This window comes from Seonamhaeicola sp. NFXS20 (assembly GCF_049132085.1).
Classification (GTDB): domain Bacteria; phylum Bacteroidota; class Bacteroidia; order Flavobacteriales; family Flavobacteriaceae; genus Seonamhaeicola.
In genome coordinates, this window is record NZ_JAFMPU010000001.1 from 576,714 (window position 1) to 634,384 (window position 57,671).

Annotated in this window: 41 protein-coding genes and 1 tRNA gene (1 of these 42 only partly in view); 16 read left to right on the forward strand and 26 right to left on the reverse strand. The window is 32.4% G+C overall.

Features of this window, described 5'->3' with window-relative positions; genetic code table 11:
* Positions 1 to 155: 155 nt before the first annotated feature.
* The gene (locus tag J1D01_RS02570) at positions 156 to 2,492 is read left to right on the forward strand and encodes a sodium-translocating pyrophosphatase (protein WP_421149715.1); all 2,337 of its coding nucleotides are present in this window, start codon (positions 156 to 158) and stop codon (positions 2,490 to 2,492) included.
* 100 nt (positions 2,493 to 2,592) lie between these two features.
* On the opposite strand, the gene J1D01_RS02575 is transcribed toward J1D01_RS02570, so the two are convergent.
* From J1D01_RS02575 to J1D01_RS02640, 14 genes are all read right to left on the reverse strand, one after another.
* Positions 2,593 to 4,104 (reverse strand): aminotransferase class V-fold PLP-dependent enzyme, encoded by a 1,512-nt coding sequence (locus J1D01_RS02575; RefSeq protein WP_421149716.1) that lies wholly within the window; start codon positions 4,102 to 4,104, stop codon positions 2,593 to 2,595.
* Positions 4,105 to 4,175: 71 nt separating this feature from the next.
* Positions 4,176 to 6,149: a cytochrome c biogenesis protein CcdA gene (locus J1D01_RS02580; RefSeq protein WP_421149717.1), complete on the reverse strand. Its 1,974-nt coding sequence runs from the start codon at positions 6,147 to 6,149 to the stop codon at positions 4,176 to 4,178.
* 26 nt (positions 6,150 to 6,175) lie between these two features.
* A complete protein-coding gene (locus tag J1D01_RS02585) occupies positions 6,176 to 6,622 on the reverse strand; it encodes a protein-disulfide reductase DsbD domain-containing protein (RefSeq protein WP_372937845.1) in 447 nt (148 codons plus the stop codon).
* 127 nt (positions 6,623 to 6,749) lie between these two features.
* Positions 6,750 to 9,548 carry a M16 family metallopeptidase gene (locus J1D01_RS02590; protein WP_421149718.1) on the reverse strand — a complete coding sequence of 933 codons (2,799 nt, stop codon included), beginning with the start codon at positions 9,546 to 9,548 and terminating at the stop codon, positions 6,750 to 6,752.
* Positions 9,549 to 9,689: 141 nt separating this feature from the next.
* A complete protein-coding gene (locus J1D01_RS02595) occupies positions 9,690 to 10,874 on the reverse strand; it encodes a redoxin family protein (RefSeq protein WP_421149719.1) in 1,185 nt (394 codons plus the stop codon).
* Positions 10,875 to 10,894: 20 nt separating this feature from the next.
* Positions 10,895 to 12,091 (reverse strand): DUF4369 domain-containing protein, encoded by a 1,197-nt coding sequence (locus J1D01_RS02600; protein ID WP_372937842.1) that lies wholly within the window; start codon positions 12,089 to 12,091, stop codon positions 10,895 to 10,897.
* 13 nt (positions 12,092 to 12,104) lie between these two features.
* Positions 12,105 to 13,589, reverse strand: a complete 1,485-nt coding sequence (locus tag J1D01_RS02605; protein WP_421149720.1) for a hypothetical protein — start codon at positions 13,587 to 13,589, stop codon at positions 12,105 to 12,107.
* A gap of 18 nt (positions 13,590 to 13,607) precedes the next feature.
* On the reverse strand, positions 13,608 to 14,120 hold the full coding sequence (locus tag J1D01_RS02610) for a protein-disulfide reductase DsbD domain-containing protein (protein ID WP_421149721.1): 513 nt from the start codon (positions 14,118 to 14,120) through the stop codon (positions 13,608 to 13,610).
* Between the two features lie 5 nt (positions 14,121 to 14,125).
* Positions 14,126 to 15,688 (reverse strand): hypothetical protein, encoded by a 1,563-nt coding sequence (locus J1D01_RS02615; RefSeq protein WP_421149722.1) that lies wholly within the window; start codon positions 15,686 to 15,688, stop codon positions 14,126 to 14,128.
* Between the two features lie 11 nt (positions 15,689 to 15,699).
* A complete protein-coding gene (locus tag J1D01_RS02620; protein WP_421149723.1) occupies positions 15,700 to 17,115 on the reverse strand; it encodes a TlpA family protein disulfide reductase in 1,416 nt (471 codons plus the stop codon).
* A 2-nt stretch (positions 17,116 to 17,117) separates the two neighbouring features.
* Positions 17,118 to 18,500 carry a TlpA family protein disulfide reductase gene (locus J1D01_RS02625; protein ID WP_421149724.1) on the reverse strand — a complete coding sequence of 461 codons (1,383 nt, stop codon included), beginning with the start codon at positions 18,498 to 18,500 and terminating at the stop codon, positions 17,118 to 17,120.
* 169 nt (positions 18,501 to 18,669) lie between these two features.
* The gene (locus J1D01_RS02630; protein WP_421149725.1) at positions 18,670 to 20,205 is read right to left on the reverse strand and encodes a RagB/SusD family nutrient uptake outer membrane protein; all 1,536 of its coding nucleotides are present in this window, start codon (positions 20,203 to 20,205) and stop codon (positions 18,670 to 18,672) included.
* Between the two features lie 11 nt (positions 20,206 to 20,216).
* Positions 20,217 to 23,765: a SusC/RagA family TonB-linked outer membrane protein gene (locus J1D01_RS02635; RefSeq protein ID WP_421149726.1), complete on the reverse strand. Its 3,549-nt coding sequence runs from the start codon at positions 23,763 to 23,765 to the stop codon at positions 20,217 to 20,219.
* Between the two features lie 164 nt (positions 23,766 to 23,929).
* Positions 23,930 to 25,099 (reverse strand): FecR family protein, encoded by a 1,170-nt coding sequence (locus J1D01_RS02640; RefSeq protein ID WP_421149727.1) that lies wholly within the window; start codon positions 25,097 to 25,099, stop codon positions 23,930 to 23,932.
* Between the two features lie 135 nt (positions 25,100 to 25,234).
* On the opposite strand from J1D01_RS02640, the gene J1D01_RS02645 reads away from it, so the two are divergent.
* Together J1D01_RS02645 and J1D01_RS02650 are read left to right on the forward strand one after the other, a co-directional pair.
* Complete coding sequence (locus J1D01_RS02645) at positions 25,235 to 25,798, forward strand: RNA polymerase sigma factor (RefSeq protein ID WP_372938099.1); 564 nt, start codon at positions 25,235 to 25,237, stop codon at positions 25,796 to 25,798.
* A 75-nt stretch (positions 25,799 to 25,873) separates the two neighbouring features.
* Positions 25,874 to 28,273, forward strand: a complete 2,400-nt coding sequence (locus J1D01_RS02650; RefSeq protein WP_372938100.1) for a TonB-dependent receptor domain-containing protein — start codon at positions 25,874 to 25,876, stop codon at positions 28,271 to 28,273.
* Positions 28,274 to 28,276: 3 nt separating this feature from the next.
* Here the strand turns inward: J1D01_RS02650 and J1D01_RS02655 are convergent, their stop codons facing one another.
* Positions 28,277 to 28,891 carry a deoxynucleoside kinase gene (locus J1D01_RS02655; protein ID WP_421149728.1) on the reverse strand — a complete coding sequence of 205 codons (615 nt, stop codon included), beginning with the start codon at positions 28,889 to 28,891 and terminating at the stop codon, positions 28,277 to 28,279.
* Positions 28,892 to 28,893: 2 nt separating this feature from the next.
* The gene (locus J1D01_RS02660; protein WP_421149729.1) at positions 28,894 to 29,673 is read right to left on the reverse strand and encodes a hypothetical protein; all 780 of its coding nucleotides are present in this window, start codon (positions 29,671 to 29,673) and stop codon (positions 28,894 to 28,896) included.
* Positions 29,674 to 29,831: 158 nt separating this feature from the next.
* On the opposite strand from J1D01_RS02660, the gene J1D01_RS02665 reads away from it, so the two are divergent.
* The 3 genes from J1D01_RS02665 (at position 29,832) to J1D01_RS02675 (ending at position 33,665) form a co-directional block, all read left to right on the forward strand.
* The gene (locus tag J1D01_RS02665; RefSeq protein WP_421149730.1) at positions 29,832 to 30,692 is read left to right on the forward strand and encodes a GLPGLI family protein; all 861 of its coding nucleotides are present in this window, start codon (positions 29,832 to 29,834) and stop codon (positions 30,690 to 30,692) included.
* Positions 30,693 to 30,735: 43 nt separating this feature from the next.
* Entirely contained in the window at positions 30,736 to 33,486 is a 2,751-nt protein-coding gene (locus tag J1D01_RS02670) for a carboxypeptidase regulatory-like domain-containing protein (protein WP_421149731.1), read from the forward strand.
* Between the two features lie 96 nt (positions 33,487 to 33,582).
* Positions 33,583 to 33,665, forward strand: a tRNA-Tyr gene (locus J1D01_RS02675).
* A 55-nt stretch (positions 33,666 to 33,720) separates the two neighbouring features.
* On the opposite strand, the gene J1D01_RS02680 is transcribed toward J1D01_RS02675, so the two are convergent.
* From J1D01_RS02680 to metK, 9 genes are all read right to left on the reverse strand, one after another.
* Positions 33,721 to 34,431, reverse strand: coding sequence for an aromatic aminobenezylarsenical efflux permease ArsG family transporter (locus J1D01_RS02680; RefSeq protein ID WP_372935255.1), 711 nt, complete (start codon positions 34,429 to 34,431; stop codon positions 33,721 to 33,723).
* Complete coding sequence (locus J1D01_RS02685; protein ID WP_421149732.1) at positions 34,432 to 34,869, reverse strand: nitrophenyl compound nitroreductase subunit ArsF family protein; 438 nt, start codon at positions 34,867 to 34,869, stop codon at positions 34,432 to 34,434.
* A gap of 18 nt (positions 34,870 to 34,887) precedes the next feature.
* Positions 34,888 to 35,862 (reverse strand): permease, encoded by a 975-nt coding sequence (locus tag J1D01_RS02690; RefSeq protein ID WP_372935251.1) that lies wholly within the window; start codon positions 35,860 to 35,862, stop codon positions 34,888 to 34,890.
* Positions 35,855 to 36,262: an OsmC family protein gene (locus J1D01_RS02695; protein ID WP_372935249.1), complete on the reverse strand. Its 408-nt coding sequence runs from the start codon at positions 36,260 to 36,262 to the stop codon at positions 35,855 to 35,857. Before J1D01_RS02695 ends, J1D01_RS02690 begins: the two co-directional genes overlap by 8 nt.
* A gap of 14 nt (positions 36,263 to 36,276) precedes the next feature.
* Positions 36,277 to 36,513 carry a thioredoxin family protein gene (locus J1D01_RS02700; RefSeq protein ID WP_372935247.1) on the reverse strand — a complete coding sequence of 79 codons (237 nt, stop codon included), beginning with the start codon at positions 36,511 to 36,513 and terminating at the stop codon, positions 36,277 to 36,279.
* Between the two features lie 50 nt (positions 36,514 to 36,563).
* Entirely contained in the window at positions 36,564 to 36,869 is a 306-nt protein-coding gene (locus J1D01_RS02705) for an ArsR/SmtB family transcription factor (protein ID WP_372935245.1), read from the reverse strand.
* 125 nt (positions 36,870 to 36,994) lie between these two features.
* Entirely contained in the window at positions 36,995 to 37,567 is a 573-nt protein-coding gene (locus J1D01_RS02710; RefSeq protein WP_421149733.1) for a hypothetical protein, read from the reverse strand.
* Between the two features lie 127 nt (positions 37,568 to 37,694).
* A complete protein-coding gene (locus J1D01_RS02715; RefSeq protein WP_421149734.1) occupies positions 37,695 to 38,522 on the reverse strand; it encodes a hypothetical protein in 828 nt (275 codons plus the stop codon).
* A gap of 249 nt (positions 38,523 to 38,771) precedes the next feature.
* The gene (gene metK, locus J1D01_RS02720) at positions 38,772 to 40,025 is read right to left on the reverse strand and encodes a methionine adenosyltransferase (protein WP_372935239.1); all 1,254 of its coding nucleotides are present in this window, start codon (positions 40,023 to 40,025) and stop codon (positions 38,772 to 38,774) included.
* Positions 40,026 to 40,626: 601 nt separating this feature from the next.
* On the opposite strand from metK, the gene ilvD reads away from it, so the two are divergent.
* The 8 genes from ilvD (at position 40,627) to J1D01_RS02760 (ending at position 52,407) form a co-directional block, all read left to right on the forward strand.
* On the forward strand, positions 40,627 to 42,312 hold the full coding sequence (ilvD, locus tag J1D01_RS02725; RefSeq protein WP_372935237.1) for a dihydroxy-acid dehydratase: 1,686 nt from the start codon (positions 40,627 to 40,629) through the stop codon (positions 42,310 to 42,312).
* Between the two features lie 54 nt (positions 42,313 to 42,366).
* Positions 42,367 to 44,103 (forward strand): biosynthetic-type acetolactate synthase large subunit, encoded by a 1,737-nt coding sequence (gene ilvB, locus J1D01_RS02730; RefSeq protein ID WP_421149735.1) that lies wholly within the window; start codon positions 42,367 to 42,369, stop codon positions 44,101 to 44,103.
* Between the two features lie 114 nt (positions 44,104 to 44,217).
* Complete coding sequence (gene ilvN, locus J1D01_RS02735) at positions 44,218 to 44,751, forward strand: acetolactate synthase small subunit (RefSeq protein ID WP_372935233.1); 534 nt, start codon at positions 44,218 to 44,220, stop codon at positions 44,749 to 44,751.
* Between the two features lie 58 nt (positions 44,752 to 44,809).
* Positions 44,810 to 46,285 carry a ketol-acid reductoisomerase gene (ilvC, locus tag J1D01_RS02740; protein WP_372935231.1) on the forward strand — a complete coding sequence of 492 codons (1,476 nt, stop codon included), beginning with the start codon at positions 44,810 to 44,812 and terminating at the stop codon, positions 46,283 to 46,285.
* A gap of 138 nt (positions 46,286 to 46,423) precedes the next feature.
* The gene (gene ilvA / locus J1D01_RS02745) at positions 46,424 to 47,689 is read left to right on the forward strand and encodes a threonine ammonia-lyase IlvA (protein ID WP_372935229.1); all 1,266 of its coding nucleotides are present in this window, start codon (positions 46,424 to 46,426) and stop codon (positions 47,687 to 47,689) included.
* Positions 47,690 to 47,832: 143 nt separating this feature from the next.
* Complete coding sequence (locus J1D01_RS02750) at positions 47,833 to 49,425, forward strand: NADP-dependent glyceraldehyde-3-phosphate dehydrogenase (RefSeq protein WP_372935227.1); 1,593 nt, start codon at positions 47,833 to 47,835, stop codon at positions 49,423 to 49,425.
* 150 nt (positions 49,426 to 49,575) lie between these two features.
* Positions 49,576 to 50,091 (forward strand): azurin, encoded by a 516-nt coding sequence (azu, locus tag J1D01_RS02755; RefSeq protein ID WP_372935225.1) that lies wholly within the window; start codon positions 49,576 to 49,578, stop codon positions 50,089 to 50,091.
* 51 nt (positions 50,092 to 50,142) lie between these two features.
* The gene (locus J1D01_RS02760; protein WP_421149736.1) at positions 50,143 to 52,407 is read left to right on the forward strand and encodes a DUF7133 domain-containing protein; all 2,265 of its coding nucleotides are present in this window, start codon (positions 50,143 to 50,145) and stop codon (positions 52,405 to 52,407) included.
* 82 nt (positions 52,408 to 52,489) lie between these two features.
* Here J1D01_RS02760 and J1D01_RS02765 read toward each other — a convergent pair whose 3' ends face one another.
* Positions 52,490 to 55,294 carry a TonB-dependent receptor gene (locus J1D01_RS02765; RefSeq protein ID WP_421149737.1) on the reverse strand — a complete coding sequence of 935 codons (2,805 nt, stop codon included), beginning with the start codon at positions 55,292 to 55,294 and terminating at the stop codon, positions 52,490 to 52,492.
* Positions 55,295 to 55,490: 196 nt separating this feature from the next.
* On the opposite strand from J1D01_RS02765, the gene J1D01_RS02770 reads away from it, so the two are divergent.
* Together J1D01_RS02770 and J1D01_RS02775 are read left to right on the forward strand one after the other, a co-directional pair.
* Positions 55,491 to 56,522, forward strand: coding sequence for a helix-turn-helix domain-containing protein (locus J1D01_RS02770; protein ID WP_421149738.1), 1,032 nt, complete (start codon positions 55,491 to 55,493; stop codon positions 56,520 to 56,522).
* A 166-nt stretch (positions 56,523 to 56,688) separates the two neighbouring features.
* A protein-coding gene (locus tag J1D01_RS02775; RefSeq protein ID WP_421149739.1) for an MFS transporter crosses the window boundary here: on the forward strand, positions 56,689 to 57,671 show its 5' portion. 184 nt of this gene lie beyond the right edge of the window; 983 of the gene's 1,167 nt are visible here — the first part of the coding sequence; its start codon is at positions 56,689 to 56,691; its stop codon lies off the right edge, out of view.

The window sequence follows — 57,671 nt, forward strand, 5'->3', positions numbered from 1 at the left end:
TAAAAACTAACATAAATCATAGTATTATTAATATTATAATTTAAATACCATTTAAATGTTTAATCTTTAATTTATAGAGGCTTTTTTTATCACTTTTATTTTCATATTTTTAACTTCTCTTAGAAAAATAGACTAATCATAATAACTAATTACATATGGAATTAATAGTAGACTTTTTACCGCTTTTTGGTGTTGTTGCCTTGGCATTTGTTTTTATTAAAAGCGCTTGGGTATCTAAACAAGATCAGGGAACTGATACAATGAAAGTAATAGCTAAAAACATAGCAGATGGAGCTATGTCTTTTCTTAAAGCGGAATATAAAATATTGTCAATTTTTGTTATAGCTGTAGCCGTCTTATTATATTTTAAAGGAGCTAGTGAAGCAGGTTCCAATGGTATGGTAGCAGTATCATTTATTGTAGGAGCTATATGTTCTGCTTTAGCTGGATTTATAGGAATGAAAGTAGCTACTAAAGCTAATGTTAGAACCACAAGTGCAGCAAGAAACTCACTTGGGAAAGCATTAGAAGTAGCTTTTGCAGGAGGTGCTGTAATGGGACTTGGTGTTGTAGGTTTAGGTGTTTTAGGTCTTAGTGGACTATTTATGATCTATAGCGAAATGGGCTGGGGCATCAATGAGGTGCTTAATGTACTTTCAGGATTTTCACTTGGAGCTTCATCTATCGCACTATTTGCACGTGTTGGTGGAGGTATTTATACTAAGGCTGCCGATGTTGGTGCTGATTTAGTAGGTAAAGTTGAAGCAGGTATTCCAGAAGATCATCCACTAAACCCTGCAACAATAGCAGATAACGTTGGTGATAATGTTGGTGATGTTGCTGGTATGGGAGCTGATTTATTTGAATCATACGTAGGTTCTATAATAGGTACTATGGTTTTAGGAGCCTTAATTACTACCGGAAATTTTAATGGTTTAGGTGCTGTGTATTTACCGCTAGTTTTAGCTGCTGTGGGTATTATTATGTCCATTATAGGAACGTTTTTTGTAAAAGTTAAAGACGGGGGGTCTCCTCATAAAGCCTTAAACCTTGGTGAATTTGGTTCTGCCATTTTAATGGTAATTGCTTCTTATTTTATTATTGATATTATGCTTGAAGGAACTACCGGTTTACCAAATGGTTCTACAGGTGTTTTTATTGCTGTAATAGCTGGTTTAACAGCTGGTTTAGCGGTTGGTAAAATAACCGAATATTACACAGGAACTGGTAAAAAACCTGTAAACTCTATTGTTAGACAATCTGAAACTGGTGCTGCAACCAATATCATAGCAGGATTAGGAACAGGAATGATGTCTACCATGATTCCTATCATTTTAATTGCTGCAGCTATTTTGGTATCACACCATTTTGCTGGTTTATACGGTATTGCTATCGCCGCTGTTGGTATGCTTGCTAATACAGGAATTCAATTGGCGGTAGATGCTTACGGACCTATTTCTGATAATGCTGGTGGAATTGCTGAAATGGCCGAATTACCTAGTGAAGTTAGAGAACGTACCGATAAATTAGATGCTGTAGGAAATACTACAGCTGCTATTGGTAAAGGATTTGCCATTGCATCAGCTGCTTTAACAGCTTTGGCTCTTTTTGCAGCTTTTATGGAAACTGCAGGTGTAAAATCTATTGATGTATCTCAACCAGATATTATGGCAGGATTATTAGTAGGAGGTATGTTGCCATTTGTGTTTTCAGCCTTGTCTATGAATGCGGTTGGTAGAGCAGCTATGGCTATGATTGAAGAGGTGCGTCGTCAGTTTAGAGATATTCCTAAACTAAAAGCAGCTCTTGAAGTTATGCGTAAATATGATTCTGATATGAGTAAAGCCACCGATGCTGATAGGAAAATATTTGATGAAGCTAACGGTGTTGCAGAATATGATAAATGTGTAGCAATTTCAACACAAGCCTCTATAAAAGAAATGGTATTACCAGGGTTGTTAGCTATTGCGGTACCTGTTGCTGTTGGATTTATTGGTGGTGCAGAAATGTTAGGAGGCTTACTAGCGGGGGTTACCACTTGTGGTGTGTTAATGGCTATCTTCCAATCTAATGCTGGTGGAGCTTGGGATAACGCTAAAAAAACTATTGAGGAACAGGGTAGAAAAGGAACTGATGCTCATAAAGCTGCTGTTGTAGGAGATACAGTTGGAGATCCATTTAAGGATACTTCGGGGCCTTCATTAAATATCTTATTAAAATTAATGAGTGTAGTGGCTTTAGTAATAGCACCTAGTTTAATTTCAGATGAAGCAGTTCAAGCTTACAACGATAATAGTAATGATGCTGTTGAAATGGTTGAGGTTTCAAAAGAAATTAAGGTGAATATGACTAGTAATGACGATGGAACTGTTAAAGCAGTTGTTACTATGGTTACCACTGAAAACGGAGAGCAATCTACTAGTTACCAAACTTTTGAAGGTGATGAAAATAAAGTGCAAGCAAGTATTGATGCTTTGAAAAATAATGGTTAAAAACCGACAACTAAACTAAATAAGACTAACTAAATAAAGAAAACCACATCGGTTCTTGTGTTAAAACAAGAAAGATGTGGTTTTTTATTTATTATTAGATTTATAAATTAAACCAACTTTTTGTAATCTCTTTTTCAATAATCAGGTTGGCTTTATGAACAAATTCATTTTTTAAAGCGTAGTATTGATAGTCTTTACTCCATTCAGAGTGATTTTCTGCAACTTGTTTTATAGCATCGCAAATAAAGTTAATTTCTTCATTAGTCATAGTAGGGTGAATAGACATACGTATCCAACCTGGGCGTTCTATTAAACAACCTTCTAGTATCTTTTTTTCAATTGATTTTGATGTTGATTGGTCTACGTTAAGTAAATAATGTCCGTAAGTACCAGCACAACTACATCCTCCACGAGTTTGAACTCCAAACCTATCATTTAAAAGTTTTACTACTAAATTATAGTGAACATCATCAATATAAAATGAAAACACTCCTAGACGGTCTTTGTGGTTAGGAGCTAAAATTTTAAGGTTGGGTATTTCTGTGAGTTTTTCAAAAATAATACTATTTAATTCGTGCTCTCTTTCTAAAATATTTTGCACACCCATTTCTTCTTTTAGTTGAATAGAAAGCGCAATTTTAATAGCCTGTAAAAATCCGGGAGTACCACCATCTTCTCTGGTTTCAATATCATCAATATAATCATGGTCTCCCCAGGGGTTTGTATAAGAAACAGTACCGCCACCAGGGTTATCTGGCACCAAATTTTTATATAATTTTTTATTGAAAATTAAGACTCCTGAAGATCCTGGGCCACCTAAAAATTTGTGAGGAGAAAAGGTAACAGCATCTAAATACTCATCTTCATTCTCTGGATGCATATCTATATTAACATAAGGCGCAGAACATGCAAAATCAACAAAACAAAGTCCATTGTTTTGATGCATTATCCTAGAAATATCGTAGTAATTGGTTCTTATGCCAGTAACATTAGAGCATCCTGTTATGGCTGCTATTTTTATAGGGTATTCTTGATATTTATCAATAAGCGTTTTTACGCTTTTTAAACAAGGCAGACCCTCGTCGTTAGAAGGAATTACTTCTACCTTAGCAATAGTTTCTAACCATGAGGTTTGGTTAGAGTGGTGCTCCATATGAGACACAAAAATCACGGGTCTTTTTTCTTCAGGAATAACCGTATGGTCTTTTAAATTCTCATTGAGTTTAATACCTAAAATACGTTGAAATTTATTGATGGCACCTGTCATTCCTGTACCTACCGTAATAAGTACATCATCTTTAGAGGCGTTTACGTGTTTTTTTATGATGTTTCTGGCTTGGTGATAAGCCAAAGTCATAGCAGAACCTGTAATAGATGTTTCGGTATGTGTGTTGGCTACAAAGGGACCAATGTCATTAAGAATTTTTTCTTCAATAGGCCGATACAATCTCCCGCTTGCTGTCCAATCGGCATAAATGATTTTTTTTCTGCCATAGGGCGACTCAAAAAATTGATGGTTGCCAACTATATTTTCTCTAAAGGGTGCAAAATATGCTTCTAGATTGGTGTTGTTTTGAAGTTTAGAACCAGAATCTTTTGCGGTAACATTCATAATTAAATTTATTTTTTAGAAAAAATCACTTTAGTTATTTAATTGATGCTAATACATCAATGAGAGTGTTTTTATTTACCTTCTTGATTTTTAAAATTTGAGATTCCTTTTTCTAGCCAAGAGTTGTAATCATCTACATTAGGTGTATAGGCTACGGGTTCTATAAGATTATCTTCATTATGATCCATTAATACGTACATGGGTTGTGTGTTGGCTTTGTATTTAATGGTTTGTAATTCACTCCACTTTTGTCCAATATATTTAAGTTTTTTACCTGGTCTTAATTTAGAATCTACAATTTCATTGTCTTTTAATTTACGCTTATCATCTACATATAAAGAAATAAGAACAACATCATTTTTAAGCTTTTCTAATACTTGAGGTTTTACCCATACATTCTGTTCCATTTTTCTACAATTAACGCAGGCGTGCCCAGTAAAATCAATCATAACAGGTTTTCCTACTTTTTTAGCATAAGCTAAACCTTTATCATAATCGTTAAAAGCTAATATATCATGAGGTGGCATTAAATGGGCACCATCTGGTAAATCTTCGTGGTTGTTAGATGCTGTGTTGCCAGAACCTAGTTGGGTAAAACCAACACCGTAAGGCGACTCACTATAATGTTGTGGTGGCGGAAAAGCACTTATTAAATTTAAAGGTGCGCCCCATAAACCAGGAATCATATAAATGGTAAAAGCTAATGATAGTAAACCTAAACTAAGTCTTCCTACCGAAATATGAGACAATGGCGAATCATGAGGGAGTTGTATTTTGCCAAATAAATACATTGCTAAGGCGCCAAAAATAGCAATCCAAATAGCAATAAATACTTCTCTTTCTAACCAATGTAATTGCAAAACTAAATCGGCATTAGATAAAAATTTGAATGCTAAAGCAAGTTCTAAAAAACCAAGAACTACTTTAACAGTATTTAGCCAACCACCAGATTTTGGTAAAGAATTTAACCATCCAGGAAAAGCAGCAAATAAAGCAAATGGTAATGCAATAGCTAAAGAGAATCCTAACATACCCACTATTGGCCCAGATTGACTACCTCCAGAGGCAGCTTCAACCAGTAAGGTGCCAACAATAGGGCCTGTACAAGAAAACGATACTATAGCTAAGGCTAAGGCCATAAAGAAAATGCCTATTAATCCGCCTCTATCTGCCTGCGAGTCTACTTTGTTAGCCCAAGAATTAGGTAGCATAATTTCAAAGGCTCCTAAAAAGGAAGTTGCAAATATTATTAACAAAATAAAGAAGGCTAAATTAAACCAAACGTTGGTAGATAAGGCATTTAAAGCATCGGCACCAAAAATTAAACTAACTAAGGTTCCTAAAAGCACATAGATAACAATAATAGATACACCATAAATAATAGCATTTTTTATACCTGCTGCCTTATTTTTACTTTGTTTAGTAAAGAAACTAACAGTCATTGGTATCATAGGGAACACACAAGGTGTTAACAAAGCTGCAAACCCAGAGAAGAAAGCAATAAAGAATATACCCCACAGCCCTTTTGATTCTTTTACAGGTGGAGCTGACTCAGTATTACTTTCTACTGTTGTATTAGTTTTTTCTACACTGCTGCTAGAATTGATGTTGAATGTTAAGTCTACTTCTGTAGGAGGTGAACATTTGGTATCATCACATGACATAAATTCTACAAAAGCTTGAATACTTTCTAAAGGTTCTGATACTTTTATTTTTTGTTTAAAAACCGCTTCGTTTTCAAAAAACTTAATAACCATATCAAACACAGGATCATTAACAGAGTGTCCTTCTTCTTCAATTGTGTTTCCTATTAAAGTAATTTTGCCATTAGCATCATCAAACGTAAAACTTGTTGCTATAGGGCCGCCTTCTGGAACGTCTTGAGAATATAAATGCCAACCAGATTCAATTTGAGCTTCAGCTATTAACATATATTCTGTGTCTGATAGCTTCTCTACAGAGGCATTCCATTTTACGGGGTTTACTATTTGTGCATTACTAAATAGAGAAAAGCATAAAGAGAGTATAAAAACTATTTTTTTCATGTAAAATAATTTAGTGCTAAGAAAAATTATTTAATAGCAAAGGTGAGTTCTTTTTCGGTTGGGGGTAAACAACGCGTATCGTCGCATACCATAAATTCAACAGTAGCATTAATATTAAATGGTGCTTTTCCTTTTAATTTTATGCGTTGTTTAAAGGCTGCTTGTGTTTCAAAAAATTTAATTTCCATATCGAAAATTTTATCATGAACGGTATGGCCTTTTTCTTCTTTGGTATTACCTTTTTTTAAGTAATTACCGTTACTTTCAAAAGTGAAACTAGTTGCTATAGGGCCTCCCTCTGGCACGGTTTGAGAATATAAATGCCAGTTTTCTTCAATACTAGCTGTAGCAATTAATTCGTATTCTGAATCTGAAATTTTTTTAACACTTGTAGACCATTTTACAGGTTCTAAAATTTGAGCAAAACCATTAGCGGAACACACTAATGCGAATAATATTAGTAATTTTTTCATAATTGTTTAATTGTTTTAAAAAGGGTTATGTTTTACGATAACCCTTTTGTTATCTTTCTTAATTAAAAATAAATTTATTGACTGACTAACTCAAAAAATCACACTAAAACAAATGTATAAAGAAAGATTATAAATTATTGTTGGGTTTAAATACTATTTCAAAAGACTTTCCATTATTTTGGAGCTTTTTTGCTAATACTTGAATGTCTTTAGAGCTTATGTTATTTATAACGTCTTCAAAATTTTTAGGATTGTTCATATTGTACCCATCTCTATAAAACGTTGTTAATAGAGCCATATCGTAACCGTTATTGCTTTTAGATTGTTCTCTCGATTTTTTATAACTAGTAAGTGTTTTGTCTAAATCTTCTTGTTTAATGTTCCCTGTAGCTATTTTAGATAATTCGTTATGAACAATATCAATAAGTTTTTCTGCTAAATCTGGGTTGCAATCAAAATTAACTGATAAATATGACAAAACTTTAGGCTCTTTGGTTAAGAATGCTTGAGCTCTTGGACTGTAAACACCACCTTCTTCTTCACGTAATGTTTCTGTTAATCTTAATTGCATAATAGCACCTAAAGCTTTGGTTACATAGCTGTTTTTAACCGTGTAGTCATTAGCTATTTTAAATGCTATGTTAACATTGGTTTTAGGGTCTTCCATAGGAAGATATATATCTTCATCTACGTTGTTGCTGGCCCATGGTTGAGACACATCTTTAAATGTTTCGTTATCGGTTGTTGTAGGTAAGCTTGCAATGTATTTTGATAAAAGAGGCTCTAATAGTTCTGCTTTAACATCGCCTACAATAAAGAATTCAAAATCTGCTGGATTAGCAAATCTGTCTAAATACACAGATTTTATTTTGTTAAAAGAAATTTCGTTTACAAAATCTTGATTAAAAATTCTTTTTCTAGGATTACTATTACCGTACAAGGTAGTTGTAATGCTGTCTTTCATTTGTTCACCAATATCTTTGCTTCTTTTAATTAGGAAGTTGTTAATGCCTCCTTGCATTACTTGAAATGCTTGTTCATCAAAACGAGGTTTAGCAAAGTATAAGTGTGCTAATTGCAACATGGTTTCTACATCTTTGGTAGTTGAAGACCCTTTAAGATTTTCTGTTGTTTCACCTATACTTGGCGACATTGAAGCTGATTTTCCTGCTAAAATTTTTGGTAGTTCAGTTGCTGAAAATTCGCCTAAACCAGACATTGAAATTAAATTACCTACAAGGTTAGCAGATGGTAAATCTTCATCTTTTATCAATGAGTAACCTCCATGACTTATAGCATTAAAGGCAACTGTGTTTTTTTGCTTGTTGGCAAATTTATAATGTACTTTAATACCATTACTTAGAGTATAAGTTGTTGATTTAAGAGCTTCATTTTTTTCTGTATTTACTATGCTTCCTTCTTTTATGTTTAATCCAGAAATTAAAGTTTTACCTTCAAATGCTTCTGTGTATGGTGTAAGATTTGGGTTGTTTTCAACTGCATTAATAATTTTATGAGCCTGTTCTTCGGTTAAGTTATTTTGCCCTTCAACACCTGTTACATTTAAAAACCTATTATTTTTTGTGTAAAGTCTTTTTATGGTGTTATGTAAATCTTCTGGAGAAAATTTAGCAAACAGTTGTTTAGCTATTTCATATTCTTTTTCAATGTCTGCTATGGTTTTGTTATTTAAGTAATTGTCTTTTATTATGTTAATTAAAGTACCATGCTTTTGATCGTCTTTTTTAGCTATTTGAGTTTCATAATGGTTTGAAAACTTTTTAATAGTTCTATTAATTTCTGAAGGTGTAAAACCAAATTTAACTGCTCTATAGACTTCTGTTAATACCTCAGAGAAGGCTTCTTGTTGTTCTCCTAGCTTAGGACTTATTCTAATGCTAAAAACATTATTAGCTCTGGCTAATGAAGCGTATCTTAAATTAGCGCCTAAAAAATGAGCATCTGGTTTTTGAGCTACTTCGCTTATTCTTGCAGATAGCATATTAGTAACCATAGACTCTAATAACGCGTTCTGTAAATCTTCAACAGTTTGGTCTTTTAAAGATTTTTTATGACGAATACCAAAATTTATCATAGCGGTAGATATTTCTTTATCCATACCTAAGCTATATAACATGTCTTTATTTTCTGGTATTTCAACAATAAAACGCTCTCTTGGATTTTCTACTGCTGGTATTTTAGAAAAAAGCTTTTTAATTTTTGCTTCAATAACATTAACATCAATATCACCAACTATAGCTATGGCTTGTAAATCTGTTCTGTACCAATCATGATAAAAATCACGTAGTGCTTTGTATTCAAAATTTTCTACAATACTCATTAAGCCAATAGGTAATCTGTTGGCATATTTTGAATGGTTAAAAGTTATAGGTAATGATGTTTGAAACAAGCGCATTTGTCCGTTTTGACGTGTACGCCATTCTTCTTTAATTACGCCTCTTTCGGCATCAATTTCTTCATCAGTTAATAGTAAATAATTACACCAATCATGTAATACTAATAAGCCTTTATCTATTAACTCCGGCGTTGTAGGTACGTTATCAATATTATAAACGGTTTCATCAAAACCTGTATAAGCATTTATATCTCTACCAAATACTAAACCTTTTTCTTGAAATGTATTTAGAATGCCTTTACCTTCAAAATTTTCAGTACCATTAAAAGCCATGTGTTCTAAAAAGTGAGCTAAACCTTGTTGATCATCATTTTCAAGAATAGAGCCAACATTTTGAATTATATAGTAACTAGCTGCATTTTTTACAACATCGGTACTTTTTATGTAATAGGTTAAACCGTTAGGTAAAACACCTTTTTTTATGGTTTTATCTATTGGAATGGGATTCGATAAATTTTGAGCAAAAAGGTTTATGCTTAAAAGTAGGAATAAAGCCGATAATTTTTTCATGAATAGTTTTTTATATTTTTATAATAGACGTCATAATTTTAACTTCCCCCTATTAAAGAAATGTTAATTTATTTAAATACCGTTTTTTTATAACCAATTTATTGAAAATTAGAGGTATACTAGTGTGAAATGTATTTGGGTTTATTTGTTTAAGAGCGATTCTAAAAGATTAAAAGCTTCTTCACCGCCACCAACATATCTTTTAACTATTTTTCCTTTAGGGTCTATAATAAATTTTGTTGGAAACCCTTGTACGTTGAATCTGTTTACAAAATTGTCTGAAGTGTTATTTTTATCACTCATTAATTGTTGCCAATTGTATCCGTTTTTTTCAACAAACTTTTGAATTTTCTCTTTTGTATCTCCAGAGTTTATGCCAACAACTACTAACTTGTCTTTATACTTTTCTTGAAATGCTTTTACTTCTGGCATTTCGGCAACACACGGGCCGCACCAAATACCCCAAAAATCTATAAGTACATATTTTCCTTTAAGGCTATTAATGTCAAATGTTTCACCATTTAATGTTGCGTTGGTTTTTATACTTGGCACAGGAGAACCATCGGCAGTTTCTTTAATACCTTGAATACGTGTTGCTACGTCTTTATAGTCTGGGTATTCTGATAAATCTGTAGATAATAAACTAAACAACTCTTCGGCTTCTTCGTTTGTTATTTGAGTGCGTAACATTAAATCATTTAAATACCAAGCCGAAGCTAAATCGTTTGGATTGTTTCTTATATGATTAGTTAAGGCGTCAATAGATTTTTTAAAGATAGTTTCAGATTTTTTATTTATTTCCTCTTTTTTAGCTTCGTCATCTGTATAGGTGCTTTCCACTGCTAGATTACCCATATCATTATACATTGGGTACATTAGTTTATTAACTTTAGCTAAACCATCATTAAAAGCATTGCCGCTTGGGTAAGCATCAAAAAAATCTGTTGCTTCGCCTTTAATTGTAATATTTGCTCCTGGTGAAGCGTACACCATAATAAGAGCACATTTTACAGGGAAATATCCTCTACCACCTTTAGGGATTTTAGACAATTTTTTATCTGGTCCTTTAAACGATGGATATATTCTTAACATAGACAATTTAGATACTGTGGTAGTTAATTTAAACTTGCCATCTTTAACAATAATAGAGTCTGATGGTGTGGTTCTTGTATATTCTTTATCTGGGTGTCTGTAGTATAAATTTCCTTTTAACCCTTTTATGTCTCCTGATAAAGTAAAGGTGTTATCATTGTTTTGAGCATTGTTTTGCTGAAAACTCATTAAGGTAACAAAGCAAATAAGTAGTATGTTGTGAAAATGTTTCATAGTGGTTTATATTTTAAAAATTAATGTCCAAACAATTCTTTTAATTTAGAGTCTAATTCTTCTTTAGTTGGGTTTCTTAATAGAATGGTATTGTTATTATCTACCAAAAAAGTAGTGGGTAAGTGTGGTACACCATATTTTTTTGCTACAGGTCCGTAGGCTCTACCTTCTCCGGTATCAAAAACGTGTATCCAAGGTGTTTGGTCTTCTTCAATAGCTTTACGCCATTTATCTTCTAAATCGGCGGTTCCTATACCCACTATTTTAAACCCGTCTTGATTATATTTTTTTCTTAATTCTTTTAGATGAGGAAAAGAGGCTCTACAAGGTACACACCAACTTGCCCAAAAGTCTACCAACTTATATTTTGCTTCTACTTTAGATAGTGTTAAATCTTTACCATTAACGGTTTTTAAAGTAAAATCTGGTGCAGTATTGCCAACACCTAAGTTTTCAAAATTATCTTTGTACACTTTGGTCATATAATGTTTAAAAAAGCCTGTTTTACGAGCCTCTCCTTTAAAAAGATGGTAAAATTCTTTAAGTTCTTCTTTGTTCATTCTTCCTTCTGCATATTGATAACCCAAAATATGTACAGCTATTGGAGAGTCTGGATTGTTTTTTACATAATCAATTTTTGTATTTACATATCTATTTTGTCTTTCCAAGCTAAGAGGCATCAGTTCTTTTTGAAGATTTTGCGCCTTTTCTAGATCTTCTGTTTTTTTGGTTTGTTTAGCTATTGAATATAACTTCCTAACCTCTTCAAGAGGTTCATATTTGGGGTCACTAAATATGGCCATAGTTTGTGCTTCTATCTTGGTGTACTCATCATGACTTTTTGAACCTGAAACTTCAGATTCAAATTGCCAATTATTAGGTTGTACACTAGTCCAATCTATAGCTATTGTTATAGGACTGTTTTCAATAAAAAATCTACTAGTTTTTCCATCAATTATTAAATTAACCATATCAGGGAAATCAACTTTTCCAGAAAATTTAAAAGTTCCATTTACAATTTGGGTACTATCAATAACCGTAACCTTATCTCTGTTTCCTGAGTCAGTTATCTTAACAGAACCTTCGTTAAGCCCTTTAATAGTCCCAGAAATAGTGTATCCGGTTTCTTGAATGTTTTGTGCTGTTTTGTTTTTACATGATAAGCTTATGGTTATTGTAAAAACAACTATAAATAGTTTTAAGATTGAGTTATTCATTTTTGTTAGTGTTTTAATTAGGTAGCATGATAAATTTATAACCATCGCCTTCAGAGAAATACAGTCTGCTTCGGTTGTTTTTTAACCATTTAGCCCAGTCTTTTGCAGATTCAAAAGATTCTTGAGTGTATTTTGTTAATATACGTTTTGCTATTTCTACACGATCACCTTTTAAGAGCATGCTAACGGCAGTATCTAACAATTCAATTTTATAGTTTGGTATTCCTAAAGTTTTGGCATCATTATCAACAGCAACTTTATACCATTCATCTTTAACTCCGTAGAAATAAGGCATGTTTTCTTTGTAATAATTTTCGTAATTAGCCCAATTGTTTTTAAATATTTGTTTTAAACTGTCGGGTTCATGGCGTATAGTCCACTCTCTAGTTTCTTTTCTAATTGGACTTTGCAACTGCATTTTTTCTAGATCGTTTAGAGTTTTTCCGGAATCTTTCTTTTTTTTAAGTTTTTCTTTAGTTATACGTTGTTGTAAAGTGTCTTTGTTTAGGTAATGCAACCATGCTTCAGAACCTTTATCAGAGACTGTCCATTGTTGTTCTCTTAGGTACTCACGCAATTGTATGCCTTTTATTTTTCTAGTGATTTGTTTTGCACCTTTAAATGGTGCTATATAATGAATGGCATTAATAAAAGTTAGTTTAGCACTGTTTGTCATGTATTCAGGAGCTGCAGCAAACCCCCAATGAAAAAAGTTGGCATGACGCCCAATAGCTGTAGCTTCAACACCTTTAGCACAAGCACCACTAGAAATCCATTCGGCATCTATACCGTTATCAAAACCGTAACCAGTGGATACTAAACCTATAGGGAAACCTTTACCGTCTTGATATCCTTCAGTTTGTATGCGCCACATTGGCATGGTATCTCCTAAATCTCTTCCGCCATACCTGGCTTTATAATTATCTGGAGTCTTTCTATCTTCATAAGTAACTGCTACTTTATAAGGCTGATTAAAAATAGCATGTTCTAATTTCATACTATGCGCATGAGCATCTAAACACAGACATAAATGGTCTATTTTTAGCTGACGCCCTTGGCCTATAAAAGCAGAGGGTTCTCCAATCATTATAGTAGCATGATTAAAGTTTTCAGTTAAATATTTTCGGGTTTTGTATCCTGTTATTTGTCCTGTAGAATCTTTTTCATAGCCACCTGCATAATGTTTAAGATAGGTGTCAATGATGGTAACATCATAATTAGCCGACATAGTTTCTTTATAATCATCGCCATAAACAGTAGTTACCGAATTAAAATATTGTTTTAGAAATTGATCAAAATCTGCTGCACGTTTTTTTTGGAGTTCGATTTTTCTATCTGGATTTGCTGAATATTTTAGCTCTCGCTCTGATAGCGGTTTATCCGGATTAGTACCAACATATAAAATCTTTAAATCAGATTTTTTAGTTTGCCCCAAAACGGATATTGATATGGTGGTTGTTAACACCAATAAAATGATGTTTTTAAAAATATATTTCATTGTTAGTTTAGTTTTATATTATAGTTTGAGTGTTTTTGATTTTGTTTGAGGAGGGAAACATTTGCGGAGATCACAAGTTTGATAAAATAACCCGCAATTAATTTCGGAGCCTTTTGTAAAATTTCCAACAGAGCAATATTGAACAAAAATGGGGGTATCGTGATACACATAAATATCATCACCATAAGGTTCGCTATATGGTTTTTCCCATTCACCAATGGTATTTATTCCAATAGGTAGCTCTAGCTCTAATTTAGAAGCAATATAGGGTTGGGTTTCTGGTACATAAGCATAAATATGCCAACCATCGGCTATATTAGCCTTTAAAATAATGGCTACTTGTGTTTTGTCTTTAGACCAAACAAGCGTTGCGTTTACAGCAACTGGATCCATTGGGTTAGTTGGCGATGTTGAAAGTTCTGAAGAAACTGTTTCTACTTTTTTCTTTAAATCTGGTTTAATTGTTTTTTGTTGTGCCCAACCAAGTTGTACCATTAGAAAGAAAAGTGGTATTGCTATGTGGTATTTCATTTTTTTTAGTTAAAAGACATTGATGTTATTTCTTTTTCGCTCCTTGGTTTAATATTTGGGTTGGCATTAGCATTATTGATTAGCCAAACATAACCGCCTGTTTCTGTAAAGAACATATTATCTTTGTTTTTGTTAAACCAAGCTCTCCAGTCTTTAGCTGTTTTAAAACTTTCAAGTGTGTATCGTAATAAAATTCTATAAGCTTTGTCTGTTTCTACATTATTTTCAAGCAAGCTAATGGCTTTATCAAGTACTTTAATATCTGTATTTGCAATGCCCAAACTTTTAATATCTTCATCAACTTTTAAGTCATAGAATCCCGCAGGCTCTGAGAAGAAATAGTCTCTGTTTTCGTTTAAATATTTTCTAATAGCAAGGGTGTCTAAACCTGTTATTGAAGCCCATGAGTTTCTACCAATATTTTTTTTGAGATAGCCAACTCTGTCTGGAATGTTCTGTGGTTTACTATTAAGGAGCATTTCCTCCATTTTAGTTAACGATTCACCTTTATTTTTTTTAGCAGCAAACTCTTTACGTTTTGTTTCGTTATTTGCGTTAAATTCTTTTAAAAAATTAACATAAGAATCATAGGAAGATTTTGTTGTGTAAAATATCATTTCATCTATATACTCTTTGGTAGCAATGCGTTCATTGTATTTTCTAGCAATTAATTTATCGTTTTTGTGTTTATTGATATATACCACGGCATTGGCAAATACTGTTTTGGCTTCTTCGGTCATGTATTTTGGATCACCGGCAAAACCCCATAAGAAGAAATTACCATGTCTTCCTAAGGCTACAGCTGTTTTTTGTTTAGAACTAACACCTCCAGAAATAATTTCAGCATTTGGAGAATCTTCAAAGCCCCAACCGCGTGCTACCATACCAACTCTAAAGCCATTGCCGTCTAGATAACCTTCTGTGTTTATTTCCCACATTTGTATGTTTTTAGCAACATAACCACCATCAAAAGCTTTTAAAACACCTTCTGGTGTTGGTCTACTTTTAAGAGTTATAGAGGTTTTAAAAGGTTCACCAAAAATTTCATGTTCCGTTTTTATATGATGAGCATGTCTGTCTAAACAAAGGCAGTACCAGTCTAATTTTGAGCCTAAACTTGAACCAATAACAGATGAGGTATGCCCAATAAATATTGCAGCACTATCAAAATCATCACTTACATATTTAGCGGGTTCCATGCTTAAGAATTCGCCTGTTTTAGGGTCTTTATGAATTACCCGTTCTTTTATAGGAGTTGGTGCCTCATCAAAAATGGTTACATCATGTTGTTTAGATATGCCTTCATTGTAGTCTCTAGGGTCTACTGTGGTAACTTTTGTAAAATATGTTTCTAATAATTCTTTAAAAGCAGGCCATCTTTTTCCGTACTCTTTTTTAAACCGTTCTGGAGACATTGCTCCGGAAACTCCTGTAGACTCAATGTTTTCTGGCATGGGTTTGTCTGGACTGTAACCAACATACAACACTTTTATATTTTGTTTTTCTATAGATTGAGAAAAACCAATAGATATTTGTAAAACAAACAAAAAGGCTATTATTTTTTTCATGTTTTTTATTTTTAAATTCCTAATTCTGTAAATAAGTCTATTAATTTTTCATTGGAAGGCCTTGGTGCATTAGCTTGTACAATGTTTCCTTGAGGGTCTATTAGTATAAATTGGGGAATTCCTTGTATTTGATATTTTTGAATAAATTCAGATTTCCAATCTTTATTAGCAATTAATTGAACTCCTCCCAACTCATTTTCTTTTACAAATTTTTTCCACTTTTCGGTGTCAGATACTTTATCAACAGAAAGACTTATAAATACAATGTTTTTGTCATGGTATTTTTTTTCAACCTCTTTCAAGAAAGGGATTTCAGCTTTACAAGGTCCGCACCAAGTAGCCCAAACATCTATGTAAACATATTTACCTCTAAAATCACTTAATGAATTTGTTTCTCCATTAATGTTTTTGTAATTGACAAATTCTGGCGATGGGTTACCAGGTTGGGTTGCCATTAAATCTTTATATTGTTTTGTTACATGGGTTTTGTAAGTTTTGTTTGAAACATTAGCCATAAAGAAATCATAATACGCTTGCAAGTCATGACTTTTGGCTATGTCAAACCTGGCATACATAATAAAGAGTTCATCTAAAATATTTTGGTCATCAACTTGTTCTTTAATGAATTTAAGCTTGTTTAAGGGGTCTGCCGCCCAAACATTATCAACCGTTTTACTATATTCAGTATTATAATAGCCTCTTAATAAAAACTGATATGTTAAAGAATGTTGAAATTCGCTAAAATCTTGCAAGTTAGCTGAATCTAATAAGTTAAAGAAACCTTCAGATAATTCAGGTTTTTTCCCGTTGTTGGATCTTTCATAACTTATTGGATAGTACATGTAAGACATTAGTTTATTGTAGAAAATATCCTTTTTTTCATTTTCTATAAAGTAAGATGGTAACCCTTGACTGGAGTTTAATAGGTTTAGAAATTCTTTTTCTTTATTTTCCTGCTTTTTAATAAAAGAAGCTTCATCACCATACTTTAAATGTCTATCTTCATTATTTATCCTAGTTCTGATACTCTCTTTTTTATTTAAATAAGTATTTATTGCAGCTTCATCACCACCAAATTGTATGGAATTTCTAAAATCATTACCATCTGCCGTTAGTTCAATATGCTGTCCTGGTTTTGAAGTAAATACAATAAATTCTTTTCCTAAACTTATTGAAAACTCACGAGAGCTATTTATAAACAAGGTATCAATAAAAGCCCCTGTTTTATCAATATTTACTGTTTGTTGAATAGTAGGAACTGTATCAAGGCTTATGCTTGTATACTTTGAATTAATTTTTATGTTGGCATCTTTTACATTTTCAATTTTACCCGTAAGAATAGCGTAATTAATTACAGGTTTAGGTTCTTGTTTACAAGAAAAAGTTAAGATGGTAGGGGCTATAATGGTTAATAGTATTTTTTTCATAACTATATTCCTAGTTCGTTAAATAACTCTATTAATTTTTCATCAGAAGGTCTTGGTGCATTGGCTTGTACAATGTTTCCTTGAGGGTCTATTAGTATGAATTGAGGAATTCCCATAATTTTATAATCTGATATAAAAGAAGTATTGAAATCGTTATCGGTAATTAGCTGAATACCTCCCATTTCTTTTTCTTCAATCATCTTTCTCCATTTATCTTTATCTTTTTGTTTGTCTGCTGAAATACTTACAAAATGGATGTTTTTATCATGATATTGTTCTTCTACTTTTTTTAGGAAAGGAATTTCGTATTTACAAGGTCCGCACCAAGTTGCCCAAACATCTATATACACATATTTGCCTTTTAAATCATCTAAAGAAGTGGTGCCTCCAGCATAGTTTTCATAGTTTTCGAACTTAGGTGATGGTTGTCCTTTATCTAAAACTTTTAAAGACTCATATAGTTCTTTTATTTTTTCTATGTGTTTTTGGTTTGTTGAAGCATTTACAAAGTCTTGCAAGTCTTTATCTTTGTCTTTAGACATGGGTAAACGCATAGAAATATTTTTATATAACTCAGCATTTTTAATAGTTTGATTTGTGATTTCAGACAAAGCTTTAGCACTTGCTTCTTGATACGGTAAAGAGTCTTTTTGGTAATACTCATAGGCCTTATTTTGAATGTTTTGAGAAACCATTCTTTGATAATCTGATGAATACAAATAATCTTCTGCATTATCAAAAGAGATTTCGTTTAATTCTTTCTTAAAAGCTTCAGAAGCTTTAAAATCTCTGTTTTTTGCAAGGTAACCGTACATCCTCTCGTACTGAGATTTTTTTGCTAACCTTCCGTAGTTAATGGCTCTTAATTCTTTCGTTTTTATTTCTTCTGGTAAGTTTTTTATGCTATTTAAGTGCTCTTCTAAATCTTTTTGAAAGTTTAAAACTTTGGTTTCAAAAGTAGATTCATCTACATTGTAACTCCCTTCTCTATCCATCATAAAATCTACATTCTTAGATTCTTTATAAGCGAAGTAATTATTTAAGTCTGCATAATCTCCAGAGAATTTTAAACTTTTAATATTTTCTTTTTCATTAGCATCTATATTAATATTAGTACCTTGTGTTAAATAAGCTGTAAATCTTAAATTACCATAACGTATGTTGTAAACCTCATTTTCTTCAATAAAAAGTGTGTCTGAAAATGTACCAGTGTCTTTTACGTTAATGATTTTAGAAAAACCGTTAAGTGAGCTCACTTTAAGTTCTCCTCCTTTAGTATTACTTATATTACCAGAAAATAAAGTATAGTTTACAGGTTTTTCATTATTGCAAGCCCAAAGCAAAATAAGTGTTAAAGCAATAGTTAAGTGTTTTAATTTACCCATGTTATAAAGTTTTTAGAGTTTTATGTTTTAGATATGAAGAGTAATAGCCTAGGCTACCCTTAATTTTTTTAGTTAATTAACAATTAATTAACCAAAATGTGGTTGCAAAAGAAAGTTAAACAAGGCTTAAAAGTAGTTATAAGCCTTGTTTAAAAAATTAATAGAATAATTAATATTGATTTTGTTCTAAAGCTCCATTAGAAATTAATATTTCCTCATTTGGTATAGGGAAAGCATATTTTCTAGAGTTAACATCTAAAGTTGTGGTAACAGGAGTTTCATCTCCCAAAATAATACTTGAGTTAAATGGATAAAATGTTCTAGATAAAATAACATCATCTGCCGAATCTGAGTTATTATTGTAGCGTCTTATATCATACCATCTGTGAACAAAAGGCATTTCTCTGCGACGTTCTTCTATTATTTTTACTAAAGCTTCTTCTTGAGAGGATGCAGTTAGGTTAATTTCAGAAGGATCTGCAGAAGCATCCATTCTTTTTGCTCTTAAAATATTAGCTGTTTCTAACCCATCAGACCAAAGTCCTTGTCTAACCTGACATTCAGCTTTAATTAACAACATTTCTGGAACAGAAGGTCCGCTTGGGATGTCGCTTTTAAAGAAGAAAATATAACCAGGGTAGCTATAAGGAGGGTTAAGAGAACCACGATCATACGTGTAGTCTTCAACCATATGGTATTTGTATCTAAGATCGTTAGTTTGGTCATATAAACCAAGTAACTCTTCTGATGGCCAATATGCCCAAACAGCATTGTTTAACATTCTGTAGTAATACAACTCTCCAAATTCCATTCTGTCTTCATGCACCGTTTGCAAGTCGTGTGTATAAGGATAAAACAGCTCTACTTGTGTGGCATTTGGATTAAAAATAGTTACATACGAAGGAATGTCTGAATAGCGCATATCAGTGTTGTAATTTCTTAAATAGTCATATTCATCAAGTGCCTTTTGAGCATAAGATTGAGCCGATACATAGTCATTTAAAGCTAAATAATAACGAGCTGCAAAACTATTTACAGCAGCAGTACTTGCTCTCCATGAATATTTTAAACCATTAGCATCTCCAAACTCACGTGTTATTTCTAAAGCTTTTGAGAGGTCTGACTCGATAAGAGCATATGTTTCTTCTAGGGTTGCTCTTTCAATACTTTCATCAAAACTAGTTGTTTCTTTAATAGGCAACCCTAGCTCTTGTTTATTAGCTTCTGTATAGGGCAAACAAAATATGTTTGCTAGTTGAAAATAACTATAAGCTCTTATAAAGTGGCACTCGGCAATTATATTTGCCTTATCTTCCTCTGAGGCACTAACACTATTAATACCACTAAGGATTAAATTAGCAGTAAATATTTTTTCCCATTCTTCAGACCACCCGGACCATCTAGCACTTTCATTTGCAGCTAATTCCATGTCCCATGTGCCATAAATTGGTTGATATGTGTCATATGCACGACTAAAATTATCGTACATTTCTGTTGATAATTCATAATCATCAGTGCCGAAAATTGAAGAAAATACAGATTCAGAATAAAAATTTCTATAACTGTTTAATATCGCTTCATAATCTTCTAATGATTCTGGAGCAATTGAAGAAGTTTTTGAGGGGCTTTCTTCTAAAAATTCATCACAACTATTAAATAAAGGTGCTAGAGTGATAAATAGTATATATATATATGCTTTTTTCATAGTTATCATTTTTAAAAGTTTAAATTCATTCCAAATGTGTAAGTTGTTTGAGGTCTTAAAGTGCCTTTAGGGTACTCAGGGTCTTCATTAAAATCATTAAATAAAATGACACCCAAATTATTTGCCTGAGCAAAAAAGCTTAATGAATTTATTCCTAATTTGTTTATGATGTTTTTTGGTAAATTATAAGTAAGGTTCACTTCTTGAAATCTAATATGCGAAGCGTCTTCTGTTAAGTATGACATATAAGGGTAGTATCTATCATAGAAATAATAACGAGCTTCTACAGATGGTATTGGTATTATCTCATTAGGATCTCCGTTTGCTACTTCGCTATAGCTATCGTTTACATTGGTATTGCCACTTATAACGGGGTTATAATTAAAGCTTTGTCTTCTAAAAACATGCCCAAATTTACCTGTAACAATAAATGATAAATCAAAATCGTAAATTTTAAAAGCATTTCTAAAGCCTATAATTGTTGGTGCATTAGTTGTGCCTTGGCTTGTCATGTAATTTCTAGCATCGCCACTTGCCCAACCTGTAATAGGGGTTTCAACTCCGTTTTCTCCATAAACAGTTGGCGCCATAACGCCTCCACCTACATCTGATAATCCAGCATATTCATAAGCCCAAAGTTCGTTAGCATCAAAACCTTCTCTGTAAGAGGTAGTTGGTCCACCATATAATTCATATTGCCCATAAACAGCTTTGGTAAATTCAGTGATTTCGTTTTTATTATAAGCAAAGTTAAAAGTACCAGACCAAACAATATCTCTTCCTTTAAGAGGAATAAAGGTGCCTAGACTTAGTTCTATTCCTTTGTTTACCATTTTTCCATTATTTAACCTTTGAGAGGTTGTACCATATACGCCTGATAATGCTTGGTCAACAATTAAGTCTTCACCATTTTTTTTGTATAGGTCTATGCTTCCATAAAGCTTACTGTTTAGAGTAGAGAAATCTATACCTAAGTTAATACTCTTAGTTTTTTCCCATCTAAGATCTGGGTTACCAACATCTGTAATAGAAGCTGTAAGTTGATTTGTAACATCATCTAAAGAAGAGCTTAAACTAATAAGTGGACTAAATGAAGAACTTGGAATAATATTACCTCCAGATCCGTAGGTACCTCTTAAATAAAGTTTGTCTAACCAAGTGATGTTAGCCATAAAACTTTCCTTTCCTAAGTGCCAACCTAAACCAGCAGACCAAAAAGGGTCATAACGTAGAGCAGGATCGTCTGCAATAATATTGGCTGCATCTGTTCTGTAACTTCCAGAAACTGTATACTTATCGTTAAAAGTATAGGCTAAATTTCCATATAAAGAAAATAGTCTAGTTGTACTTTCGCTAAACTGATATTCAGGTGCTAAACTAAATTGATAGAAATAACTTGCGTATTGGGCTGGATAAAAATTCCATAATGAATGTGTGTTTCTATCTACCAACAATTCAGAATTTACTAAAGTTTCAGGGTCATAGCCAAATGATGGAGGGTTTGTGGTTGTTTTTAATTTTGAATGACTTACCTCACTACCTGCTAAAAAACTTATATTATGCTTTTCAGAAAATGTACGATTAAAACTTAATTGATTTCTCCAGTTATAAGCATTTACTTCTGTTTTACCTTGTTCTAAAATACCGCCATTAGGTACTAATTGTGTTGGGGTTCCGCCGTATTGCCATTCTGGTCCAGAGGTTTCATTTATAAATTGTCTTACAGCAAATGTTTTATCACTATAATAGTTTTTAGATGTTGTGTTAAACATTTCATATTGAATTCTAGATGATAATTTCATACCCTCAATTAAATCTACCGTTAAACCAGCATTAACACGTGCGTTTAATTGTTTAGTATTTAAATCTCTATTTTGAACTTCTGTTATTGGGTTGTATGACCAATCTGAGTAAGGGAAACTTTCAGCAGGAACATATTCATTAAAATTAGGCATGTAATAGTTTAAATAAGACATGTCTGTTAAAGTTCCATCTTCATTTTTTAGCATATCCCAAGGCGCCAAACTTTTAATAACACTTAGCATATCTCCACCAGAGTTTATAGTTGCATCAGAATGCTGTAGCATAGCACCAAAGTCTAATTTCAGCCTTTTTGCTAGTTGTGTTTGGTTTTTAAAGTTTATAAGGTATTCTTGGGTTTTATCTCCTATAAACATGCTGTTTTTATCTTCATACATGATAGAAAGACTATTAGTCATTCTATCATTGCCTCCAGAAATATTAATGTTATATTGAGCAGTTAGAGGAGATTCTAATAAATAATCTTTTATTTGTTGAGAGTTGTCTAAACTGGCTAAATTGGCTAATGTAGCATCTCTTTCTGCTTCTGTGATTCTGCCTAATCTAGCTTCGTTCATAGCTACGATAGCTTGTGAAAAAGGATCAAGAAAATTTGATCCGATACCTGGAGGACCTCCAAAAACACTTCCAAAAAAGTCAGAATCAAAAGCTGTCTGTTCATACTCTAGAACATCTGCACTAGAGGCTCTAGAAAGCACATAATCTAAATCTAGTTTACTAGATGTTCTAACAAATGAAGAAATGGAAACATTTGTTTGTCCTTTTTTTCCTTTTTTTGTTTCAACTACTATAACACCATTGGCTGCTTTTGCTCCCCAAATAGAAGCGGCGGCAGCATCTTTTAATACGGTTATACTTTCAACATCATTTGGGTTAATTGTATCAAAACCACCCTCAATAGGAAAACCATCTAAAACAATTAAAGGTTCTGCATTAGCTACTAAACTAGATAAACCTCTAATTTGAAAACTTATAGAACCATCGGCAGCAACCGTACTTTGAACCCCTGCAACGGCTCCTATTAATCTTTCTGAAATGCTTGAAGCAGGTTTGTTAATTTGATCTTTTTTTACACCTACATAAGCCCCAGTTGCTCTTTCTTTTGATATTTCTTGGTAACCAGAAGATACAACAACAACTTCATCAAGTTCACTTAAAGCCTCCTTTAACGTAATGTTAAAAGTGGTTTGACTAGTGGTAATTTGTGTTTTAAATAACTCATATCCTAAGCCTGAAGCTATTAAGTAGTAACCTGCTTCTGCTTTAATGGTAAACTTACCGTCAATATCTGTGGCAGTTCCCCTAATAACAAAATCACTATTTATAAGGCCACTACCAGGCTCTCTACTTGATACATATACTGTAATACCAGGTATTGGTAAGCCGTTTTCATCAGTAACCGTACCCGAAACTTCTAATTCTTGAACAGCAGATGCTTGACGTATAGTAATGGTGTTATTAGCTGAAATGATGAATTTAAAATTTCCTTTTGCTAGACTTTTTTCTAATAATTTGTTAGCTCTTACCACTCCTTTTTTTACATCTACCTTTGGGTAGTTTCTAAACATGTCTGATCTATAGATAAATCTATAATCAGTTTGTTGTTTAATCATGTCAAAAACTTGGTCTACAGTAATTGTTTTGTCTTCTGGTATTTTAACTTTCACATTTTGTGATAATACATTTACCGGAGAGAAACTAAATACAGTAGAGCACAATAAAAAGATGAAAGTTTTCATAATGATTTTAAATAGTTTTTTTCGGAAAAAGAAAAAAACTTTGGTTAATTTAATTTCCATAAATTTGCTTGAGTTAATTAGTTAAACAATTGATTAATTATCTTTAATGGGGAAAAAGAGGTTTGTGTTGTGAGAATTCCGAACCTCGATTCCCTTTCTTTTTATTATCTAAATATTATTGTTTTGTCATTTATTTCATATTTAATGTTATTAGTGTTATAAATAGAGAACAAAATTTCTTCTATAGATTGGTTTTTATCTAAAATTCCTGTAAACAAAATATTTTCAGTGTCTTTATTCACAAATATTACTTCAGAATCATACCATCTAGATAGTACTTTCATTATTTTATTTAAAGGCATGTCTTTAAAACTAAATACGCCTTTTCTCCAAGATGTAATACTGTAAAGGTCTGTTACGTTAACAAGGTTAACAGTGTTATCATTTTTGTTGATGATGGTTTGTTGATTGGGAGATAAAATATTTTCATATAAATTAGATTTTATTAAAATATTACCTTCAACTAAAGTAGAGTATATATTGTCTTCATCTTTATAAGCTTTAATGTTAAACTCTGTACCCAACACCTCTATTTCTTGGTTGTTAGTTATAACCTTAAATTTTGAACCTTGATTATTTTCACTAGGTGAAACATCAAAATAAGCTTCGCCATAAACCAATTCTACTTTTCTAGTTTTTCCTTTAATAAAAGTTACAGGATATTTTAGTTTAGATTCTGAGTTTAACCATACTTGTGTGCCGTCTTCTAATTTAATATGATACTGTCCGCCTCTTGGTATGGTTAAATAATTATAAGCAATCTCTCTACTGGCTTTATTGACTTTAACTTTTTTATTAGCATTAGGAGTTGTTTTATAAATTATTTCTTCTCCGTTACTAGCAATATTTTTAATAGTATAGTTTTTTCCTTTTTCAAGGGCTACGCTTGTGCCGTCTTCTAAAGTTAAAATAGCTTTATCTGTTCCTGTTTTTATATTGTTGTTTACAATAATAGGGTTGTTGTTATCTGTTTTTGCTTTGTTAAAAAAGAATGGAATACTTATTAGTATAGCAATTAAAGATGCCGCAGCATACCTAAATATTTTTCTTTTATAAAGAGGAATAACTTTAGGTTTAGATGCTATGTTTTCTAAAACATTATTAAAAGCTGTATCAACATCTACTTTGTTGTGCATCCTGTTTAAGTTAAAATCATCAATTATAAAATCCTTAAAGATTTTCTGGTTTTTAGGCTCTTTTAACCAGTCTTGCAACTTATTTAGTTCTATATCATCAATAGAATTTGTTAAATACTTTAAAATTAATTTTTTCAATTTTTAAAAGATTTTGTGGTGTTTTATATAGGTGTCGTTCATATTTTGTAAAAACCCTTAAAAGAATTAACATTTTTTTTAATTTTTTTTTTACAATTTATATTTCCACATTTGTTGAGACCTAAGAATTTTTTAATGCAGGATTTAGATCTTATAAATGCTATAAAATATAATGATGAAAATGCTTTTGAAGTATTATTTCAAAAGTATTATGAAGATCTTGTGAGTTATGTTACCGTTTTTACATATCATAAACCAACAGCAGAAGATATTGTGCAACAGTTGTTTATAACGCTATGGGTTAAAAGAAGAGAATTAAATATTACAAAATCTGTTAAAGGATATTTGTATACGGTTGCTCATAGATCCTATGTAGATTATTACAGAAGTACAAAGCGAAAAAATGCTTTATTTGATGAACTAAAAGAACAAGCTTTAAGAGATTCTATAAAAGAAGATAAAGAGATTGTAAATAAAAGAATAAAAAAATTAAAAAAGATAGTAGATAAATTACCACCAAAGTGTAAAGAAATTTTAAGGCTAAATAAATTAGAAGGCTTAAAATATCAGGAAATAGCTAATCGTTTAAACATATCTGTAAAAACCGTAGAATCTCAAATGCGCATTGCTTACCAAAAAATAAGAGAAGGTTTTGATAATGATTCATCTGTTTTCATTATTATTTCAAAAGTTTTTTAATCTTCCTTAATAGATTTGTTATAATTGAAAATAAAATTATATTCAATTATATAATGTTGATAAAACAGTTTATTTATGATTTTAATTTTTAAAAATAATACGTATTTAAGGTTAAGCATTATTTTTTTTCTGATTCCTGTTTTTTCTTTATTTGCTCAAAGTGAAACTTCTATTACAGGAAAAGTTATAGAATCACAAACCAACCAACCTGTGGCCTTTGCTACGGTTTTAGTTGTTGATGCCAATACAAATGAAAACTTAACAGGAACCACAACTAAAGAAGATGGTACTTTTGAGTTGCAAACCAAAGCGTTAAAATTTCATATTAAAGTTAGTTTTATGGGTTTCAAAACTAAAACCATTACAGATTTTAAAATTGTAAATGGTGAAATTCAATTAGGAAATATAACCATAGAAGAAGATTTAGAACAACTTAAAGCAGTAGTTGTAGAAGCCGAAATATCTAAAACAGAGTTTAAGCTAGACAAACGTATTTTTAATATAGGTAAAGATTTAAGTAACGCAGGAGCTAGTGCTTTAGAGGTTTTAAATAATGTGCCCTCAGTAAACGTAAATATTGAAGGAGATATTAGCCTGCGTGGTAGCCAAGGCGTACAAATACTTATTAACGGGAAACCATCTGTAATTGCTAGTGATAGTGGAAACGCATTAGGAACTATTACAGCAGATATGATGGAACGTATTGAAGTTATTACTAACCCATCGGCTAAATATGATGCCGAAGGAACCTCAGGAATCATCAATATTATTCTTAAAAAAGAAGAAAGAAAAGGACTCAATGGTTCGGTTAGTTTAAATTTAGGAACACCTACTAATCATAGCGTAGGACTCAGTTTAAATAGACGAACAGAAAAATTTAATTTGTTTAGTCAATTAGGTATTGGTTATAGAAAATTACCAAGCGATAAAAAAAGCATCAACCAAAATTTAGTAAACAATACCATATTAGAATCTGAAGGAACAGAGCATAGAAATGAAAAATATTACAACGTTGTTTTAGGAACAGATTATCATATTAATGATAACAACGTTTTAACCCTTTCGGGTAATTTTGCTTATGAAGTTGAAGACCAACCCTCTGAAACTGTTTTTGATTCTATTAATGCAGAAACATTAGCTTCAACATGGAAAAGAACCGAAGCTACCGAAGCTACAAATCCTAAATACCAGTATGAACTTCAGTATAAAAAAGATTTTGATGATTTTGAAGATCACATGCTTTTATTTAGTGCCTTAGGACGTTTTTTTGGAAAAGAACAATCATCTAATTTTCAAGATAGAACCAGTTTTGGAGATCACCCAGAAAACGATCAAAAAACACGTACAGAATTTAAAGAAGCTAACTATACGTTTAAATTAGATTATACAAAGCCTTATAGTGAAAAATTTACTATAGAAACAGGTGCGCAATACTTAATAAACAGTGTTAGTAATGATTATGAAGTGCAAAACTTGGAAGAGAATGTATTTGTAACAGACCCCAACCAAACTAATGTTTTTGAATTTGATCAAAACGTACTTGGGGTTTATGGAACAGCAGCGTACGAAGGTAATAAATGGGGTGTTAAAATGGGGCTTCGTCTTGAAAATACAGACTTAGAAACCTACCTTATCAATACAGATGAAAGTAATACTCAAAATTACTCAAACCTGTTCCCTAGTTTTCACGCTTCTTATAAATTTAGTGATGCATATTCATTACAAGTAGGGTATTCTAAACGTGTTTACAGACCACGGTTGTGGGACTTAAATCCGTTTTTTAACATCAGAAATAATTTTAATATAAGAACCGGAAATCCAGAATTAAAACCAGAGTTTACAGATTCTTATGAGTTAACTAATATTTATAATTTAGGGAAGGCATCTTTAAATTTTGGTGTTTATTACCGTTACACTACCGATGCTATAGAACGAGGAATTTCAACTTTTAATTTTGAAACTAACCAAAGAACATATAAACCTTTTAATATAGGAACTACAGATGCTATTGGAGTGGAGTTTAACGGTAAATACCCAGTAGCTAATTGGCTTATTTTTAATGGCGATTTAAACTATAATGCATTTAAACGTAAGGGTGATTTTGAAGGAGAGTCTATTGATTTTAATGCGAGCCAGTGGACTGGAAAATTAACAGGTAAAGTAGAACTGCCAGCTGAAATTGATTTTGAAGTTACCGGAAACTATCAATCTAGTACAGAAACGGTTCAGGGTAATGTAGCCGAAAATATTTTTGCAGACATAGGTCTTAGAAAAAAGATTATGAAAGGTAAAGGCGTGCTTAACCTTAGTATAAGAGACTTGTTTGCTTCTAGAATTGAAAAATCAGAAACCATTCAAGATGATTTTTACCTATATAACCAAAGTCAAAGAGGTCGTTTTATAACTTTTGGTTTTAGTTATGGTTTTGGTAAAGGAGAAGCTATGGAATATTCAGGCCAACGCAGAAGGCGCTAACCACTAAAATAACCCGTTTATTTCGGCATCAATGGTGTTTATAACATTTCCTAAGTCTTCAGGATTGTCAACAAAGTCTAAATTATCAACATCAATAATAACTAAGTTTCCTTTGTTATATCCATGTATCCAAGCCTCATAGCGCTCATTTAATCTACTTAAATAATCAATACTAATAGTGTTTTCATAATCACGACCGCGTTTATGAATTTGTTTTACTAAGTTTGGTATAGAACTTCTTAAGTAAATTAAAAGGTCTGGTCCTTGAACTAAAGATTCCATTAATTCAAAAAGAGACGAGTAGTTTTCAAAATCACGATTGGTCATTAAACCCATGGCATGTAGGTTAGGAGCAAAAATATGAGCATCTTCATAAATGGTTCTGTCTTGAATAATATCTTTGCCACTTTGCCTAATTTGTAATACTTGACGAAACCTGCTATTCAAAAAATACACCTGTAAATTAAAGCTCCAACGCTCCATTTGGTTGTAAAAATCGTCTAAGTAAGGGTTGTCTACAACATCTTCCAATTGGGCTTCCCATTTATAATGTTTTGCTAGTAATTTAGTTAGGGTTGTTTTTCCAGCGCCAATATTTCCGGCAATCGCAATATGCATATTTAGTTAATTTTTAATTGAAATTGTTGTAGTTTTTGATTCTGGTAAATATACAAGGTTTCATTGGTTACAAAAAACTGATTTATTAACAAATTTGGTAGTGAAATAGGGATGGGTTCTTTAGTGTCTTTCTTTAAGTAAAAAAGAGCATTTTCTTTTTTTAATACAATGTTCCCGTTGCTTTCTACCAATTTTGTGTACCCATTGTTTTTTGTTTTTTCAAGCAAATTCCCAAAATAATTGTACTTGTAAATATGGTTTGTAGTAAGTAACCAAACATAGTTGTAATTACTTTTTAAGTCTAACACTTTGTTTTGTATTGGTATAGAATGGGCTTGTGTAGTGTTTTTTTTGTAATTGTACAGTTCTAACTTTTGCGTGTTTATATTAAATACCCAAAGTGTGTTGTCAAAACCACTAGAAATATGACTGATGTTTTTGTAAGGTTGAATATTATTGAAATCAATTTTAAAAATCTCTGCTAATCTGTTATCAAGAATTATGGCAGTATTAAAATCCTTATAAAATAAATTAATTTTTAAAGGGTTAAAAGCATTAGCTAAAGTAATAGCTCCTAATTGTAAATTGTTGTAAGAGATGGTTTTATTATTGCTTTTCTTGTAAAATGTATTGTTTTTAAGGTAATATATGGTGCCAAAATTATCAACAGAAATAATACTATCTGCTTTAAAATTAGTGCTTTTAATAAGTGTAGCTTCAATGTTGTTTTGAGAATACATTGAAAGCGGTAATAATGTAAAAAGAAAAATAAAGTATTTCATGTTATTTTGAAAAGTACAAAAATCAAACCGTTTAAGGCAAATTAATTTAAGGTTAAATAAATATGATATTTTAAGAATCATTTAACGTTTTATGGTTAAACCTTTGTTTTACTTTGTGGTCTTACTACAATTAATATAGAATACTTAAATCATTTCAAATGAAGGCTAATTTTACAAAACTTATTTTTTTAGCATTATTATTTATAAGTGCTAATGTTTCTCAAGCACAAAACTTTCAAGGTAAAGCATTTTACATGTCTAAAACATCTGTAGATATGAGTAATTTTGGCAGACCCGATATGCCAGAAGATAGAAAAAAACAAATGCAAGAGCGATTAAAAAGTATGTTTGAAAAAAATTATGAGCTTACCTTTAATCAAACAGAATCTATTTATAAAGAAGAAGAAACGTTAGAAACACCGGGACAAGGTGGAGGTGGAGGTAGATTTGGTATGATGAGTAGTAGCTTTACAGGAGGGCCTCTTTATAAAAACGTAAAAACAAAAGATTTGCTACAAGAGCAAGAATTTTTTGGTAAACAGTTTTTGGTTAAAGATGAATTACCAAAGTATGAATGGAAAATGACAGGTGAAACTAAAAAAATAGGCCAATATACTTGTTTTCAAGCAACAGCTACCATTCAATCTAAATCAGTAGGTTTTGAAGATTTTAGACCACCAAGAAGAGATGAAGAAGAGTCTGAAGAAACCGAAAGTGAGATAGGTACGCCTAAAGAAATTAAAATAGTAGCGTGGTACACTATGCAAATTCCTATTAACCAAGGTCCTGGAGAATACTGGGGGCTACCTGGTTTAATTTTAGAAGTAAGCGCTGGTAAAACAACTATTCTATGTTCAAAAATAGTTATGAACCCAGAAGAAAAAACTACAATTAAAGTACCTAAAAAAGGTAAAGAAGTTACCAAAGAAGAGTACAACGAAATAGTTAAGAAAAAAACTGAAGAACTTAGAAATAACTTCAGAAACAGAAGAAATGGTCCAGGTGGGGGTAGAAGATAATTGTATTTCCAATAATTATAATAAATAAGCTCAATTCATTTTTATGAAATTTAAAATATCATTAGTGCTTGTTTTCGTAACAAGTTTGGCATCTTATGCGCAAGTAAAATTAGAAGGTGTAGTAAAAGATAGTATTGGTAACCCATTAGAACTTGCCAATGTTGTAGCTGTAAATCAAGAAACAAAAGTTTTAGATGCCTATGGTATTACAAGTCCAGACGGAAAATATAGACTTAGTTTAAATCAAAATTCTACCTATAAAGTACAAATAAGCTATATAGGGATGAAAACAGGAGAAAAAATTATAGAAACCAAGAATAGCGACCTTACAGAAGATTTTATTTTGCAAAATGATAATACTCTAGATGCTGTAGAATTGGTTTATGAAATGCCTGTAACTGTAAAAGGAGACACTATTGTTTATAATGCAGATTCATTTAAAAACGGTTCTGAACGAAAGTTAGAAGATGTACTAGAAAAACTACCCGGAGTAGAAATTAACGATAGCGGGCAAATTGAAGTAGAGGGTACGGTGGTGCAAAAAGTAACTGTTAACGGAAAAGATTTCTTTGATGGCGATTCTAAATTAGCTACAGAAAACATACCTTCTAACGCCGTAGATAAGATAGAAGTTTTACGTAACTTTTCTGAAGTAAGCCAGTTAAAAAGCGTTGAGAATAATGAAAATAATTACGCTATTAACGTAAAACTTAAAGAAGGAAAAGAAAACTTTTGGTTTGGCGATGTTAAAGTGGGCGCAGGTGCTGCACCTGCTCCTAACGATGCTTTGTATTTAGTACAACCAAAATTGTTTTATTACAGTCCAAAATACAGTATTAACCTTATTGGCGACTTAAATAATATAGGAGAGCCCGCATTAACCAATAGAGAAGTGCGTAATTTTGGAGGAGGCTTTAGAGCTCCAAGTAGAGATAGTGGTACAAGTCTTAGCTTAGGAGATAACGGGTTAAGCGGTTTAACAAGTGTTTCTAACTCACAAAAAGTAGAAGCAAAATTAGCAGCAACCAACTTTAGTTATTCGCCTAATAAAGCGTTAGATTTAAGTGGATTCTTAATTTTTAATAGTACCCGTCTTAGCACAAGACAGGAAAGTTTTATAAGATACACAGATCCTGATTTAGGAATACCAGATGAGGAAACCGTAAATACAGGTAAAGAATCATCAGACCAAGGTTTAGTTAAACTTAGTGCTTCTTATAAACCTAACATTAATAATCAATTAGATTATGATGTTTTGGCTAGCCTTTCTAAAGACTCAGAGGCTCAAACCGAGTTATCTTCGGTTATTGGTAGTACAAACCAATTAGAGGAAGTAACGCCATTTAGCATTACCCAAAATTTAAAATACTATTATACGCTTAATGAGAATAATATTTTTGCTTTAGAAGCATTACATGTTTTAAAAGACGAAGATCCTTTTTACGATGCATATTTAAATAATGACCCTACAAATAATGGAACTGATGATGAAGATGCCTATGATGAAACCGCAGAACAATTAGGATTAGATCGTAGTTTAAATTACTACAATCTAGGACAAGATGAGCGTGTTAAATCAAATCAATTTGATGCAAAATTTGATTATTATAATATTTTAAACTCAAAAAGTAATATAAATCTAACTTTAGGAACTATTTTTAGTAGACAAGATTTTAACTCTAATATCTTTCAGTTTTTAGAAGATGATGAAACGCTTGATGCAACACCAACTATAGTAGATGAAGAAGGTGATTTGTTAACTGCTGCAAATGATACACGTTATAACTTTAGTGATGTTTATTTAGGAGCAAGATACAACTTGCGTTTGGGTATATTTACATTTAGACCAGGAGTATCTTTACATGCCTATGGCAATCAAAACATTCAGTTTGGTGAAAAATATGAAGATAACTTTTTTAGAGTTTTACCAGAATTTGAAACACGCGTTCAATTTAAAAAATCAGAGAGCCTTCAGTTTAACTATAGAATGAGCAATCAGTTTACAGATGTAACTAATATTGCTAGAGGATTGGTTTTAAATAGTTTTGATAATTTATCTTATGGTAACCCAGAACTACAAAATGGTTTATCTCATAATTTAACATTACGATACAGAAGTTTTAATCTTTTTAATTATACCAATGTTTTTGCAACGGTTAATTACTCTAAAAACATAGACCAAATCCGTTCTATAGCAAATTTTGAAAATGTAATTAGTACCAGCACCTATTTTAATTCGCAATTTGCAGATGAGTCGCTTTCTGCTTCAGGGCGTTGGCAACGTACTTTTGGGAAAATAAGAACCGGACTTAGTGCTAATTTTAATTATAGCTTAAATAATCAATTTATTGAAGATAGACAGTCTGAAAGTAAAAGTTTTTCTCAAACTTACAGACCAGAAATTAGAACTAATTTTAATGAAGCTCCAAATATTAGGCTAAGATATACCTATTCAGTAACTAATACAGATCAGGGTACACGAAACACTAAAATTATTAGAAACGCACCATCGGTTAGTTTTGATGCCTATATATGGGATTCTTTAACTTTTGTAACAGATTATGCCTACACTAACCAAGATGTTGATGGTGAGTCAGAATCATATCAATCTTGGGATGCTCGTTTAGCGTATAGAAAAAATCAGGATTCAAAATGGGAGTTTGAGGTTAATGCAAGTAACTTGTTAAATATTGATGCCAACATTAATAATAATGTAGGTACGTTTTCAGTGTCTAACTCGTCAACATTCATACTGCCAAGGTTTGTAACTTTTAGAGTTATTTATAGTTTGTAGATATTAAGCACGATAGTTTAGAAGTGTTTTTTTAAAAAGTTATCTGTTATTATTTTGTATAAATTAAAGAACAGTAATATATTTGCGCTCGGTTTTGGGAAGATACTCAAGCGGCCAACGAGGACAGACTGTAAATCTGTTGGTTTTTACCTTCGCAGGTTCGAATCCTGCTCTTCCCACATAAAAAAAGTCTACACAACAGTGTAGACTTTTTTGTTTCAAAAAAATTGAAACTCATTTCAATAACCCAATAAAAATTGAAATATAATATAAGCCTGTTATAATAAAAACAATGCCAGCTATGGTTCGCATTACTTTTTCTATCTGTGTAATTTTATTGTAAAACACACCCACCTTACCAGCAGTGTAGGCCAGTAAATAGGTAAATAGAATTACAGGTAATCCAGTACCAAAGGCAAATATTATTGGTAAGTAAAGCCCATTGGCAGAAGCAATGGTCATTGGAGTTAACATGCCAAAATAAAGTGCACCGCTATAAGGGCAAAATGCTAATGCAAAAATTACACCTATTAAAAAAGTGCCTAATAATCCCTTGTCTTTAAATTTTTCTGATAGTTTTTCTTGAAAACTAGACTTCCCTAAAAAATTCAGTTTTATTACATTAAGCATAATTAAACCAATAATAATTAAAATAGGGCCTAAATATTTTTCTCCATTTTGATTAAAAAATTTAGCAATATGAAATTTGCTTGCCCCAAAAAATAAAATTAAACCAATGGCTGTATAGCTAAAACCTCTACCTACAGAATAGAGTAAGCCACTAAAAAAAACTTTTCGTTTACTAGAAATGTTTTTAGAGATAAATGCAGTAGCAGTTATATTTGTTGCTAGTGGGCAGGGGCTAATGGCAGTCATTAATCCTAGAATGAATGCCGATAAAATAGGAATGTTATAGTGCTCTATAAGAGATTTTAAAACCTCCATTTACAGTGTTTTTAATTCAGTTTCTAATCTTGATTTTAATCCTTTTGAAAATGTTTTTTGGTCATTTCCATTCATAAATGCAAAATCAGTCAAGTCAATTTTTGTTTCTTTTCCGTCTTTAATAACATTTATAAATAAAGAGGTTCCAGAAGCTTCAAATTTTTCGGCTATTTTTTCATTCTCTTTCTCATCAACATTAATTACTTTAAAGATGATTTTTTCGTCTTTTAATTCTTTTGAAAAATAGGTGTTAAGTGTAAATCTTGTATTGGCTTCAATAGCGTTGCAAGTCATACATCTATGTGTTGAGTGAAAATCTAAAACTTCAATTTTTGAAATAGATGTGTCAATTGATTCTTTTTCTTTTTTGTTTTGCCCATTACATGATATTAAAAATAGGCTTATTGAAATAATGGTTAAAAATTTAAGAGTTTTCATTTTGTATTGATTTAAGGTTTATAATAATAAGTTGAATAAAACACCTGAAAAGATGATGCAGATTGTAACTACACCAAAAAAGATGGCAATGAGTTTTAAAGACATTACTTTTTTTAGTAAAGTGGCTTCTGGAAAAGATAAACCTACAGTACCCATCATAAAGGCAATGGCCGTACCTAGTGGTACACCTTTGGCAACAAAAACCTCTATAACAGGAACAATACCTGCAGCATTAGCGTACATGGGTACAGCTACAATTACAGCAAGCGGAACGGTCCACCATTCTCCACCACCTAAATATTTACTAAAAAAGTTTTCTGGTACATAACCATGCATGGCAGCACCAATGGCTATACCAATAATTACATAAAGCAGTACACCTTTTACAATGTCCCAAGCATTTTGAGATATTTCGGGTAAACGCTCATAAAAATTCCGATTACTTTCTTCATATTCTGCATTTTGAATTTTATTTTCAAGGATTTGTTTAACCCAATCAGATAGCAGAGGTTCTAAGTTAAATTTACCAAGTAACCAACCTCCAATAGTGCCTAATAAAATTCCTGAAATAACATAAATTAACGTTGCTTTTACTCCAAACATACCTATAAACATAGCTACAGCAACTTCATTTACTAATGGTGAGGTTATTAAGTATGAAAATGTAACTCCTAATGGTATTCCGCCTTGAACAAACCCAATAAATAAAGGAACTGAAGAGCAAGAACAAAAAGGGGTTAAAGCTCCAAAAAGTGAAGCAAATAAATGTTCTAAACCATAAAGTTTCTTTTTATTTAAATAGTTCTTTAGTTTTTCTACAGGGAAATAAGTGTTTACAATCCCCATTAAAAATACAATGACAAATAAAAGAATTAGAATTTTTAAAGTGTCATAAATAAAGAAATTTAATGCTATTCCCAAGTGGGTTTCTGCTCCAATTTCAAAAACAGAATATATGAGCCAATCTGCAAAATGTTGTAACCAATCAAACATATTTTATAATTTTTATATTGCCAGATATTGTACAGGCTAATTTTACTGTATTATAAATAGTTCCAAATTTTTCAATGTTTTTTTTCAAAAGCCTTACATTTAGTTTTTCATCATTACTATAAATGGTTAATACATAATTAATATGTTCCATTCTTGGTGGTTTTTCTAAACGTGTTGCTTTAACATCAATTTGCGCTTTTTGATATTGAAACTTCATCATGTTAGCAAATCGAGCTACATTTTTAAGTATACAAGCAGCAAAAGACCCTAAGAATAATTCAGCAGGGTTTGGTAGTAAATTAGCTGTTTTTGTAGTGGTTCCAAAGGCTATTTTTGATGTTTTTATATCAATTTCAGCATCTTCCTGAGGCAAGGAAGTAGCCTTTATAGAATAGTCCATAATATCTTTTTTAGCTAATTTAACAGCGCTAAAACTTCATCTTTTGAGGGTACCCTGCCTTTTATTTTTATAACATCATCAATAACTAAAGCAGGTGTAGTCATAACGTTGAATTTCATAATTTCCATAATGTCTTCAACTTTTTCAATGGTAGCATCTATGTTATTTTCAGAAACAACATCTTCTACAACACCTGTCATGGTTTTACATTTGGGGCATCCTGTACCTAAAATTTTAATTACTTTACTCATAATAATTTTAATTTGTTTATCGCAAATAAACGATAGGTTTATAAAAAATATTAATCAAAAAATTGCTGAAATAACTGTTTAGCTTTATTCCAGTTTTCCTGATTAATGCAATACTTTATTTTTGGAGGTTTTAATTCACCTTGAATTAAACCAGCATTTTTTAATTCTTTAAGATGTTGAGAAACTGTAGATTGTGCCAAAGGAAACACATCAACCAAATCGCCTGTAAAGCAACAAGACTGATTTTCAAGATGCTTTAAAATGGCAATACGCGTTGGGTGTGCTAAGGCTTTTGCAAATTTAGCCAAAGCTTCAGTGTTTTCTCTATATTCTATATTTTCTAAACTTCTTTTCATATTTCTTATCGCAAATATACGATTGACTTTAATATTGAAATGTGACAAAAGTCACATTTTATAATTTTTTTATTTTAAATTGAGTGGATTTACTATAACATAATTTATCTATGGCTATAGTAGTATTATTGGTTGTTAGAGGTTTGCCGTTTATATAATGAAAAGTAATGTTCTGCAATTTTACCTTTTTCATCTTTAGAAATAGGAGGTACTTGAAATCTTTGGGACTTTAAATGTAATATAGTATCTGATTGCTGTACTATTTGATATTCTGTATTTCCGCCAAGTATAGTAGTTATTAACTTACCGTTATTTTCTTTAAATTTACCTTTAAATTTTTGGGCAGGAGTATCTGCCGTTAGTGCGTTTTTTTGTTTTGTACCGTTTTCTACTTGGGAAACATTATATTGGTTTTGTAAAATTTTAACCACATATTTACCGTCTGCAGAGAAAGACCAAATGGTAGTGCTAAAAGGAATTTGTTGTTTGCCTCTGATGTTGTTGTCGGTCCATACAACAGAATCTAATTTCCATTCTCCTGATATAGAAGGGAGGTTAGAATTAGGCTTTATTTCAGTCTCTATTTGGGTAAATGTAGTTGTTGGTTGTGTTGTTTTTCTATTTTTACAACTACTAAAAGCGGCAATGAAAAAAAGGCAGATTACCGTTTTAAAAACAAAATTTATAGAAGTATTCATTTAATAGGTTAAAGAAGATTTATAAGACAGTAAAAATAAATAAATCTATTTAAATAGTTTTCTTATTTCTGGGACTTTTATAAAAATTATAGGGTGTTGTGCAACGGTTTCACTTGTTATAAAACGTTTACTTGTAATATTCTATTTGTCTTTCGCAAACCATATTTAACTCTCCGCTTGAACTTCTTTTTTTTGTTATCCAATTTCCATGTTTATCGTACACAATTTCAAATGATGTTTGGCGTCTTTGTTTGCCTTGTTTATCAAAAGCATTTTGAATAGTTAGGTTATTCATCTTATCATATTCAGATACGAGCTTTACATAATTGCCTTTTGGATTTGATCTAATCTGTACACTTTCATTTCCATTATAATCATACCAGTACTTTCTCTTGTCTTTTAAATTACCGTCTGGTTTATATCTTAATTCCTCTGTTTTTTTATTATTAGAATTGTATTTATACACATATTTCCAACCCATTCTGCTTTCAGGGTTTTTTAGTTGTATTTCAATAATATTTCCATTTTCATCATATTTATTAGATTGAATTTCGGTCAGATTGTTTTCAGCATCGTACGTTTTAACCTCAATCAGATTTTCGTTGGAATCGTACTCATAAATCCAATAGCTCATTATTTCGCCCGATGCGTTTTTCTTTATGCCTTTTAGGGCATTTCCTTTTTCATTCCTTTCATACATCGTTTTTGTGTAGATAGAACCATCGGTGTCGTATAGGCCATATTCAATGGGCTCTTCATTTTTATCATAAAGGGTGTATGAATCAAGTTCAGAATTAAAAAGGTCTTCTCTATTTTTCAATGCTCCATTCTCAACTCTATAAATAACTTCTTTAATCAATTTTATTTTTGGTTTAAGACTATCTTTGGTTGATTGAGCCACAAGGTTAACTCCTGAAAAAGAAATTAGAATTATGAGTAAAAAGATGTGTTTCATGAGTTTGTTAGCTGGTTTTGTGTAAGTGTGAGTAACAGATTAATGTGCGTTAATTTTTGGTTTAGCACAGGTGTTAGAAATTTTGAATGGGCAAGTGGCTTTTATTCATTCATTTTTATGTAGTTTTAAATTCGGTTATATTCAATTATTAAACAAAGTTAGTTGAATTTTCGTATAAATTCAATGCTTGTAAAACAAAAAAAAAGACTGCAATTAGCAGTCTTTTTTAATATATAACTAGTCTGTTTTTTACAAACCAAAAGCGGTTTTTACTTTATCAATATAATCTAGTTTTTCCCAAGTAAAAAGTTCTACATCTAAGGTTTTACTTTCTCCGTTAGGCTGTGTAAAGGTTTTAGTAACGGTTTTATTAGTACGCCCCATGTGCCCGTAAGCTGCTGTTTCGCTGTACATTGGGCTGCGTAATTTTAGACGTTCTTCTATGGCAAACGGACGCATATCAAAAATTTGTTTTACTTTTTTTGCAATTTCGCCATCACTTAGGGTAACTTTAGAAGTGCCATAGGTGTCAATAAAAATTCCCATTGGTTCTACCACACCAATAGCGTAACTAACTTGTACTAAAACTTCATCAGCAATACCTGCGGCTACTAAATTTTTAGCAATATGGCGGGTAGCGTATGCAGCACTTCGGTCTACTTTACTTGGGTCTTTACCTGAAAAGGCACCACCACCATGAGCACCTTTGCCACCGTAGGTATCTACAATAATTTTGCGACCTGTTAAACCAGTGTCACCATGAGGGCCACCAATAACAAACTTACCTGTTGGGTTTATATGGTATTTAATATCATCATTAAACAAGGCTTGTATTGCTTCTGGGAGTTTTGCTACCACACGTGGTATTAGTATTTCTTTAATGTCTTGTCTAATTTTAGCAAGCATGGTTTCATCATCAGCAAAATCATCATGTTGTGTAGATACTACAATAGCATCAATGCGTTGAGGTACATTATCATCGCTATACTCTATGGTAACTTGACTTTTAGAGTCTGGTCTTAAATAGGTGATTTCTTTGTTTTCTCTCCTTAAATTACTTAACTCTTTTAATATACGATGCGATAAATCTAAAGCTAAAGGCATATAGTTTTCGGTTTCGTTGGTAGCGTAACCAAACATCATACCTTGGTCTCCTGCACCTTGTTCTTCTTTGGTGGCTCTATCAACTCCGCGGTTAATGTCGTCAGACTGTTCATGGATTGCAGAAAATACACCGCATGAATTGCCATCAAACATATATTCTCCTTTAGTGTATCCTATTTTATTAATAGTATCTCTGGCAATTTTTTGAACATCTAAATAGGTGCTAGATTTTACCTCGCCAGCAAGTACAACTTGTCCGGTTGTTACTAAGGTTTCACAGGCTACTTTAGAGTTAACATCAAATGCTAAAAAATTATCAATTAAAGCGTCACTAATTTGGTCAGCAACTTTATCAGGGTGTCCTTCAGAAACACTTTCCGAAGTAAATAAATATGGCATTATTAATTAATTTATGAGATAAGATTTGACGGAAAACGTCAAGGAAGTTAACACTGCCTTTAGCATTTTTAGTTATACCAATTTTAAATCAGCATAAAGAGGTTGCAATCAGTCAAATCTTTCCTCTGTTGTTATGGGGGCAAATGTAAAAAAATTAAAGGAAAGGCAAATTAATTTTTAGGTTTTTAACCTAAATTTTGGTTAATTGATATTAAATACAAATATTTGACATATAAAACTATGAAAAAACAAATTTTAAATATCATTTCTTTTATTGTCGTTGTGATTATTTCACAGTGATAGGAAGTGCTATTTAATTATTAAAATATAAAAAAGCCTTCCTGATAACGGAAGGCTTTTTTTATGATTTTTTTTAAGATTTGGGCATCATAAAAATATCGAGTTAATTAATTGTATGTTAGAATGTTATGTATTTTTTTATAACAGTGAATTTAACCATGATTTATATTAAATAAAAAGTAAAAAAAGGTAAAGGTTTATTTTCGTTGACCTTATAATGAGTATTTTTTGTTAAAATTCTTAAAATCATAGAAATATCATTCTTTAAGCACGATAAGATTTAAAATTTTTTATAAAAAACATGAATAAATTAAATAAACACAGTAGTAGGCTAACACAGGATGAGTCTCAACCAGCATCACAAGCTATGTTGTATGCAGTAGGATTGTCTGATGAAGACATGAAAAAAGCACAAGTAGGTATTGCAAGTACGGGATATGATGGAAACCCGTGTAATATGCACTTAAATAATTTGGCTGCAGAGGTTAAAATTGAGTGTAAAATTGCAGATATGGTTGGTTTAGTGTTTAATACTATTGGTGTTAGTGATGGTATTTCAATGGGAACTTCGGGTATGAATTACTCACTAGCTTCTAGAGATATAATTGCAGATTCTATAGAAACTGTTATGAACGCTCAAAGTTATGATGCGCTAATTTCAGTAGTAGGATGTGATAAAAATATGCCAGGAGCCATCATAGCTATGTTACGATTAAATCGTCCATCAATTATGATGTATGGCGGAACTATTGCTTCTGGAAATTATAAAGGAAGAAAACTAAATATTGTTTCTGCATTTGAAGCTCTAGGTCAAAAAGTTGCAGGAGAAATAGATGAAGAAGAATACAGAGAAATTATTAAAAGAGCCATTCCTGGAGCGGGGGCTTGTGGCGGTATGTATACTGCAAATACTATGGCATCTGCTATAGAGTGTATGGGGCTTGCATTGCCTTATAACTCTTCTATTCCAGCAGAAAATCCAAACAAATTATCAGAAAGCGAAAGAACAGCAAGAGCTATTAAAAATTTATTAGAATTAGATTTAAAACCTCTGGATATTATTTCTAAAAAATCTATAGAAAATGCTATTGCATTAGTAAATGCATTAGGGGGGTCTACAAATGCCGTATTACACTTTTTAGCCATTGCACATGCTGCGGATATTGATTTTACTCTGGAAGATTTTCAACGTGTAAGCGATAGAACACCTTTAATAGCAGATTTAAAACCATCAGGAAAATACTTAATGGAGGATGTTCATGGTATTGGTGGTACACCTGCAGTAATGAAATATTTATTAGATAATGGTTATTTACATGGAGATTGTATGACGGTTACAGGAAAAACATTAGCCGAAAATTTAGCCGATGTAGAACCACTTAAATTTGAAGATGAACAAGACGTTATTTATCCAAAAGATAAAGCATTAAAATCTTCAGGTAACTTACAAATACTTTACGGAAACTTAGCAGAAGAAGGCGCTGTAGCTAAAATATCTGGTAACGAAGGGTTAGTTTTTGAAGGAAAAGCTGTGGTTTATAACAGTGAGCAAGAAGCTAATACAGGTATAGGTAATGGTGAAGTAGAAAAAGGAGACGTAGTCGTCATTAGGTACGTGGGGCCAAAAGGAGGACCAGGCATGCCAGAAATGTTAAAACCAACATCTATGATTATGGGTGCAGGGTTAGGAAAATCTGTAGCATTAATTACAGACGGACGTTTCTCAGGAGGAACCCACGGCTTTGTTGTTGGGCATATAACCCCAGAAGCTCAATCAGGTGGAACCATAGCTTTAATTGAAACAGGAGATAGAATTAAAATTAGTGCAGAAGATAACTCTATAAATGTATTACTGTCTGATGAAGAATTAGCAGAAAGAAAAGCAAAATGGGTTGAACCGCCATTAAAACATAAAAAAGGAATATTATATAAATATGCAAAATCAGTTGCATCAGCATCTAAAGGCTGTGTAACAGACGCATTTTAAAACATTTTGTCATTCCGAATTTATTTCGGAATCTCATCAATTAAAGTTGAGATTATGAGTAACACACAAACAATTAAGAAAGAAGAAAATAAGGCAGTAAAAACAGAACGTATTACAGGTTGTGAAGCCATCATCAGATGTTTAATAGAGGAAGGAGTTGATATCCTTTATGGCTATCCAGGTGGTGCTATCATGCCAGTTTACGATGAGTTATTTAAATATCAAGATAAAATACATCATGTATTAACCCGCCATGAGCAAGGGGCAGCACATGCGGCTCAAGGTTATGCGCGTATTTCTGGTAAAGTTGGAGTTGCCATGGCAACATCTGGACCAGGAGCAACTAACTTAATTACAGGAATTGCCGATGCTCAAATAGATTCAACACCATTGGTATGTATAACTGGGCAGGTGTTTTCACATTTATTAGGAAGTGATGCATTTCAAGAAACCGATATTGTTGGTATTTCAACACCAGTTACAAAATGGAACCACCAAGTAACAAAAGCAGAAGATATTCCAGAAGTTTTAGCAAAGGCTTTTTATATTGCTAAAAGTGGGAGACCAGGACCTGTTTTAATTGATATCACCAAAGATGCTCAAATTCAAGAGTTTGATTTTAAATATAAAAAATGTACAGAAGTAAGAAGCTATAAACCTGTACCAAAAACTAACATTGAATCTGTTAAAGCTGCAGCAGAACTTATTAATAGTGCTAAAAAGCCATTAATTGTTTGGGGGCAAGGTATTATTTTAGGTGAAGCCGAAGAAGAACTTAAAGCAGTTGTTGAAAAAGCAGGTATCCCTGCAGCGTGGACTATTTTAGGGGCCTCTGCACTACCAACATCACATCCGTTAAATGTGGGGATGGTTGGTATGCATGGTAATTACGCTCCTAATAAATTAACAAACGAGTGCGATGTGCTTATTGCCATAGGTATGCGTTTTGATGATAGGGTTACTGGCGATTTAAAAAGATATGCTAAACAAGCTAAAGTAATTCACTTTGATATAGACCCAGCAGAAATTGATAAAAATGTAAAAACCGATGTTGCAGTTTTAGGTAACTCTAAAGAAAGTTTAGCACTATTACTAAAAGAGTTAGAAGCAAATTCTCACCAAGAGTGGCACCAAAAGTTTAAAGATTTATATAAAATTGAATACGAAAAAGTAATAAAATCAGATTTATTACCAGAAAAAGAAGGCTTAACCATGGGTGAGGTGCTTAAAGAAATTAATACCCAAACTAAAGGAGATGCTGCTATAGTTTCAGATGTAGGGCAACATCAAATGATAGCTTGTCGTTATGCCGAATTCAATAAAACTAAAAGTAATATTACATCCGGTGGCTTAGGTACTATGGGGTTTGCTTTACCAGCAGCTATAGGAGCTAAAATGGCAGCACCAGAGCGAGAAGTAGTTGCAATTATTGGTGATGGTGGTTACCAAATGAATATTCAAGAATTAGGCACCATTTTTCAACAAAAAGTACCCGTAAAAATTGTAGTTTTGAATAATGAATTTTTAGGAATGGTACGCCAATGGCAACAGCTGTTTTTTGATAAGCGTTATGCTTCAACAGAAATGACTAATCCAGATTTTATAGCTATAGCAAAAGGTTACCATATTGAAGCAAAAAAAGTGGTAAAACGAGAGGAATTAGCTAGTGCAGTTAAAGATATGATTGCTTCAAAAAACTCGTATTTCTTAGAGGTTTGTGTTGAGAAAGAAGATAATGTGTTTCCAATGATTCCAACAGGAGCTTCAGTGTCAGATGTTAGATTAAGCTAAACATCAGAATTAAAAAACAGAAAAAAGAATGAGATGAAGATTGATTTTAAAAGAACTGTAAGTTAAATAGTTTGTTGGTCTTTTAATTTTTCATCTTGCTAAATCATTTATAAAATGAACGAAGAAATAAAAACACTTACGATATCAATTTATACCGAAAATAATATTGGTCTTTTAAATCGTATATCGGCTATTTTTCAGCGCAGACATATTAATATAGAAAGTTTAACAACATCACAATCAGAGATTGAAAATGTAAACCGTTTTGTTATTGTTGTTAAAATATCAGAAACCCAAGCTAAAAAAATAGTAGGGCAAATAGAGAAGCAAGTAGAGGTTATAAAGGCTTATTATCATGATGATCATGAAACAATTTTTACAGAGTCGTGCATGTTCAAAATTAAGTCTGAATTACTGTTTGAAGAACCTCAAATTCAAAACATTATCAAAGAAAGTAATACTAGAATTGTAACTGTAAATAAGCAGTTTTTTGTTCTAGAAAAATCTGGCAGACGCCATGAAATTGAAGCATTACGTAGAGATTTAAGCGTGTTTGGTATTATGCAATTTGTACGTTCTGGTAGAATTGCTGTTACTAAAGATGAAATGAAAATAACAGAATTATTAGACGGAGTTAAAAATAAATAATTAAATAAGCATCCATAATAGGTGGGTGAAAACTGAATATTAAAACAAGAATATTAAAATGGGAAATTATTTTAACACTTTATCGCTAAGAGACAAATTAGAGCAATTATCAAAGTGTAGGTTTATGGATTCTTCAGAGTTTGGAGATGGTGTAAATGCCTTAAAAGGAAAAAAGATAGTTATAGTAGGTTGTGGAGCGCAAGGACTTAACCAAGGTTTAAACATGAGAGATTCTGGTTTAGATATTTCTTATGCACTACGTGAAGCTGCTATAAAAGAAAAACGAGCTTCTTTTGTAAATGCTACAGAAAACGGATTTACTGTAGGTACTTACGAAGAGCTAATTCCAACTGCAGATGTAGTTTTAAACTTAACACCAGATAAACAGCACACTAATGTAGTTAATGCGGTAATGCCATTAATGAAAAAAGGAGCAACCTTATCGTATTCTCACGGATTTAATATTGTTGAAGAAGGTATGCAAATTCGTAAAGACCTAACTGTAATTATGGTAGCGCCAAAGTGTCCAGGTTCAGAGGTGCGCGAAGAGTATAAAAGAGGATTTGGTGTGCCAACACTAATTGCTGTTCACCCAGAAAATGACCCAGAAGGAAAAGGTTGGGCGCAAGCCAAAGCCTATGCTGTTGCAACAGGAGGTGATAGAGCAGGTGTTTTAGAATCGTCTTTTATTGCAGAAGTAAAATCAGATTTAATGGGAGAGCAAACCATTTTATGTGGGTTATTACAAACAGGATCTATCCTTTGTTTCGATAAAATGGTAGAAAAAGGAATTGAGCCTGGTTATGCTTCTAAATTAATTCAGTACGGATGGGAAACCATTACAGAAGGTCTTAAATACGGTGGTATTACCAATATGATGGATAGACTTTCTAATCCAGCAAAAATTAAAGCGTTTGAATTATCTGAAGAATTAAAAGATATTATGCGTCCACTATTCCAAAAACATATGGATGATATAATGGAAGGACGTTTTTCTAGCGGAATGATGGCAGATTGGGCCAACGGAGATGAAAAATTATTAACATGGAGAGCCGAAACTGCAGAAACTGCCTTTGAAAAAACACCAGCTGCTGATGTAGAAATAACAGAGCAAGAATACTATGACAATGGTGTGTTAATGGTAGCTTTTGTTAGAGCAGGTGTAGAGTTGGCTTTTGAAGCTATGACAGAATCTGGAATAATTGATGCCTCTGCTTACTACGAGTCTTTACATGAAACACCACTTATTGCAAATACCATTGCAAGAAAGAAATTGTTTGAAATGAACCGCGTAATTTCTGATACTGCAGAATACGGATGTTATTTATTTGATCATGCTTGTAAACCGTTATTAGCAGACTTTATGAAAACCATTGATACAGACGTTATTGGTAAACCTTATGCAAAAGATAATGGAGAAGGTGTTGATAACGCAAGATTAATTGAAATTAACGCAGCTTTAAGATCGCATCCTGTTGAAAAAGTAGGAACCTTTTTAAGAGCTTCAATGACAGCAATGAAACCAATAGTTTAAGAGTAATTGCATATTATATATTAAACCTCATAAGTTTTCTTATGAGGTTTTTTGTTTTTTAAATTACGGTAATAATACAATTAAGTAACTTGCAAATAAAGTAGGTTTTAATACAATTAATGTTATAAAATAATAATTATGCAAAAGGAAAACATAGCATATTTTCCAGATATAAAAGATGTGGTACTTGCAGCTCAAGCTATTAAAAAAGTATCGGCACTAACTCCCTTAAGTTATGGAACAAGATTTTCAAACAAGTACAACGCCAATATATATTTTAAGAGAGAAGACCTACAACAGGTTCGTTCCTATAAAATAAGAGGAGCTTACAACAAAATAAGTTCATTATCAGAAACTGAATCTAAGAATGGAGTGGTTTGTGCTAGTGCAGGTAATCATGCACAAGGAGTAGCGCTTTCTTGTAAATTGTTAGAAATAAAAGGTACTATTTATATGCCAACGCCTACGCCAAATCAAAAAATAGAGCAGGTAAAAATGTTTGGAGGCAAGTTTATTAACATAAAATTAGAGGGTGATACTTTTGATGATGCATATCATGCAGCAGTAATTGAATGTAAGCAAAAAGAAAAGGTGTTTATTCATCCATTTGATGATGAAAAAGTTATTGAAGGACAAGCAACTATTGGTTTAGAAATCTTAGAGCAGGCAGATAAGCCTATTGATTACGTTTTTATTCCCGTTGGTGGTGGTGGATTAGCAGCAGGATTATCATCAGTATTTAAAACCTTATCACCAAAAACAAAGATTATTGGAGTAGAACCAGAAGGAGCGCCATCTATGAAGGTTTCTATAGAAAATAATAAGAATACCGAATTGAAAGAAATTGAAAAATTTGTTGATGGAGCAGCAGTTAAAAGGGTTGGTGATTTAACGTTTCCTATTTGTAAGCAGAATTTAGATGAAGTGATTGTTGTCCCAGAAGGTAAAGTTTGCGAAACCATTTTAGAACTTTACAATAAAGATGCTATTGTTGTAGAGCCAGCAGGTGCTTTAAGTATTTCGGCCTTAGATTTTTATACCAAAAAAATTAAAGGTAAAAATGTTGTTTGTTTAATAAGCGGAAGTAATAATGATATTACCAGAACCCCAGAAATTCAAGAAAGAGCTTTATTATATGCCAATTTAAAGCATTATTTTATTGTAAAATTTCCCCAACGCGCAGGAGCGTTAAAAGAATTTGTGGTAGATATCTTGGGTGAAGATGATGATATTACCTATTTTGAATATGCAAAAAAAACAAATAGAGAAAACGGTAGAGCTGTAGTGGGTATTCAATTAAAATCTTCTAATGATTTAGACCCTTTAATAAGAAGAATGAAAACTCATAATTTTTATGGAGATTACCTAAATGATAAACCAGATTTATTTCAATTTTTGGTTTAAATTATATTAATTTTTTTGATATAATGTCATTTTTTTCGCAATCGTTTTCGTGTGGTAGATAGTGTTTTGAGAAGATTTTAACTATATTTTTAAGCTATTTTAGTTTTCTTTGAGGCCAATAAAAGAATCTAAAGTAGTTAATTATGGCAACTCAATTTAAAGAAATTCCAGACGCTTTTAAAATTACATCGCTTTTACACCAAAACACATATTTGGTAAATGGCGAGCTAAAAAATTGGGATGGTGATACCGCCAAGGTTTATTCAACAATATCTTCAACTTCAGAATACAAGCAAACACTATTAGGAACCGTTCCGCAGTTAGGAGAAAAAGAAGCTTTAGAAGCGCTTAATTCGGCTACATCGGCTTATAGTAACGGAAAAGGGCTATGGCCAACAATGAAAGTGGCCGATAGAATTGCGTGCATGGAGTCTTTTGTAGAGCATATGCAAACCAAAAGAGAAGAGGTTGTAAAACTTTTAATGTGGGAAATAGGGAAAAACTTACCAGATTCTGAAAAAGAATTTGATAGAACTGTAGATTATATTTATGATACTATAGAAGCTTATAAGCAAATAGACAGAGATTCTGCTAAGTTTGAAAAACATTCTGGGGTATATGCTCATATTCGCCGCGGACCTTTAGGAGTAGTACTATGTTTAGGGCCTTATAATTACCCTTTAAATGAAACATTTACCTTGTTAATTCCGGCCTTAATAATGGGTAATCCTGTTATATTTAAACCAGCAAAATTAGGTGTTTTATTAATATCACCTTTGTTAGAAGCTTTTCAGGCTAGTTTTCCAGAAGGTGTAGTTAATATTGTTTATGGGCGCGGACGTACCTTGGCTACACCAATAATGAAATCTGGTAAAATTGATGTGCTAGCATTAATAGGAAATAGTAAATCTGCTAATGCATTACAAGCACAACACCCAAAAGGGAACAGATTGAGAATGGTTTTAGGTTTAGAAGCTAAAAACCCCGCAATAGTATTGCCAGATGCCGATTTAGATTTAGCAGTAGATGAATGTATAGCCGGAACTTTATCTTTCAATGGGCAGCGTTGTACCGCTTTAAAAGTATTGTATGTACATGAGTCTATAGTTGAAGAATTTAATAGGCGGTTTGCCTACAAAGTAGACCAACTTAAATTTGGAAACCCTTGGGAAGAAGGCGTAAAATTAACTCCGCTCCCAGAGGTAGATAAACCATCATACATTAAAGAATTGATTGATGATGCTATAGGTAAAGGAGCAAAAATATTGAATAAAAAAGGTGGTGAAATTTCCGAAAATTTCATTTTTCCAGCTGTTTTATATCCTGTTAATAAAAGCATGAGAGTTTTTCAAGAAGAACAATTTGGACCAGTAATACCAGTAGTGTCTTTTTCTGATATAGAAGAACCTCTTGATGATATGGCAGAATCTAATTACGGACAACAAGTAAGTTTGTTTGGTAAAAACATTCAAACCCTTTCTCCGTTAATTGATACTTTAGTTAATTTAGTTTGTAGGGTGAATTTAAATAGTTCTTGCCAAAGAGGTCCAGATGTATATCCGTTTACAGGAAGAAAGGATTCAGCTTTTGGTACCTTAAGTGTTCATGATGCCTTACGTTCATTTTCAATAAGAACCTTTGTGGCTTCAAAAGATAATGAGTACAATAATGCTATTCTAACAGATCTTTTAGAACAAAAAACCTCTAACTTTATTAGTACAGATTATATTTTATAACAACGGTATTAAATATTCTATTTTAGGTGGTTGGTTTGTTTAGTGTGTTTTTTTTCAGTGAAAAATAATGCACTTCTTTCCATTTATATATTTATATATTTGGAATTACGTTAATTTTAAAAAGTATATAAAAACTTAAAACACTAAAAAATGAATGTACTAAAGTTTGCACTCGCGTCTTTTTTTTTCTGCTTATTGTCAATAAGTTGTGGTGGAGATAAGAAAAAAGAGAAAGAAAGCTTTTCTTATGAAAATAAATCTGCAGTTAAAGAGGAAATAAAGGAAGATTCTAATATTGCAAATGTTGTGTTAGTTGGAGATGATGCTATGAAGTTTGATAAATCTGAGATTAGAGTGAAATCTGGTCAAAAAGTAAAACTAACTCTAAGACACAAAGGAAAAATGCCTATTACTGCCATGGGGCACAATGTAGTAATTCTTAAAAAAGGTGTTAATGTTACAGCTTTTGCAAGTAAAGCTGCTTTAGCAAGAGATAATAATTACATTCCTAAAAACTCTGAAGATATTATTGCGTTTACAGAAACTATTGGTGGCGGACAAACTACTTCAATAGAGTTTGATGCGCCCGAAGCTGGTACTTACGATTTTATTTGTAGTTTCCCAGGTCACTATGCAATTATGAAGGGTAAGTTTATTGTAGAATAATTATTATTAAAGAATTTAAATCCCTTTTTATAACCACCAACAAACAACTAAATGAAAAATAGAATATTTAAAATTGTATTGCCAATTGCTTTTGGCCTGTTACTTTTTTGTTGCACCAACAAAAAAGAATATTCAGATATAATTTACGAAAAACCAGAAATAGTACCTGAGGCACCTTCAACATTTATGTCTCCTGAAGAAAGTATGAAAACTTTTTATCTGCCTGAAGGTTATAAAGTAGAACTTGTGGCTAGCGAACCTATGGTAGATGAGCCTGTGGCTATTGCTTGGGATGGAGACGGACGGATGTATGTAGCAGAAATGAACACCTATATGCAAGATGTTGACGGTACAGGAACTATGCGGTCAATTAGTAAAATAAAAAGGTTAGAAGATTTAGATGGTGATGGTAAAATGGATAAAAGTACCGTTTTTGTAGATAGCCTAATGTTGCCTAGAATGATTTTACCTCTTCAAGATGAACTCATTGTAAATGAAACCTTTTCATACGATTTATGGAGCTATAAAGATACCGATGGCGATGGAGTTGCCGATGAGAAAAAACGAGTTTATTATAACCCTAACCGACGTGGGGGTAATTTAGAACACCAACAAAGTGGCTTAATTTGGAATTTAGATAACTGGGTATATACCACTTATAACCCTATAAGATTTAAATTTAAAGGTAATGGTGAAGTTGTGGTAGATTCTTTAGAAGCAATGCCTAGTGGTCAATGGGGCTTAACCCAAGATGATTTAGGAGTCATGTATTATTCTTCTGCAGGTAGTGAAAATCCAGCGTACGGATTTCAACAACCAGCAGTTTATGGAGATTATAATCCAAAAGGACGTCTAGCTAAAGGATTTATGGAGCCTTGGCCAATTGTTGGTACGCCAGATGTTCAAGGTGGACCCAAGCGTTTACGTGACGATAATACGCTAAATCGTTTTACAGGAGTGGCGGGTCAAGAAATTTATCGCGGACATAAACTTCCACCATATTTATATGGCAATTTATTTATTCCAGAACCTGTAGGGAGACTTATCCGTAGAGCAGTAGTCAAAGTTGATCAAAACGGTAAACGTGTACTACATAATGCTTACGATAAAACGGAATTTATGGCTTCGACAGATTTAAATTTTAGACCAGTTCAAGCTAAAACAGGTCCTGATGGTGCTCTATATATTGTAGACATGTACCGAGGTATTATTCAAGAAAGTAACTGGACTAGAGAAGGAAGTGCTATTCGTCCAGTAATTAAAAGAAAAGGGTTAGATAAAAATATTGGAAAAGGTAGAATTTATAGAATTGTTCATGAAGATATTAAACCAGATGAAAAACCTAACCTTTTAACAAAAACAGCTGCAGAATTAATAGACTATTTAGGGCATCCAAATGGTTGGTATCGTAATACAGCTCAAAAACTTATTATCTTAAAAGAAGATAAAACGGTTATTCCTAAACTAAAAGCAATTGCAAAAAACAATGAGTCGTTCTTTGGTGGTTTGTTTGGAACCGATAAAGATTTAGGTATACAACGTGTTCATGCTTTGTGGACTTTAGAAGGCTTAGGTGTTGTTGATAAAGAACTTATAAAAGAAAAACTTCAAGATGAAGACGAACGTGTTAGAATTACTGCTATCCGTTTAAGCGAAACATTCTTTAAAGAAGGTGATAATGATATTCTTTCCGATTTAGAAAAACTAATAGCAGACCCATCAGTTCAAGTTGTAAATCAACTAGCGTTAAGTTTGAGATATAGTAAATCTGATAAAGCTACCGAAATATTAAAAACTATTGGTGAAAATAACGAAGCAAACGAAATTATAACCCATTCAGTTACTGAAAGTTTAAAGAAAGACGATTCTAGATTAACCCAACTTAAAAAACGAATTTCTAATAGATCGCTAGGTGAGAAAAAAAGTATTCTAGCTGGATACGATTCTTATAACCAATTATGTATTACTTGTCATGGGCCCGATTTAAAAGGTATGCCAACCGAAGACGGGAAACTTATTGCTCCTTCGTTAATAGGAAGCCCTCGTGTTACTGGTAATAAAACAACACTTAGTAGAATATTGTTGCACGGGTTAATTGGTCCTATAGAAGGTGAAGAATATGGTATTATGATGCCATTAAAAGCGAATAGCGACCAATGGATAGCAGATGTTTTAACATACATAAGGGCAATGAATGATGAAGGTGGTGTGCACAGAAAAGTTGTATCCAATGCCAGAAAAAAAGCTGAAGGAAGAGAAGATTATTGGACAATGGAAGAACTTCTAGCTCTAGAAAAAAAGGAACAAAAAAAGTAATTTAATAAAATTAGTTAGTGGGAAAAAACACCTGTAAACGTTATTTGTTTCAGGTGTTTTTGTTTTATTAAGTTAGACTTATTTAAAAAACATAATTTAGTTGAAGCATTGTAGCACGAGGTAAAATAGGTACTACTACAAAACTGGTGTCTGGGTTTGCTTCAATATATTCTTTAGTAACGCCGTTGGCATTAGCTCCAAAGGTGTTTGCGCCAAAAAAGTTAGCCAATCCTTCCGAATTAAAAATGTTGCTTGCTAGTAAATTGGCCGATAAATTCTTGTTTATTTTATAACCAATACCAGCGTTAAACGTACTGTAAGGATCTAACTGAAATGCATTGGCAACATTACCTTCGCGTTTACCCATGTATTGCCATTTTATAAAAGACGAGAATTTGTTTTTGTTAAATTCGGCCGATAAATTAAACATTAATTTAGGGTTAAAAGCAAGTTGATTTCCAGAGTAATCAGTTGTATTATCATCGCCTATGTCTACAGTTCCTGCGGCATCATAAACAGTCCATTTGCTAGCTTTCGGGTTTTGTAAAACACCATTAAAACGAAATGCTAAAACGTCAATTGGCGAATAAACACTTTCCCATTCTAATCCAATAGTTCTTGATGTATTGTTTTGTATTGGTGTGTAAAAAATGCTTCCGTTATCGCTATCAAATTCAAAATTTGTGCTTCCAATATTTTTCAATTCACTCCAAAATAAAGTAGTTGTAAACGAGAAATCTTTCAAGCTTGTTTTCAGTCCAAGTTCTATTTGGGTGATATCTTGAATTTCACCTTCAGCATTTACTGGTACATTAGAAAAGTTATTGAAATAATAATTTAACTCCGGTGCTTTATGTCCTTTTGAAAAACGTCCAAACAAGGCAGCATCTTCATTTAATTTATAATTAAATCCGCCAGAATACGATAAATAATTATAAGTGAAATTGAAGGCGTTACGCTCGCCTGTTGGTTGTAAAATATTATTATCGTAAGCTGTAGTTTCGTCGCCGTCTAAACCACCGGTTGCTGTATATGGTTCAAACATGTCGTTGCTTCCTTTGTGTTTTATGCTTTCAAAGCGTAATCCTAAATCTAAAAGTAGCTTGTTAGAAATTTTCCATTGGTCGTTAGCAAAAACAGCGATTTGACTAATATCGGCTCTACTATTTGTGAAAAATAAACCGCCATAATTGCTAACGCCATATTCATCGGATAAGGCAATAACCGGATCTCCAGGATTCTCTAAAGTAACTTGTAGCATTCTTGGGTTGTTTTCGTAAGTTGAAAACGCAAAACTACCTTGAGTAAATACCGACGTGTCTGAAAAACCAGAAGCCAAGCCAAAGTTTAAATCGTGATAGCTAAATTCTTTTCTAAAATTAAGCTGTTGCATAATTTCGTTAGCATCGTTGTCTTTATACCATGTTGAGGTTCCCATAACAGCATCGTTTGGTAAGGAGCCGTTAATATATTGCGAACCTGTTCCAGCAAAAATGCCGCTGTTATTAATGGTTGCTAATTCGTTTCCAGTGTTGGCGTCTTTAAAAACAATTTGTCCAACAGGAAAAGGATTGCCATTACTTACCAAATAATACACCGTAGGATCGCTAATTGATACAAAAGCATTACTAATGGATGTTTGCCAATTAGCATCTTTAAAAGAGAACTTAATATTGTTTTTAACCGACCAATTATTGCCTAAATCTTGCAGAAAATCGAAGTCAACGGCTAAATCTTTAGCATGGGCACCTTGAGATGGGTCGAAACTATTGGTGCTGGTTAAATTACGGCCGTCTGGAATATTGGCGTTAAACTCGGGCATCATTAAAGCAGTATTATTAAAATCGAAACCAAAAGCAGGTGTTGGGTCGTTCCAATTTATAGCCGCAACGCCATTATATCGGTTGGTTTTATCGTTTAAATATTTTCCGTAAAGTTTAAAATAGCCTAGAGAATTTTCTTTTAAAAGACTAAATTTAAATTGTCCGCCTTTGCTAAACGTAAAATCGGTATTTCTGGCGCCTTCGTTATGTCGGTAATGACCACCAGCGGTAAAAAACCAATTATCACCAAAGCCGCTAGTTATAAAGGCATCGGTTCTATAAATAGGGTTTCCGTCTCCTTGAATTCCAGTTTGTGCTTGTATTTCACCCGATAAGGTTTCAGTGTGTTTTTTCGATATAAAGTTGTAAATACCTCCAGGAGCATTCATAGCGGTAATAGATGCGCTGCCACCTCGCAAAGCTTCTACTTTTTGTGTTGTAATATCTGTTCTGTGAAACAAATCAGATCCATAATACGAGTGTTGCACTAAACTAACAGGCAAACCATCTTCTTGAAGAGAAACATAATACCAGCCTAAATCGTCTTCGGCTGCAGCCGAAATACCTCTAGTGTAAACTCTGGTAAATACTTCACCTGCTGAAGCATCAGTGAAAGTTCCTGGTATGTTTTGTAGTATATAAGCAGTGCCCTGTGGGGTAATTTGTTTTAATTGTTTGGTGTTTAGAGTGCTTACAGATGTGCTGGTTTCAATTTGAGTTTTTGGGGTAAAGTTCCCTGTAACAATCACGGTATGTAAGTCTAGTAAATCGGTAACTAATGTATAATTTTTAGTATTGTTGTTTTGTACAATTACTATAGGTTCTTTAATAGTTTTATAACCCAAATGAGAAATGGTTATTGTGTAATTTCCTGTGGGGATATTTTTAATAATAAAACTACCATTTTCGTTTGAAGTAGCATGAAGATTTGAATTTAAAAATATAGTAGCTCCTTCAAGAATTCTGTTAGTATCGTCTTTTATGGTTCCGCTTAAAGTAGCCTGTGCAAATGCAAAAAAAGTGTTAATCATTAAAGCAATAACACATAATGATGATTTAGTCATGATTATAAGGGTGAATAGTTTAGTTATGAAGTTTCAAATTTATAAAATATAATCTTCGTTTTTTGTTTAGATTTTTACACTGAAAATATTTATACACATTTGTTTTTGTTTCTTTTAATAAATTGTGTTGAAATGTTAATGTTTTGTTGGATTTTAAAGAAATACCTATTTTGCAACAAATGTTTAAAATATTTCAGTGAACATCAAAGCGCAATCTATACAAACCTATGAAGCAGATGGTATTGTTTATCATGCCGACACTTGTTTGCCTTTAATTGATGCTGCTAAAAGAAAGAAAGTAACGTTAAAGGCGTTATCACGATTAAGTTATCCTGGTGATAAACTAGACGATAACACTATAGGTTTAAACAGTGTTGGTTATTGGGATGCTAATAAACCACAAGATTGGGGTTTAGATTGGCATAGAAATGAAGGTGTTGAATTTCATTTTCTAGAATCTGGAACAATGCCTTATGCTCAAGAAAATAAAGAGGTTATTTTAGAACCTAACTATTTAACTATTACTAGACCTTGGGAGGCGCATAAAGTTGGAAACCCCAATATAGGCATGGGTAAATTTTATTGGGTAATTATAGATTTAGGTGTTCGTCGCCCACATCAAGAATGGGTTTGGCCAGATTGGATTACGCTAACGCCATCAGATTTAACAAGGTTAACTACTATTTTAAGACAAAACAAGAAATCTATTGTAAAAGCCAATTCTGGTATAAGAGATTGCTTTTTACGTATTAACAAAGCCATTAATAACGATGTTAATGGTAGTAGTGCTTCAAGACTAAGGTTGTTAATAAATCATTTGTTAATTCTCCTTTTAGATTTATTAAATACGGATGATATTGTGCTAGACGAATCGCTAACCGATAGCTCTAGGAGTGTTAAGTATTTTTTACAAGAATTAGATAAAAATTTATCTGAAAACTGGACTATAGAGCTTATGGCGCAATCAGCAGGTGTTGGAATAACAAGGTTTACATATCTGTGTAAACAATTAACAAACCTAACACCTATGCGTTATTTAGCCATAAAGCGTTTAAGTTTATCTAAAGAACTTTTAATAGAAAGACCAGAATTAAGTATTGCGGAAATCTCATATATGTGTGGCTTTGCAACCAGTCAGTATTTTGCTACTGTGTTTAAAAAATACGAAAAGTGTTCTCCTAATGAATATCGTTTAAAACATACTGTAAGTAGAGTAGAACTCACGTAAGTGTTTTGTTTGTATAAATTATTTCATTGAATAAAAACACACAGTTTTTTGTTTCTAATTACATAATTTCACGAGTATATCTAAATACTAGAGTATAATTTTATAGTACCACCACACTATGTTACTTAGGTATTTGGGTTTTTATTACTAACTAAACCAAATAGAGATGAAAATTATTAACAAAAACAGGTTGTTTTTAGCAAGTTGTCTTGCTTTAATAACCACAGCCATGACGTTTGCTATTCGAGCCAGATTAGAAACTGTTTTTGGACCCGATGGAGTAGGGCTAACCTTAGAACAGATTGGTTATGCCTTTGCACCCGCTTTTTTTGGATTTACTATAGCTATGATTATAGGTGGGCCATTGGTTGATTTATTAGGAATTAAAAAAATAACGTGGATGGCATTTCTAACCCATCTTGTTGGAATTGTACTAACGCTTTTAGCAGATTCTATGACCTCGTTATTTATTGCTACCCTTTTTATTGGCATAGGAAACGGCTTTGTAGAAGCAGCTTTAAATCCTATGGTAGCCTCTATGTATCCCAAAGAAAAAACAAAAATGCTTAATAGATTTCATGTTTGGTTTCCTGGAGGAATTGTTATTGGTGCTATTTTAGGCTGGCTAGTAATGGATGTTTTAAATCTTAGTTGGCAAATTATGGTGGCAACCTTATTTATTCCTACCGTGCTCTATGGTGTTTTGTTTTTCGGACAAAGCATACCTGTTACTGAGCGTGTTCAGTTAGGTATTAGCAATAAAAAAATGTTTTCAAGTGTAGTAAAGCCCTTGTTTTTATTTATGGTAGCTTGTATGTTTTTAACAGCAGCATCAGAACTAGGTACTACGCAACGTATAGAATCTCTACTAAAAGAATCTGTAGCAGCACCTTTGTTAGTACTAGCATTTATTAATGGTATTATGGCGTTAGGTAGAATGTTTGCAGGACAAGTAGTGCATAAATTAAAACCATCCGGAATGTTATTATACTCAGCCATTTTTACATTTATAGGTTTATGGTTGCTTACAATTACAAGTGGAGGAATGACCTTTGTTGCGGCTGCTGTTTTTGCAATTGGAGTTGCATTTTTTTGGCCAACCATGATAAGTTTTGTTGCCGAATATTTACCAGAAACTGGCGCATTGGG

Bases quoted from the DNA above. Each gene is read 5' to 3' on its own strand.
- ilvD (WP_372935237.1), top strand. From the start codon at position 40,627: ATGAATAAATTAAATAAACACAGTAGTAGGCTAACACAGGATGAGTCT.
- J1D01_RS02610 (WP_421149721.1), bottom strand. From the start codon at position 14,120: ATGAAATACCACATAGCAATACCACTTTTCTTTCTAATGGTACAACTT.
- J1D01_RS02710 (WP_421149733.1), bottom strand. From the start codon at position 37,567: ATGAATACTTCTATAAATTTTGTTTTTAAAACGGTAATCTGCCTTTTT.
- J1D01_RS02695 (WP_372935249.1), bottom strand. From the start codon at position 36,262: ATGGACTATTCTATAAAGGCTACTTCCTTGCCTCAGGAAGATGCTGAA.
- J1D01_RS02615 (WP_421149722.1), bottom strand. From the start codon at position 15,688: ATGAAAAAAATAATAGCCTTTTTGTTTGTTTTACAAATATCTATTGGT.
- J1D01_RS02630 (WP_421149725.1), bottom strand. From the start codon at position 20,205: ATGAAAAAAGCATATATATATATACTATTTATCACTCTAGCACCTTTA.
- J1D01_RS02650 (WP_372938100.1), top strand. From the start codon at position 25,874: ATGATTTTAATTTTTAAAAATAATACGTATTTAAGGTTAAGCATTATT.
- J1D01_RS02585 (WP_372937845.1), bottom strand. From the start codon at position 6,622: ATGAAAAAATTACTAATATTATTCGCATTAGTGTGTTCCGCTAATGGT.
- J1D01_RS02690 (WP_372935251.1), bottom strand. From the start codon at position 35,862: ATGTTTGATTGGTTACAACATTTTGCAGATTGGCTCATATATTCTGTT.
- J1D01_RS02655 (WP_421149728.1), bottom strand. From the start codon at position 28,891: ATGCATATTGCGATTGCCGGAAATATTGGCGCTGGAAAAACAACCCTA.
- J1D01_RS02575 (WP_421149716.1), bottom strand. From the start codon at position 4,104: ATGAATGTTACCGCAAAAGATTCTGGTTCTAAACTTCAAAACAACACC.
- J1D01_RS02580 (WP_421149717.1), bottom strand. From the start codon at position 6,149: ATGAAAAAAATAGTTTTTATACTCTCTTTATGCTTTTCTCTATTTAGT.
- J1D01_RS02760 (WP_421149736.1), top strand. From the start codon at position 50,143: ATGAAAAATAGAATATTTAAAATTGTATTGCCAATTGCTTTTGGCCTG.
- J1D01_RS02620 (WP_421149723.1), bottom strand. From the start codon at position 17,115: ATGAAAAAAATACTATTAACCATTATAGCCCCTACCATCTTAACTTTT.
- J1D01_RS02750 (WP_372935227.1), top strand. From the start codon at position 47,833: ATGGCAACTCAATTTAAAGAAATTCCAGACGCTTTTAAAATTACATCG.
- ilvC (WP_372935231.1), top strand. From the start codon at position 44,810: ATGGGAAATTATTTTAACACTTTATCGCTAAGAGACAAATTAGAGCAA.
- J1D01_RS02605 (WP_421149720.1), bottom strand. From the start codon at position 13,589: ATGAAATATATTTTTAAAAACATCATTTTATTGGTGTTAACAACCACC.
- ilvA (WP_372935229.1), top strand. From the start codon at position 46,424: ATGCAAAAGGAAAACATAGCATATTTTCCAGATATAAAAGATGTGGTA.
- J1D01_RS02680 (WP_372935255.1), bottom strand. From the start codon at position 34,431: ATGGAGGTTTTAAAATCTCTTATAGAGCACTATAACATTCCTATTTTA.
- J1D01_RS02765 (WP_421149737.1), bottom strand. From the start codon at position 55,294: ATGACTAAATCATCATTATGTGTTATTGCTTTAATGATTAACACTTTT.
- azu (WP_372935225.1), top strand. From the start codon at position 49,576: ATGAATGTACTAAAGTTTGCACTCGCGTCTTTTTTTTTCTGCTTATTG.
- J1D01_RS02570 (WP_421149715.1), top strand. From the start codon at position 156: ATGGAATTAATAGTAGACTTTTTACCGCTTTTTGGTGTTGTTGCCTTG.
- J1D01_RS02635 (WP_421149726.1), bottom strand. From the start codon at position 23,765: ATGAAAACTTTCATCTTTTTATTGTGCTCTACTGTATTTAGTTTCTCT.
- J1D01_RS02700 (WP_372935247.1), bottom strand. From the start codon at position 36,513: ATGAGTAAAGTAATTAAAATTTTAGGTACAGGATGCCCCAAATGTAAA.
- J1D01_RS02600 (WP_372937842.1), bottom strand. From the start codon at position 12,091: ATGAATAACTCAATCTTAAAACTATTTATAGTTGTTTTTACAATAACC.
- J1D01_RS02595 (WP_421149719.1), bottom strand. From the start codon at position 10,874: ATGAAACATTTTCACAACATACTACTTATTTGCTTTGTTACCTTAATG.
- J1D01_RS02670 (WP_421149731.1), top strand. From the start codon at position 30,736: ATGAAATTTAAAATATCATTAGTGCTTGTTTTCGTAACAAGTTTGGCA.
- J1D01_RS02705 (WP_372935245.1), bottom strand. From the start codon at position 36,869: ATGAAAAGAAGTTTAGAAAATATAGAATATAGAGAAAACACTGAAGCT.
- J1D01_RS02685 (WP_421149732.1), bottom strand. From the start codon at position 34,869: ATGAAAACTCTTAAATTTTTAACCATTATTTCAATAAGCCTATTTTTA.
- J1D01_RS02660 (WP_421149729.1), bottom strand. From the start codon at position 29,673: ATGAAATACTTTATTTTTCTTTTTACATTATTACCGCTTTCAATGTAT.
- J1D01_RS02645 (WP_372938099.1), top strand. From the start codon at position 25,235: ATGCAGGATTTAGATCTTATAAATGCTATAAAATATAATGATGAAAAT.
- J1D01_RS02665 (WP_421149730.1), top strand. From the start codon at position 29,832: ATGAAGGCTAATTTTACAAAACTTATTTTTTTAGCATTATTATTTATA.
- J1D01_RS02715 (WP_421149734.1), bottom strand. From the start codon at position 38,522: ATGAAACACATCTTTTTACTCATAATTCTAATTTCTTTTTCAGGAGTT.
- J1D01_RS02590 (WP_421149718.1), bottom strand. From the start codon at position 9,548: ATGAAAAAATTATCGGCTTTATTCCTACTTTTAAGCATAAACCTTTTT.
- ilvN (WP_372935233.1), top strand. From the start codon at position 44,218: ATGAACGAAGAAATAAAAACACTTACGATATCAATTTATACCGAAAAT.
- metK (WP_372935239.1), bottom strand. From the start codon at position 40,025: ATGCCATATTTATTTACTTCGGAAAGTGTTTCTGAAGGACACCCTGAT.
- ilvB (WP_421149735.1), top strand. From the start codon at position 42,367: ATGAGTAACACACAAACAATTAAGAAAGAAGAAAATAAGGCAGTAAAA.
- J1D01_RS02625 (WP_421149724.1), bottom strand. From the start codon at position 18,500: ATGGGTAAATTAAAACACTTAACTATTGCTTTAACACTTATTTTGCTT.